General features: G+C 55.8%; 59 protein-coding genes (1 of these 59 running past the window's edge). 21 read left to right on the top strand and 38 right to left on the bottom strand.

Annotated features, from left to right (window positions below; genetic code table 11):
• Positions 1–73 precede the first annotated feature (73 nt).
• The 4 genes from rpsI to F4555_RS01020 form a co-directional block, all read right to left on the bottom strand.
• Positions 74–568: a 30S ribosomal protein S9 gene (gene rpsI, locus F4555_RS01035; protein ID WP_004013087.1), complete on the bottom strand. Its 495-nt coding sequence runs from the start codon at positions 566–568 to the stop codon at positions 74–76.
• A 25-nt stretch (positions 569–593) separates the two neighbouring features.
• Positions 594–1037, bottom strand: coding sequence for a 50S ribosomal protein L13 (gene rplM, locus F4555_RS01030; RefSeq protein WP_004013088.1), 444 nt, complete (start codon positions 1035–1037; stop codon positions 594–596).
• 213 nt (positions 1038–1250) lie between these two features.
• Positions 1251–2231: a class II aldolase/adducin family protein gene (locus F4555_RS01025; RefSeq protein WP_004013090.1), complete on the bottom strand. Its 981-nt coding sequence runs from the start codon at positions 2229–2231 to the stop codon at positions 1251–1253.
• Positions 2228–3685, bottom strand: coding sequence for an aspartate aminotransferase family protein (locus F4555_RS01020; RefSeq protein ID WP_004014691.1), 1458 nt, complete (start codon positions 3683–3685; stop codon positions 2228–2230). The genes F4555_RS01025 and F4555_RS01020 overlap by 4 nt, the downstream gene beginning before the upstream one ends.
• 70 nt (positions 3686–3755) lie before the next feature.
• Here F4555_RS01020 and F4555_RS01015 point away from each other — a divergent pair, with 70 nt between their 5' ends.
• From F4555_RS01015 to F4555_RS00975, 9 genes are all read left to right on the top strand, one after another.
• Positions 3756–5384 carry a xylulokinase gene (locus F4555_RS01015; protein ID WP_115325566.1) on the top strand — a complete coding sequence of 543 codons (1629 nt, stop codon included), beginning with the start codon at positions 3756–3758 and terminating at the stop codon, positions 5382–5384.
• Positions 5368–5817: a GtrA family protein gene (locus F4555_RS01010; protein WP_004013093.1), complete on the top strand. Its 450-nt coding sequence runs from the start codon at positions 5368–5370 to the stop codon at positions 5815–5817. The genes F4555_RS01015 and F4555_RS01010 overlap by 17 nt, the downstream gene beginning before the upstream one ends.
• Positions 5818–5925: 108 nt before the next feature.
• Positions 5926–6435, top strand: coding sequence for a class Ib ribonucleoside-diphosphate reductase assembly flavoprotein NrdI (gene nrdI / locus F4555_RS01005; protein WP_004013094.1), 510 nt, complete (start codon positions 5926–5928; stop codon positions 6433–6435).
• Positions 6436–6459: 24 nt separating this feature from the next.
• On the top strand, positions 6460–7461 hold the full coding sequence (gene nrdF, locus F4555_RS01000; RefSeq protein ID WP_004017205.1) for a class 1b ribonucleoside-diphosphate reductase subunit beta: 1002 nt from the start codon (positions 6460–6462) through the stop codon (positions 7459–7461).
• A 583-nt stretch (positions 7462–8044) separates the two neighbouring features.
• Complete coding sequence (locus F4555_RS00995) at positions 8045–9448, top strand: sodium-dependent transporter (protein ID WP_004013096.1); 1404 nt, start codon at positions 8045–8047, stop codon at positions 9446–9448.
• A 328-nt stretch (positions 9449–9776) separates the two neighbouring features.
• A complete protein-coding gene (locus F4555_RS00990; protein ID WP_115325568.1) occupies positions 9777–11828 on the top strand; it encodes a cell wall-binding repeat-containing protein in 2052 nt (683 codons plus the stop codon).
• Positions 11829–12017: 189 nt separating this feature from the next.
• The gene (locus F4555_RS00985) at positions 12018–12662 is read left to right on the top strand and encodes an MptD family putative ECF transporter S component (RefSeq protein WP_115325569.1); all 645 of its coding nucleotides are present in this window, start codon (positions 12018–12020) and stop codon (positions 12660–12662) included.
• 42 nt (positions 12663–12704) lie between these two features.
• The gene (locus F4555_RS00980) at positions 12705–13604 is read left to right on the top strand and encodes an energy-coupling factor transporter transmembrane component T (protein WP_244854434.1); all 900 of its coding nucleotides are present in this window, start codon (positions 12705–12707) and stop codon (positions 13602–13604) included.
• 4 nt (positions 13605–13608) lie between these two features.
• Complete coding sequence (locus tag F4555_RS00975) at positions 13609–15615, top strand: ABC transporter ATP-binding protein (RefSeq protein WP_115325570.1); 2007 nt, start codon at positions 13609–13611, stop codon at positions 15613–15615.
• A gap of 132 nt (positions 15616–15747) precedes the next feature.
• Here F4555_RS00975 and F4555_RS00970 read toward each other — a convergent pair whose 3' ends face one another.
• On the bottom strand, positions 15748–16497 hold the full coding sequence (locus F4555_RS00970) for an O-acetyl-ADP-ribose deacetylase (protein WP_115325571.1): 750 nt from the start codon (positions 16495–16497) through the stop codon (positions 15748–15750).
• A gap of 261 nt (positions 16498–16758) precedes the next feature.
• Here F4555_RS00970 and F4555_RS00965 point away from each other — a divergent pair, with 261 nt between their 5' ends.
• The gene (locus F4555_RS00965; RefSeq protein ID WP_115325572.1) at positions 16759–17442 is read left to right on the top strand and encodes an endonuclease III domain-containing protein; all 684 of its coding nucleotides are present in this window, start codon (positions 16759–16761) and stop codon (positions 17440–17442) included.
• Positions 17443–17582: 140 nt separating this feature from the next.
• On the opposite strand, the gene F4555_RS00960 is transcribed toward F4555_RS00965, so the two are convergent.
• Positions 17583–18122 (bottom strand): YetF domain-containing protein, encoded by a 540-nt coding sequence (locus F4555_RS00960; protein WP_115325573.1) that lies wholly within the window; start codon positions 18120–18122, stop codon positions 17583–17585.
• Positions 18123–18267: 145 nt separating this feature from the next.
• On the opposite strand from F4555_RS00960, the gene F4555_RS00955 reads away from it, so the two are divergent.
• A complete protein-coding gene (locus F4555_RS00955; protein ID WP_004017217.1) occupies positions 18268–19002 on the top strand; it encodes a sulfite exporter TauE/SafE family protein in 735 nt (244 codons plus the stop codon).
• A gap of 106 nt (positions 19003–19108) precedes the next feature.
• Here F4555_RS00955 and F4555_RS00950 read toward each other — a convergent pair whose 3' ends face one another.
• The 4 genes from F4555_RS00950 to F4555_RS00935 all read right to left on the bottom strand — a co-directional run bounded on the left by F4555_RS00950 (position 19109) and on the right by F4555_RS00935 (position 21583).
• Positions 19109–19543, bottom strand: a complete 435-nt coding sequence (locus F4555_RS00950; RefSeq protein WP_376698525.1) for an ATP-binding cassette domain-containing protein — start codon at positions 19541–19543, stop codon at positions 19109–19111.
• Positions 19544–19852: 309 nt separating this feature from the next.
• The gene (locus F4555_RS00945; RefSeq protein WP_004017223.1) at positions 19853–20203 is read right to left on the bottom strand and encodes a cupin domain-containing protein; all 351 of its coding nucleotides are present in this window, start codon (positions 20201–20203) and stop codon (positions 19853–19855) included.
• A 207-nt stretch (positions 20204–20410) separates the two neighbouring features.
• Positions 20411–21226, bottom strand: a complete 816-nt coding sequence (locus F4555_RS00940) for a class I SAM-dependent methyltransferase (protein ID WP_115325575.1) — start codon at positions 21224–21226, stop codon at positions 20411–20413.
• A 90-nt stretch (positions 21227–21316) separates the two neighbouring features.
• Positions 21317–21583 carry a hypothetical protein gene (locus F4555_RS00935; RefSeq protein WP_184076192.1) on the bottom strand — a complete coding sequence of 89 codons (267 nt, stop codon included), beginning with the start codon at positions 21581–21583 and terminating at the stop codon, positions 21317–21319.
• 156 nt (positions 21584–21739) lie between these two features.
• Between F4555_RS00935 and F4555_RS00930 the strand changes: the two genes are divergently transcribed.
• The gene (locus F4555_RS00930; RefSeq protein WP_004018396.1) at positions 21740–22438 is read left to right on the top strand and encodes a TetR/AcrR family transcriptional regulator; all 699 of its coding nucleotides are present in this window, start codon (positions 21740–21742) and stop codon (positions 22436–22438) included.
• Positions 22439–22512: 74 nt separating this feature from the next.
• Here F4555_RS00930 and F4555_RS00925 read toward each other — a convergent pair whose 3' ends face one another.
• Together F4555_RS00925 and F4555_RS00920 are read right to left on the bottom strand one after the other, a co-directional pair.
• Complete coding sequence (locus tag F4555_RS00925) at positions 22513–23589, bottom strand: S1 family peptidase (protein WP_115325577.1); 1077 nt, start codon at positions 23587–23589, stop codon at positions 22513–22515.
• Between the two features lie 206 nt (positions 23590–23795).
• Positions 23796–24815 (bottom strand): L-lactate dehydrogenase, encoded by a 1020-nt coding sequence (locus tag F4555_RS00920; protein ID WP_004013117.1) that lies wholly within the window; start codon positions 24813–24815, stop codon positions 23796–23798.
• Between the two features lie 116 nt (positions 24816–24931).
• Here F4555_RS00920 and fumC point away from each other — a divergent pair, with 116 nt between their 5' ends.
• The 3 genes from fumC (at position 24932) to F4555_RS11005 (ending at position 29325) form a co-directional block, all read left to right on the top strand.
• Entirely contained in the window at positions 24932–26332 is a 1401-nt protein-coding gene (fumC, locus tag F4555_RS00915; protein ID WP_039886068.1) for a class II fumarate hydratase, read from the top strand.
• 199 nt (positions 26333–26531) lie between these two features.
• Entirely contained in the window at positions 26532–27572 is a 1041-nt protein-coding gene (locus tag F4555_RS00910; RefSeq protein ID WP_115325578.1) for a hypothetical protein, read from the top strand.
• Positions 27573–27576: 4 nt separating this feature from the next.
• On the top strand, positions 27577–29325 hold the full coding sequence (locus F4555_RS11005) for a cell wall-binding repeat-containing protein (RefSeq protein ID WP_255312813.1): 1749 nt from the start codon (positions 27577–27579) through the stop codon (positions 29323–29325).
• Positions 29326–29412: 87 nt separating this feature from the next.
• On the opposite strand, the gene F4555_RS00895 is transcribed toward F4555_RS11005, so the two are convergent.
• The 25 genes from F4555_RS00895 to F4555_RS00775 all read right to left on the bottom strand — a co-directional run bounded on the left by F4555_RS00895 (position 29413) and on the right by F4555_RS00775 (position 47840).
• Entirely contained in the window at positions 29413–30435 is a 1023-nt protein-coding gene (locus F4555_RS00895; RefSeq protein ID WP_115325579.1) for a tRNA pseudouridine synthase A, read from the bottom strand.
• A gap of 102 nt (positions 30436–30537) precedes the next feature.
• The gene (rplQ, locus tag F4555_RS00890) at positions 30538–31026 is read right to left on the bottom strand and encodes a 50S ribosomal protein L17 (protein ID WP_004013120.1); all 489 of its coding nucleotides are present in this window, start codon (positions 31024–31026) and stop codon (positions 30538–30540) included.
• 39 nt (positions 31027–31065) lie between these two features.
• A complete protein-coding gene (locus F4555_RS00885) occupies positions 31066–32049 on the bottom strand; it encodes a DNA-directed RNA polymerase subunit alpha (RefSeq protein WP_004013121.1) in 984 nt (327 codons plus the stop codon).
• Positions 32050–32199: 150 nt separating this feature from the next.
• On the bottom strand, positions 32200–32592 hold the full coding sequence (gene rpsK, locus F4555_RS00880; protein ID WP_004013122.1) for a 30S ribosomal protein S11: 393 nt from the start codon (positions 32590–32592) through the stop codon (positions 32200–32202).
• Between the two features lie 17 nt (positions 32593–32609).
• A complete protein-coding gene (gene rpsM / locus F4555_RS00875) occupies positions 32610–32984 on the bottom strand; it encodes a 30S ribosomal protein S13 (RefSeq protein ID WP_004013123.1) in 375 nt (124 codons plus the stop codon).
• A gap of 172 nt (positions 32985–33156) precedes the next feature.
• Positions 33157–33270 (bottom strand): 50S ribosomal protein L36, encoded by a 114-nt coding sequence (gene rpmJ, locus F4555_RS00870; protein ID WP_004013124.1) that lies wholly within the window; start codon positions 33268–33270, stop codon positions 33157–33159.
• Between the two features lie 19 nt (positions 33271–33289).
• On the bottom strand, positions 33290–33511 hold the full coding sequence (gene infA, locus F4555_RS00865) for a translation initiation factor IF-1 (protein ID WP_004013125.1): 222 nt from the start codon (positions 33509–33511) through the stop codon (positions 33290–33292).
• A 109-nt stretch (positions 33512–33620) separates the two neighbouring features.
• Complete coding sequence (locus tag F4555_RS00860; protein ID WP_115325580.1) at positions 33621–34283, bottom strand: S26 family signal peptidase; 663 nt, start codon at positions 34281–34283, stop codon at positions 33621–33623.
• 73 nt (positions 34284–34356) lie between these two features.
• A complete protein-coding gene (locus tag F4555_RS00855) occupies positions 34357–36978 on the bottom strand; it encodes a midas domain-containing protein (RefSeq protein ID WP_311768798.1) in 2622 nt (873 codons plus the stop codon).
• A 56-nt stretch (positions 36979–37034) separates the two neighbouring features.
• A complete protein-coding gene (gene map / locus F4555_RS00850) occupies positions 37035–37904 on the bottom strand; it encodes a type I methionyl aminopeptidase (protein WP_004013128.1) in 870 nt (289 codons plus the stop codon).
• 1 nt (position 37905) lies between these two features.
• Positions 37906–38484, bottom strand: a complete 579-nt coding sequence (locus F4555_RS00845) for an adenylate kinase (RefSeq protein WP_115325581.1) — start codon at positions 38482–38484, stop codon at positions 37906–37908.
• Positions 38481–39776 carry a preprotein translocase subunit SecY gene (secY, locus tag F4555_RS00840; RefSeq protein WP_004013130.1) on the bottom strand — a complete coding sequence of 432 codons (1296 nt, stop codon included), beginning with the start codon at positions 39774–39776 and terminating at the stop codon, positions 38481–38483. The genes F4555_RS00845 and secY overlap by 4 nt, the downstream gene beginning before the upstream one ends.
• 113 nt (positions 39777–39889) lie before the next feature.
• Positions 39890–40420, bottom strand: coding sequence for a 50S ribosomal protein L15 (gene rplO, locus F4555_RS00835; protein ID WP_115325582.1), 531 nt, complete (start codon positions 40418–40420; stop codon positions 39890–39892).
• A gap of 2 nt (positions 40421–40422) precedes the next feature.
• Positions 40423–40608, bottom strand: a complete 186-nt coding sequence (gene rpmD, locus F4555_RS00830) for a 50S ribosomal protein L30 (protein WP_004013132.1) — start codon at positions 40606–40608, stop codon at positions 40423–40425.
• On the bottom strand, positions 40608–41309 hold the full coding sequence (gene rpsE, locus F4555_RS00825; RefSeq protein ID WP_114989993.1) for a 30S ribosomal protein S5: 702 nt from the start codon (positions 41307–41309) through the stop codon (positions 40608–40610). Before rpsE ends, rpmD begins: the two co-directional genes overlap by 1 nt.
• A gap of 14 nt (positions 41310–41323) precedes the next feature.
• A complete protein-coding gene (gene rplR / locus F4555_RS00820) occupies positions 41324–41695 on the bottom strand; it encodes a 50S ribosomal protein L18 (RefSeq protein ID WP_004013134.1) in 372 nt (123 codons plus the stop codon).
• 2 nt (positions 41696–41697) lie between these two features.
• Complete coding sequence (gene rplF, locus F4555_RS00815) at positions 41698–42231, bottom strand: 50S ribosomal protein L6 (RefSeq protein WP_004014659.1); 534 nt, start codon at positions 42229–42231, stop codon at positions 41698–41700.
• A 13-nt stretch (positions 42232–42244) separates the two neighbouring features.
• Positions 42245–42643, bottom strand: coding sequence for a 30S ribosomal protein S8 (rpsH, locus tag F4555_RS00810; RefSeq protein WP_004013136.1), 399 nt, complete (start codon positions 42641–42643; stop codon positions 42245–42247).
• Positions 42644–42696: 53 nt separating this feature from the next.
• Entirely contained in the window at positions 42697–42882 is a 186-nt protein-coding gene (locus F4555_RS00805) for a type Z 30S ribosomal protein S14 (RefSeq protein WP_004013137.1), read from the bottom strand.
• A gap of 3 nt (positions 42883–42885) precedes the next feature.
• Complete coding sequence (gene rplE, locus F4555_RS00800; protein WP_004013138.1) at positions 42886–43449, bottom strand: 50S ribosomal protein L5; 564 nt, start codon at positions 43447–43449, stop codon at positions 42886–42888.
• Complete coding sequence (gene rplX, locus F4555_RS00795; RefSeq protein ID WP_004013139.1) at positions 43449–43826, bottom strand: 50S ribosomal protein L24; 378 nt, start codon at positions 43824–43826, stop codon at positions 43449–43451. Before rplX ends, rplE begins: the two co-directional genes overlap by 1 nt.
• Entirely contained in the window at positions 43826–44194 is a 369-nt protein-coding gene (rplN, locus tag F4555_RS00790; RefSeq protein ID WP_004013140.1) for a 50S ribosomal protein L14, read from the bottom strand. Before rplN ends, rplX begins: the two co-directional genes overlap by 1 nt.
• A gap of 329 nt (positions 44195–44523) precedes the next feature.
• The gene (gene pflA / locus F4555_RS00785) at positions 44524–45432 is read right to left on the bottom strand and encodes a pyruvate formate-lyase-activating protein (protein WP_004013141.1); all 909 of its coding nucleotides are present in this window, start codon (positions 45430–45432) and stop codon (positions 44524–44526) included.
• A gap of 10 nt (positions 45433–45442) precedes the next feature.
• Positions 45443–45766, bottom strand: a complete 324-nt coding sequence (gene grcA2, locus F4555_RS00780) for an autonomous glycyl radical cofactor GrcA2 (protein WP_331270828.1) — start codon at positions 45764–45766, stop codon at positions 45443–45445.
• Complete coding sequence (locus F4555_RS00775) at positions 45741–47840, bottom strand: pyruvate formate lyase family protein (RefSeq protein WP_004013143.1); 2100 nt, start codon at positions 47838–47840, stop codon at positions 45741–45743. The genes grcA2 and F4555_RS00775 overlap by 26 nt, the downstream gene beginning before the upstream one ends.
• Before the next feature lie 245 nt (positions 47841–48085).
• On the opposite strand from F4555_RS00775, the gene F4555_RS00770 reads away from it, so the two are divergent.
• The 3 genes from F4555_RS00770 (at position 48086) to F4555_RS00760 (ending at position 54516) form a co-directional block, all read left to right on the top strand.
• Entirely contained in the window at positions 48086–49651 is a 1566-nt protein-coding gene (locus tag F4555_RS00770; protein ID WP_004013144.1) for an aspartate:alanine exchanger family transporter, read from the top strand.
• 173 nt (positions 49652–49824) lie between these two features.
• Complete coding sequence (locus F4555_RS00765) at positions 49825–51585, top strand: choice-of-anchor M domain-containing protein (protein ID WP_115325583.1); 1761 nt, start codon at positions 49825–49827, stop codon at positions 51583–51585.
• A gap of 27 nt (positions 51586–51612) precedes the next feature.
• The gene (locus F4555_RS00760) at positions 51613–54516 is read left to right on the top strand and encodes a choice-of-anchor M domain-containing protein (RefSeq protein WP_255312816.1); all 2904 of its coding nucleotides are present in this window, start codon (positions 51613–51615) and stop codon (positions 54514–54516) included.
• A gap of 27 nt (positions 54517–54543) precedes the next feature.
• Here the strand turns inward: F4555_RS00760 and F4555_RS00755 are convergent, their stop codons facing one another.
• Positions 54544–54696 (bottom strand): hypothetical protein, encoded by a 153-nt coding sequence (locus F4555_RS00755; protein WP_169756877.1) that lies wholly within the window; start codon positions 54694–54696, stop codon positions 54544–54546.
• 96 nt (positions 54697–54792) lie between these two features.
• Here F4555_RS00755 and F4555_RS00750 point away from each other — a divergent pair, with 96 nt between their 5' ends.
• The 3 genes in view from F4555_RS00750 to F4555_RS00740 are tightly spaced (at most 2 nt apart) and all read left to right on the top strand, a layout consistent with a single transcriptional unit that may run on beyond the window.
• A complete protein-coding gene (locus F4555_RS00750; protein ID WP_115325585.1) occupies positions 54793–55809 on the top strand; it encodes an ABC transporter ATP-binding protein in 1017 nt (338 codons plus the stop codon).
• A 2-nt stretch (positions 55810–55811) separates the two neighbouring features.
• On the top strand, positions 55812–56576 hold the full coding sequence (locus F4555_RS00745) for an ABC transporter permease (RefSeq protein WP_004013149.1): 765 nt from the start codon (positions 55812–55814) through the stop codon (positions 56574–56576).
• Positions 56573–57671, top strand: partial view of a sensor histidine kinase gene (locus F4555_RS00740; protein WP_115325586.1) — the 5' portion only. Its footprint extends 44 nt past the window's final position; 1099 of the gene's 1143 nt are visible here — the first part of the coding sequence; it begins with the start codon at positions 56573–56575; its stop codon lies beyond the right edge, outside the window. The genes F4555_RS00745 and F4555_RS00740 overlap by 4 nt, the downstream gene beginning before the upstream one ends.

Genomic DNA, 57671 nt, shown 5'->3' with positions numbered 1-57671 from the left:
GGGCTCGGTTCTAAACTTGGTGAACACCAGACAAAAATCTTTTTCGGTGCCCAACCAGCGTCGCCGGATGCGACTAACGCTTTGAATACTGCGGAGCCTTGCGAGCCTTTTTCAGACCGGCCTTCTTGCGTTCCACCTCGCGCGCATCGCGAGTCAAGAACCCGGCCTTTTTCAAAGCCGGACGGTTAGCATCGCGGTCAATCTCGTTTAGTGCCCGCGAAATCCCCAGACGCAGGGCACCGGCCTGACCGGAAATCCCGCCGCCATCGATTCTGGCCAAAACGTCGAAACGACCCCGCAAATCCAGCAACACGAAAGGAGCCATCACCAGTTGCTGATGCAGTTTATTCGGGAAATAATCCTCTAGGGTGTGGCCATTGATGGTCCAATTACCTTCACCCGGTACCAGGCGAACCCGAGCCACGGCGCTCTTACGCCGCCCCAGACCCATGCCTTTATCGATTCGAGAATTCCCGCGCCCCGGCTCATCCTTCGGGGTGGGAGTCTCGGTGGTGTATTCGCTGGGGGCATCCTCCAGCTCTTCAATTTCTTCGGTGGTCTTCGCCACAACTCTCCTCAGGTCGAAAACCGCGTTACTGCGCGATTTGAGTTAGTTCGAAAACTTCGGGATTCTGACCGGCATGCGGATGCTCCGCCCCAGCATAAACCTTCAGTTTCCTCAATTGATTCCGTCCGAGAGTCGTGTGGGGCATCATCCCACGCACTGCCCTCTCGATAACTTTCTCGGGCTGCTGCTCACGCAGCTTCCCATAAGAAGTAGCCTTCAACCCACCGGGAAAACCCGAGTGGTGATAAGCCATCTTTTCGTCCCATTTATTGCCGGTCAGCACAACTTTCTCTGCGTTGATGACCACGACATAGTCCCCGCCATCAAAGTTAGGAGCGAAAGTCGGCTTGTGTTTTCCACGCAAAAGAGTGGCAATCTGTGAGGCCAAACGCCCCAAAACAACGCCATCAGCGTCAATCAGATGCCACTTCGCGCTCACATCACCGGGCTTAGGTGAATACGTACGCACGTTTCTAGCCTTCAATTCTAATAGTCCTACCGGGACACTTTTGTGCCCGGAAAAGTTCGCGTGCCCGCAGGGGCGGCAGCGGTATGAGTGGGAAAAGCCACCAGCCCGCAGGCATACAACTGTTATATCCTATCGGTTTGCCTCCGCTGGGTCAAAAACTAGGGTTCGCTTGCATGAGGCGCCATCCTAAATTCCCCGCGCTGACACCCAAAACTATCCCCCGTCTTTCAACTTGGAGTACTTCCACCGGTAAACCGCGCGCATAATTGTGGAATCTAGCCGGGGTAAAGGGCTGGCACCTAATGAAGCCGCCACCTTTGCCGCCAACGCGTTCTTGCGGGAAACCTCGCGCGCCGCCTCGGCCTCCGCCAAGTCAGCCCCCAGGAAATACGCGGCTTTACGCCCGAAAATCAGATTCGTCCCGAAAGTTTTCCCGGCACGCAACCCAATCAGCTGGGCATAATCATCCAGATACGCCGGCAACCCGGTTTCCCTAAATTCCAAAAGCAGCGGGGAATCATCCCCGATTACGGCTCCCGCGTCCTCGCGCCTCATGAAAATGTGGACAACCTGGGGCGGCAAACCAAAACCGTCACGTACGAAACGTCGCACCGAGCCGCACGTCTCTGCCCCGGTCAAATCCGTGACCACCTCGGCACAAAATACTTCCAGGGACTGTGCTAAATCCACCAATTCTTCGGGATCTTCACCGAAAAGCACCGCTCCATGCGCGCGCATCAAAATCGCACGCGAACCCGTATGCCACATGGCATCCGCCACGGCCTGGTGCAGTTTCTTGGTGGAAGGCAAGCCGTATTCCGCCACCGGTAACACCGACGACCCCACGCGCGCCGCCAAATCCGACGGTAAGTCCAAGTCCCCACCTAGACTCAGCGCCGAGGCATAGGGCTGGTGGGTGTGAATAATGAACTTGGCGTCGCCGCGTTCGCGATAAATCGTGGTGTGCAGGCCACGCTCGCCCGAAGGCTTCAGGTCGCCTATCCAGTCGCCGTCAAAGGTTACTTCCACCAGGTCATGAGGTGCCATTTCATTGTAATCGCGCCCCGAAGGGGTAATCAGATAACTTTCGGGCGACAGTCGGCGCGACAGATTCCCCCAGGTGCGAGCCACCAGCCGCGCGGACAAGAGTTCCTGGGCAGTGGCAATCAGCGGGTCGGTTTCCGTTTCAGTCATTTCTTTACCACTTTCTGGAGGACTCGCTCGAAGCGAGTCAGGGCTTCGTCAATAAGTTCGGGAGTGTAAGCGGCCGAGGTGTACAACCGCGACCCAGCCAAGGTAATCAGGCCTTCGGCGGTGTAGGCCGCGCCCATATATTCCATTTCCTTCTTGCGAATCGAGGTCTCTTTGAGGATACCGGGAATCGTCCAGGGTTTAGACCAGTTAATTGAAAAGTGCATGGTTCCAACGGTTTCCAGGTGACACACCGAGCCTTCGTTCCACGCCACGAAAGGCAAGTCGTATTTTTGCACCAAAGCCTTTAGCCCGTCAGTCAAACGGTTGCCCATCTTGCCGGCGTATTCACACGCCCCCGTTTCAATGATGCGTTTGATGGTGTGATATCCGGCCACGCAGCTGATTGGGGTGGCGGCCATGGTGCCGCCAATCAAGGCTTTGTGCACTTTGTCCCCGTTTTGGATGCCGGCGGCGAGGTACTTCAGGTATTCTTTTTTGCCGCCCAATCCTCCGGCTCCGGGGTAGCCCCCGGCGATGACCTTGCCAAAAACCGTCAAATCCGTGTCAATACCGAACAGGCCGGAAGCCCCGCGATCGCTGATCCGGAAGGCGGTGACAACTTCATCGAAAATCAGCAATGCCCCGTAACGGCGACACAGCTTTTCCACCCCCTTAAGGAAGGCCTGGTCTATTGGCCAGGTGCCCGATTCCGGGCCAATCGGCTCAATCATGACCGCTGCCGTACCGCCGTGGAGTTTTTTAAGGCGCAGTTTGCGTTCCAAGTCAGCCAGGTCGCCGGGTCTAAATTCGTCGACGTAACGGAACATCGTCCAGGGCACGCCGTGTGCCTGGGTAAATTTCGATCCCGGCACGCGAATCCCGTAGGCCAACTGGTCTGACCAGCCGTGATACGCCCCACCCATCTTGAGGATGTGCTTTTTCTTGGTGGCCAGGCGTGCCACCCGAATCGCAGCCATGCAGGCTTCGGTGCCTGAACCCAACATGCGGAATTGGTCGACAGTGGGGATGCGCGAAGCAATCAGGTCAGCCAGCTTGTATTCGTATTCGTGGAATAGCCCGGTTGACGGCCCGCAGTCCTGAAGCAATTTGATGACTTCCTCGCGTACTTCGGGCGGATTTGAGCCCAGCACGGTAGGACCGCCAGCCTGGAGGAAATCGAAGTACACATTGCCGTCAATATCGGTCAGTTCATGGCCGGCCGCCTTGGTGATTACCAGCGGGAAAGGATGGTTGAAAGCTAAGTTATGCTGTACTCCCCCCGGGATGCGTTCCTTGGCCTGCTCAATCAGGGTTTTGGAACCCTGGCAGCGTTTTTCAAAGTAATTTTCCTCGTAGTCGCGCAATGCCTCGGGACTAATAGAGTAGATTGGTAGCTGGATGAGTTCATCCAGCTGCTTGTTGATAACGCGGGTGCTGGGGTAGTTGATACGCATTAGATTAGCCTCCTCACTGAGTTCAATCAGCTGAGTTATATTGTATAACTCTTGAACGAAAGAAGGAACCATGTTGGTGTTGTCTTATGATGTGGGAACCTCTGGGGTCAAGACCTGTCTGTATCAGTCAGGCGAAAGCTTGTCGCTGGTAGCCAGCGCGCTGGATACCTATGACTTGACAATCTTTCCTGACGGGGGCGCAGAGCAAGACCCCGAGGAATGGTGGCGCGCCATAGTTACCACCACCCAGGCACTGCGCGAGACGCACCCCCAAGAGCTTGCCCAGGTGGCGGGGATTAGTTTTTGCTCCCAGATGCAAGGATTAGTGTTGGTTGACGCGACCGGTCAACACTTGCGCCCGGCCATGAGCTACCTGGATCAGCGGGCTACAAAACAAAAACACGATGGCTTGGAAACCGGGTTCAAGATTTCGGGGATGAACGCAAAAAAGCTTTTATCCTCTCTTTACCGCACTTCGGCGGTTTCGGCCTCGGTGAAAGACCCCATGTGGAAATACCTGTGGGTCAAAGAAAATGAACCGGAAGTCATGGCACGCACCCGCTGGTGGCTCGATGTCAAGGAATACCTGATAGGCCGGATGACGCGACGTTTCATCATGTCTCTGGATTCAGCCTTCGCGACCCTGTTGCTAGACGTGCGTGCCCCGCAACCCGCCTGGGCGGCGCGACTCGCCCGCAGTTTCGGGGTAAATCCCGCGCATCTGCCCCCGATTGTGCCTTCTACCGAGGCGGTAGGAACCTTGCGCCCCGAGATTGCCGCCGAACTGGGGGTACCCGACACCGCCGTGGTTTACGCCGGAGGCGGGGATGCCTCGCTGATTGGAGTGGGGGCGGGAGCCTGCACGGTCGGGGCGACGCACGCCTACTGGGGCACGTCTGGCTGGGTTTCCACCGTGACCGATCGGCGCGTGGTGGACACGGGAGCGATGATAGCCACGGTTGACGGAGCTGACTGCGGCAAATACAACTATTTCGCAGAGCTGGAAACCGCCGGTAAATGTTTCGAGTGGGTACGCGAGCATCTGGCCGAGGATGAAATCAATGTCTATCTGTCCCACCATGACCAAACCGAGGACACCGAGCACCAATATCGTTCACTCTATGACTATCTCTCCAAGGTTATTTCCTGCGCCAAGCCAGGGGCTGACGGGGTAATTTTCACGCCCTGGCTGCACGGCAACCGTTGCCCCTTCGAGGATGCCAATGCGCGCGCCATGTTTTTTAACATATCCCTGGAAACCGGGAAAACCGAGTTGCTGCGCGCGGTCATCGAGGGGGTGTGCTTCCAGTTGCGCTGGTTTTTGGAAACCCAAGAACGTAAAGTGAATACTTCTAAAACGCTGCGTTTCGTGGGCGGCGGGGCGCTGTCCCCCGTGACCTGCCAGATTTTGGCTGATATCCTGGGACGACAGGTGGAAACCGTCGCGTCGCCCCAGAATGTGGGCTCGGTGGGGGCAGCCTTGGTCGCCTTGGTGGGGGCGGGTGAAATCCGGGATTTGACCGAGGCTACCTCGCGACTCGTGAAGCCGAACGCGGCGTACCGTCCCAACCCCGCCACCCGCGCGGTTTACGACCGACAGTATGCCGTGTTTAAGACGCTGTATCGGAATAATCGCCAGGCTTTTACTCGGTTAAACGCTGCCAAACCAGGAGGGGCAACTCGTGAAACGACTAAATGACACCCAAATCCAGGCTCTAAAGTTCACTTTGTTGTCGCTATCGGCGGGGCTGGTGGAAGCCGGGTCTTTCGCGCTGATGGAGCTCTTGTTCCCGTTTTGGCCGTACTGGGCGCAACACGGGGTGTCTTTGACGCTGTCGGTGATTTGGAATTTTACTTTGAATCGGCGCTATACCTTTAAGTCGGCCGGCAATATTCCGCGCGCGATGCTGCTGGTGGCGGCGTTTTACGCGGTGTTCATCCCGGTGACGATGTGGGGCGGCGAGTTGGCGGCGCGTGGTTTTGTGGTGGCCGGGCTGGGCAAGGGCGGGGCGGACACGATTGTCAAGATTGCGACGATGTTGCTGAACTTTGTCTTGGAGTTCGTGTGGTGGAAATTCGTGGTGTTTCGCGGCACCGAGAACACCAATGATTTGGCGCGGCGCCGGGATTGAGTGTCGCGGTGGCGGTGGCGGCGTGGAGTTTTGTCGGGTTCACGAGGTGCCAGCCGCGATGGCGGGCAAAACCACCGCGACCTGCATATTTGATACAGTTATATAAGTATGCTTAGATATAAAACAAACAGAAGAAACAGTGACCCCGTGGGGAAGGAATCTAAAGCTATGGCCAAAGGCGCACCAATTGAGTACTATGACCTGCCCGAAAGTGAGTGCCCTGACGTAGTGTATTTCTCGTCAGTTTCACAAAACACCCACAGGTTCGTACAAAAGTTGGAGCGCCCCGCCTTGCGTCTCCCGCTGCATCCTCGAGAGGAAGGCATGCCGCGGGTGTGTCGGCCATACATCCTGATTGTTCCCACCTATGGCGGTGGACACCAGGCGGCGGCCGTGCCGAAACAGGTGATTCATTTCCTCAATGACCCCCAGAATCGATCCTTGATTCGGGGCGTGATTGTCTCGGGGAACACTAACTTTGGCGAACACTACTGCATTGCCGGTCCGATTATCGCCCAGAAGTGTAACGTGCCGATTCTCTATCGTTTCGAGCTCTTGGGGACTCCCCGCGACGTCCAGACGGTTCGTGATTTGCTCGACGATTTCTGGCAAAAGTAGCTCGCCGTAGAGAAAGGAACATGTATGTCATACACTGATATCTCAGTTACTCCCCCGCAGTGGCGCCACAACCATTCCGCACGCTTGCGCCCCATCAACTGGAACAACATTACCGACGAAAAAGACCGCGAAATCTGGAACCGCTTGACCAGTAACTTCTGGCTGCCGGAAAAGGTGCCGCTGTCTAATGATTTGCCTTCGTGGAACCAGCTCAGTGACATGGAACGTAGCGTGACAATGCGGGTGTTTACCGGTTTGACCATGTTGGATACGGTACAGGCCACCGTCGGCGAAATTTCCCAGATTCAAGACGGCATTACCGAACATGAACAGGCTATTTACGCCAATATCGCGTTTATGCAAGCGGTGCATGCCCGTTCCTATTCCTCGATTTTTTCTACGCTATCGAACACCCCCGAGATTGACGCGGCCTATACTTGGGCGGTAAACAACGATTTGTTGCAAGAACGCGCAAAGATGGTTTTGCAACATTACTATGGCGAGGATTCCTTGAAACGCAAGGTGGCCTCTACCCTGTTGTCGTCGCTGTTGCTGTATGCGGGTTTCTATTTGCCACTGTATTTCTCGGCACGCGGAATTTTAATGAATACCGCCGATATGATTCGTTTGATTTTGCGGGACAAGGCGGTTCACGGGTATTACTCGGGATACAAATACCAGCGGGGCTTGGATTTGCATCCCGAGCGGGCGGCCGAAATGGAGGACTTTACTTTTCAGTTGCTCGATGACCTCTACGAGCTGGAGTTGAAGTATTCCGGCGAGATTTATGAACCCACGGGTTTGATGGATGATGTGGCGGTATTCGTGCGTTACAACGCGAATAAGGCCATGATGAATCTGGGTTACCCCACGCGTTTTGCCCCGGAGGAAACCGAGGTAAAGGCCGATATTCTGGCGGCTTTGGCTCCCGGCTCGGAGGAAACCCACGATTTCTTTTCGGGTTCAGGTTCGTCCTACGTTATCGGCAGCGCCGAGTCCACCAGCGACGAAGATTGGGATTTCTAAGATTCAGGGTTTTTACTGGCACCGTGCATTGAGATACCAGTCGACGCTGGTTGAATCTTGCCGCTATAACGCGTCTGTATATTCTGTATCTCCGCCCCGGCGGGGTTGCAAAGGCTCATTCCGAACACGATGGAGACAGCCAATCGGGTGAACCAGACTGCACGGATACGCTGGCTCCCACCCGAGGCACGGCCGAAACCCCTGGTGGCGAGGGTTTCTGAAACACCGGGTGGCGAGGGTTTCTGAAACACCGGGTGGCGAGGGTTTCTGAAACACCGGGTGGCGAGGGTTTCTGAAACACCGGGTGGCGAGGGTTTCTGAAACACCGGGTGGCGAGGGTTTCTGAAACACCGGGTGGCGAGGGTTTCTGAAACACCGGGTGGCGAGGGTTTCTGAAACACCGGGTGGCGAGGGTTTCTGAAACACCGGGTGGCGAGGGTTTCTGAAACATCGGGTGGGTTCATGAGTGGCCACTCATGAACCCACCCTTTCTGCCCCCGAAACCCCGAAAACTAACCCCCACAAAAGGCCGCTAGAATGAAACGGCAACATTTAAAACAACAGTGGGGCAAAACACCCTGAAATGGAGGAATATCCCGTGGTTGACGTCAGTGTAGTTCCCGAACAGCGCGCTTCTTGGTCTGGAAAGCTCGCTTTTGTTTTGGCGGCGGCCGGGTCCGCTGTCGGTTTGGGAACTATCTGGCGCTTCCCGTATTTGGCAGCGCACTACGGCGGGGGCACTTTCATTATCGTGTTCCTAGGGCTGATGCTGACCTTGGGGGTGACGTTGCTGGTCTTAGAGGCCGCTTTGGGGCGATACACCCAAAGTTCGGTTATCAAGGCTTTCGCGTCTTTCGGGCGGCGCTGGCGTCCCGCCGGGGTGTTCATCGCGATTATTCCTTTTGTCATTTCGGCTTACTACTGCGTGGTGGGGGGTTGGGTGACCCACTATATGTTTGCCTATGGGGCGGGGCAAAGCGCCCAGCTGGCGGATGGGGGCGCGAGTTTCAGCGCGTTCATCGCGGACTCCCCCCAGTCGGTGGCTTTCATGTTGGTGTTCGCCGCGATTACCTTTATCACTGTGGCGCTTGGGGTGAACGGCGGGGTGGAGCGGGCCAACCTGATTATGATGCCGGCTTTGATTGTGATTTCTTTCCTGATTGCGATTTACACTTTGGCTCAGCCCGGCGCGCTGGCGGGACTCCAGTATTTCTTTGTGCCTGACTGGTCGAAGTTTTCCGCCGAGCTGTTGATTGCCGCCCTGGGACAGACCTTTTTTGGGCTGTCGGTGGCCACTGCGGTGATGGTGACCTACGGGTCGTATATGAAAAAAGACGTGTCGGTTACCTCGTCTTCCTTGCAAACCACGCTGACTACCTTGGGGATTAGCCTGTTGGCGGGGTTGATGATTATTCCCGCGACTTTCGTGGCTTTAGGCTCGGCCGATGCGGTCGCTAAGAATTCCGGGCCGTCGCTGATGTTCCTGGTTCTGCCTCAGGTGTTCGTGAAACTCGGTGTGGCCGGCTCGGTGTTGGGTTTCGTGTTCTTCCTGCTGGTGGTGTTTGCGGCCTTAACATCAATGATTTCTCTGGTGGAATCCGATGTGACAATTCTGCAAGACACCCTGGGGTGGACGCGGCGTAAATCGTTGTTGATTGTGATTATTTTCATTACCTTGGCGGGTTCGGTGGTTACTTTAGGCTACAGTTCCTTGTCTTTTATCCAGCCGCTGGGCAAAGGCACGACTTTGCTGGATTTCTTGGATTTCTTGACTTCCTCGGTAATGATGCCACTGGCGGCCTTGGTGACGTGTCTGTTGGTGGGCTGGGTGTGGCGCCCTGACGTGTTGGTCGACGAGGTACGCGAGTCCTCTCGTTTTCGTCTGCGCCGCGCCTGGGTGGTTATGTTGCAGTACGTTACCCCGGTGTTGATTGTGTTGGTGCTGGTCACCAGTTTGTTGAAAGCTTTCGGTGTGATTTCCTTTTAGGTTTCGGGTTCACGAGGTGCCATCCCGGATTCCGACATATGGACAGTCGGCGGCTGGTTGGAATCCTCTAAATCGCACCAAACTCGGGGTTAGGATAAACGAACTAAATTTTTTTAGTAAGGCATTTTAAACCCACTCTGAACTGGAGTTTTACCTTGATTTCGCCGCGCTATACCCCGTTACTGGCCCCTGGGTTAATGCGCGAAAGGGGTCTCATCAGGTATCTTTCATAACATGTCTGACAACTCCCGTCGGGCATGTATCGCGTCGGGACAACGCAAACTCGGCCGCTTAGCACTTGCAACTACGACCTAAGGAAACACGAACAATGCTCAAACTCAAGACTAAACTGGGGCTTGGAATTGCGACTTTCAGCTTGCTGTCCAGTATCGGGATTACTCCCGCTATTGCTACCACCTCCACTACCGTCCCCGTCGATGCCACCCCGAGTGCGCGCCTGGCGGGCACTAATCGAGTCGACACCGCTTTAAAGGTTGCGACTCATGCCTTCAAAGGGCAAAAACCACGCGTTATGTACCTCGCTAGCTCTGATGACCGGCACCTCGTGGACGCGACCACTGCCGGAAAGCTGGCTGACGGACCGGTGCTTTACGCACCCAACAGCCCCGATGCCGCCGCGAGGCTCGCTGGCGCCATCGCCAGTAATCCCATCTTCAGTGGGGTGGAACAGGTCACCGCTATCGGTGGAACCGCCAGTGTTCATGAGGCGACACTCGACACGGTAGCGAAAGCGGTTAAGGCGAGCCAGACGGGTCGACTGGCGGGTGCCGATCGCTATGCGACCGCCGAGGCTATTGCCACGCATATCTTGGCACAAGCGAAGGCGGGTAATCCCGCTTATAAGAATCTTTTGGACAAGAACGGGCGGTTGCGCGCGGTGTACCTAGCCAATGGCAGTGACGCGCACCTGGTGGATTCCATGGTGGCTGGAACCCTGGGGGACGGCCCGACCTTATTGACCCGCCCGGATGGCACCCTGAGCGAGGTGGCTCGCCAGTTGCTGGCGCAGGCGAAACCCGTGCAGGTAACCGGGTTGGGTGGGGCTCGGGCTTTGCCGGAGGCCACGTTACAGGCGGCTGCTGCGGTTGGGAGCGCGAATGCCTCCCGTTTGGGTGGGGCGAATCGCTTCGCCACCGCCGCCTCGATTGCCAAGCATTACACCCAGATTCACGGCGCTGCCGGCGAAGTGTATGTGGCGGGTGGTGCGGCCACTGCCGATGCGATTATTGCCGGCCAGTTGAAACACGGCCCGATTCTGTTGGTTAAGCCCGGTGGGGAAACCCCGACCGAGACCGCGAGCGTGTTACGGGATTTCGCGAAGAATTCCGGCAAAAACCTCATGGTTTATGGCATCGGTGGCCAGGCGAGCCTTCCCGAAGCACAGCTGCGTCAAGCCGCCCAACCGGACGGCGCGAACGGGAAGGCGAAGGAAAAGCCGAAAGCTGGTGCTTCCGGGTCAAGCGGCGGTTCCGGCAGCTCTGGCAGCTCCGGTAGCTCCGGCGGTGGGTTTGGCGGTAGTTCCAGCAGCTCCGGTAGCTCCGGCGGTTCCAGCAGCTCCGGTAGTTCCAGCAGCTCCGGTAGCTCCGGCGGTTCCAGCAGCTCCGGTAGTTCCAGCAGCTCCGGTAGCTCCGGCGGTTCCAGCAGCTCCGGGGCAAATTCCGGCGCCCACTCCCAGCCCTCGCCACAGATTCAACCCAAGTTCGATAATGGCAAAAACACGCTAAATTCCACAAAAAACGAGACAACCACGGTGAGGTTTGAAGGGGCAGGCAGTGAGGCTGTCAAATGTGACGACCTGAGAAACCTCAGTCAAGGGAGCGCCGACTCTACTTCCCTTACTCTCCCGCAGATTGAGCCAGCAGCGTCCACAGTCACTATCAAAACCACTCCTGCAACCTCTGTGGGACGGTACACTATGTGGTGCTCTGTCGGTGGACAAAGCATTGAAGTCAAATTCATCGTACAGAAACAACATTCTGCACCGAGCACACTGACTGCGTCTGGTTCAACCCCGGTAACTATCAGCCTATCTAGTTCAGCAAGCAGTGGCGGCGATTACCTCGAGCATAAAGTGGCCACGTTTAGCAAGAACGACGGCGGGTGGAACAATCTCAAAAAAGAGCTGGGCAACAAGAATCCAGAAGTAGCAAACTACGAAGTTGAAATCTCGGGCTTAGACAGTTTTGACGCATCCGGTATTACCGGTTCCGTAGACATAGATTCAAGTTCCATTGTCGTAAAGGTGCCAAAAAACACCGGTACCAATAAATCATTTACGGTTCGCCTCCGCGCCAAGGAAAGCGACCGCTATCTGCCCAGTGAATGGACCAAAGCCATAACGGTTACCATCACCAACTAGTCGGAACGGATTACAACGGATTACGCTGGCCTCGGGGTTACCTCCCCGAGGCCAGCGTTCCCGCTCCTCCAAAAATCCCTGTATCTCCACCCCAAGGAGCTAATGCCGCATTTCAACCGAAATCCGGATAAAATCTAAGGGTAAGCTTAACCAAACTAGAAGCTCTCAAAAACACGCAAGGAAGTGACAGTGGTGCCTGTGAACAAGGATTCCCAAAATGTAGTGGACAAAAACATGCCAACTGGCCGAAGCCGGTTTGACTTACAGCCGCGCTACCTGGTTAACGCCGGAGTTTTCACCGTTATCTATATCCTGGCTTGCTGGGCGGTGATGGTGTTTTCCCTGCTCGGCCCGGCCTTCTCACTGCTTGGTATCGTGGTGTCCTTGCTCATAGGCGGGGTAGTAGTCATGCTCTATCTGGTACGCACCCCCACCATCGGAGCCATGACTATTATGGGGCTGATCACCGGGCTCCTGATTGGCCTGGCTCACGCCTGGCCCGCGATACCGATTTGTCTGGTGGCGGGGTTGGTGGCGGATATTATTGCCGCCTCGGGGGATTTCCGTTCCCGCGGGCGCAATATTATCGCCTATGCCGTGTTTTCCCTGTGGTACATCAGCCCTTATGTTAAGATATTCTACGATCCTGAAGCATACTTCGCTCATATGCGCGCCGGGAAGCGTTCCGCGCAGTTCGTGGATCAATTCCAAGCAATTTTCACGCCCACAAATCTGATTTTCATGGAAGTCGGAATTTTCGTGGTCGCCCTGCTAGGGGGCTGGCTCGGCACCCGCATGCTCTCCAAGCATTTCGCCAAGGCTGGCCTGGCATAACGGCTAGCACCTCATGAACCCGACTCCAGGAACCACCCCGCAGTGACCCCACGTTCCCACCCCGACACGCAGCCAGCCGCGCCAGCTGATGCTGCCACCACCCCTAACCCAGTCAACCCCCCAACAGCCTCGCGCTCCGCCCTCGGTTCCGCCAACGCCGGTCGCGAAAACCTGTGTGCTATCACACCTGCGATGCTTACTTTTGGGACAACCACCGACCGGCTACGCCTTGACCCGCGCACGAAGCTGTTGGCGGCGCTAACCATAAACATCCTGGTGCTAGGGCGCGTCGCCCCGGCGGATTTACTGGCGTGTTTCGGATTCACCGCGATTTTGCTGGCGACCACGGTTCGCTGGCGGTTAATACTCGGCTGGGCCAGCGGTTTCGTCTTCCTGCTGGGAGGTGCCTGGCTGGCCACCTATGCCGAAACCAGCGCGAGCGGCGTGTCCGCCGCCAACACCGCCGCCAACTCCGCCTTGGATATCCTCGTATTCGCGGGTCTGTGGATGTCCAGGTTTGTCGTGGCAGGCGGGATTTTTTGGTATCTGATTGCCTCGACATCCTCTGGGCAACTCACAGCCGCCCTGACCCGGATGCAGCTGCCCCGCGCGGTGATTGTGCCGGTGACGGTTATGCTGCGTTATGCGCCAAGCGCCTTGGCGGATTTGCGCGCGATTTTCGACACGATGCGTTTGCGCGGGGTGGCACCCACGTGGGGTCGGGTTTTGGCGCATCCGGGACACACGGTGGAGTTTATTTTGGTGCCGCTGTTGGCTTCTTCTACCCGGATTGCCGACGATTTGACGGCCTCCGGGCTGGTGCGGGGCTTGGGGAAACGCGGGCGGCGCACTTGCGTGTGGCCGATTGGTTTCGGCGGGGCGGACTTGGTGGTCGTGTTGGTTTTGGTGGCCTTAGTGGCCAGTCGTTTCGTGGGGCGGTGAATTCATGAGTTGCCAGCCGGAAAACACCCATTCCCCAAAAACCACACGCGACGCAGAAATTTCGGGGAAAAAACCCGCTGCCAAAATCCCCGTTGACTCGCCAACCCTAAACTCTGCCAACGCGGCCTCCGGTGGCGAGGCAAGGCAGCAACCAGGTGGCGGGACACTAACACCGGAAATCTTGGTACGGGGACTGAACTTTGCTTACGCCACGGCCAGCAACGGCGACGTGTTTGAAACCACAGCTCAACGCCGCGCCCGCCGCGCAGGTAAAGTCCCGGAAACCTCCACGATTCCGGCTTTGGTTGATATTAGCCTGGAATGCCCTCCGGGATCGTTGACCCTGCTGTGCGGGGCTTCGGGTTGCGGGAAATCCACACTTTTACGGGCTTTAAACGGCCTGGTGCCGTTTTTTCACCGCGGGACTTTGCGCGGGGAAGTCACGGTGGGAGGCCTAAGTGTGCCAGACGCTCCCCTGGCGCTGCTGGGTGATACTTCGGCCACGGTGTTTCAAAATCCGCGCACGCAATTTTTTACCGCCGATGTGACCTCGGAACTGGCTTTTCGCGGGGAAAACGCGGGGGAACCACCCGCCCAGATTTGGCAAGACATCCTGGGAGCCTGCAAGCAGCTGGACACCGCGAAATTCCTGGGGCGAGCGCTCGGAGCGCTATCCGGTGGAGAACTGCAAAAAATCGCTTGCACGGCGGCTCTGGCCAGTGGGAAACGGATACTATTCTTCGATGAACCTACTTCTAACTTGTCCCCGGGTTCTATCAGCGAGTTCGCAAAAATCCTAGCAAATCTCAAATCTCAAGGTTACACCATGGTAGTAGCCGAACACCGCTTGTACTTCTTGAACGGACTTGCCGACCGGGTAGTGGTTTTGGATCATGGCAAAATAGCAGCCGACTATGACGGTCAGGAATTTTTCGCTCTGAGCGAACGCGCTCGCCAAAATTTGGGTCTGCGAACTTTAACGGAACCCGGAGCCGACTCATCCTCGGTTCAACTTGTCCCAGATTTCCTACTGCCAGCCCCGGCAATGAAAACCGTCCCCCGCGTCCACGAACCCAAACCATCCGACAACGACACTAGCCCCAAAACCGACACCAACCCCGACACGAACCACGACAACGCCACTAATCCCAACACCAACCCAGCCACCGCGCCAGCCAAACTCACCACCATCCTCCCCGGGTCACGCCTCAAGAATTCGGCTCCGACTGCGTACAAAACACCCCCCGATAATCCAGACATCCAGGAGCCGCTTCCTTCCCCCGATGTTAATGGCCCTTCTTCTCGCGGGCTACGCCTGGAAAACCTGCGATTCTCCTATGGCAACCACCAGATTTTAGACATCCCCGATTTCACCTTTCCCGCCGGGAAAGTAAACGTCCTGGTAGGACAAAACGGGGTAGGTAAAACCACACTCTCACGGGTGATTTGCGGTTTAGCGAAAGCCTCCGGCCAGATCAGCCTGAACGGAAAACCTCTGTCACGCCGGGAACGACAGCGCGTAGCCTACATTGTGATGCAAGATGTCCACCGCCAGCTCTTCGCCGATTCCGTCCTGGCCGAAGTCACTTTAGGCCAAAAACCCTACCGCCCCGGTCACGGGGAGCCTGCCTCTGCGCAAGCCACTCGGATGACACCACCCCCCGAGCGGGTGCAAGAAATCCTCGCCGACCTGGACTTATGGGATTTGCGGGAGCGACACCCCCTGTCACTGTCCGGGGGACAAAAGCAACGCCTGGTGATTGCCAGCGCCCTGGCGTGGCGCAAACAGGTGTATATTTTCGACGAGCCGACCTCCGGGGTCGATTACCGCCACCTGCTTCAGATTGCCGACCAACTGCGCACGTTAGCGGACACGGGGGCAGTAGTAATAGTCGTTACTCACGATTTTGAGCTGCTCGAACACGCGGCCGATACGGTAATCAGGCTGGCGCCTCATGAACCCGACACCAAGAGCGCCGCTGCCCCGCCCGATTTGAAAATAATCACGTGAAGTCGGGTAAAACCTGTGGTGGAATCCCCTTTCAGAATCTCGCCCTAAGCCTCGACTCAATCCGCAAGATTATTCACCAGAGGAACTTTATCAGTGTCGCTGGGTTTCAGTTCCAGATTTTCTGGTAGCCAGCTAGCGGCCGGTTCTGCGGGCGATCTCGTCTTGGAATATTTCCAGGGCTTCGGGGGAAAACAACACGAAAGTCACGCTTTCGACGGGGCTTTCCCCCAGGTTTTCGCTTTCCGCATTTCCACAGATTGCCGCACCCTTGGCTTTTCCTTCACTCGGCGTGGTGTTTGCTGCGATTCTGTGAGATTCCTTTGCCAGCCAAGACGTTTCGTCGAGTTTTTCCGTCCGGCGCTTTTTTGCATAAAGCGTCGCCGTAATTCCAGCCGCGTCCCCGGATTGCCTGGACAGGCTCGCCGCCGCAGTCTTAGCCCGCCACGCGGCTGGCCACTCGTGCACCGCGCTCACCCCGATACGCGCCACCTCCGCCATATCCCAACCGTAGACTCCCCCAGAGATGGCGGGGAAAGCCACCGAATGCGCCCCCACCCGCGCCGCCTCGCGCAACGAGTTCACGAAGGCCGCGCGCAGTAATCCCGGGTCGGTTTGCCCCGCGTGCCGGTTGGGACCCACCGTGTGAATCACCCATTTGGCGGGCAGCTTGAAGCCTTTGGTGGCCACGGCCTGTCCCACCGGCAGCCCGTCGGGATAGCGCGTGGCACGAATCACCCGGCAAGCGGCCAGCAGCTCTGGCCCGGCCGCACGGTGAATCGCTCCGTCCACTCCCCCGCCGCCCAGCAGCGTCGAGTTCGCAGCATTCACAATCGCATCCACGTGAACCCGGGTAATGTCCCCGCCAATCGCGTGCAGTTGCATCGCGTCCCTCCTTAGCTTGTTTTAAGGATATAACCCGCAGCATCTAAATGGCCGGGAGTTTTAGTCGCCCAGACGCGCCTCGAGATTAGCAACAGACCAGAGTGCATTTTTGGTAACACGGTATGCTGTGCGCTAAATAATTCTGAACCAGAGCTCGGTGTCGCGCTAATTTTGCGGGGAAATCGCGGATTCACGAGGCGCTATTTAGATAGAATCGCTTTGCTATGGGTTTTATTTGCTGGCTTGATACCGGGGTGACGAATGACCACAAGTAAAAGCGCCAAATCCCAGACGCCCCTGTCGTTTCGCGAATTATTCGACCTGTTGGCAGCTCAGGTTAAGGCCGGTATCTGGTGGCCGGGCGAAACCCGCTTCGAGATAGCCTTGGGCGCGGTGTTGACCCAAAATACGGCTTGGACGAATGTGGAGCGCGCGCTTGGCAACCTGCGAGATGCCGGGCTGCTCCACCCACAGGGGATTCTGGCGGTTGACGAGGCGCACCTCGGGGAGCTAATCCACCCCTGCGGGTACTGGCGCACCAAAACCACCTATGTGAAAACCTTGACTGCCTGGTTCGCGGTTCATGACTCCCGCGCCCAGGGGCTGCCCACTGATGACCTGCGTGCGGAACTGCTCACCCTGCGCGGCATTGGCGCGGAAACCGCCGACGACCTGCTGTTATACGTGTATAACCGGCCGGTATTTATCTACGACCTCTATGCCCGGCGGCTGTTGGCTGTGGCCGGTTTCGGTGATTTCCAGACTTACGAGCGGGCTCGGGTCGCCTTGGATTCACGAGTTGCTAGCTGCAATTTCAGCGTCACCGAGCTGGCGACTTTTCACGGCCTGATTGTGGATGCCGGCAAGATTGCCCGCAGCCTGGGAGGCTGGAACCAGGCCTGGCCGCTGTTGCGGGCTGGTCAGTTCCCGGCTAGCACCTCATGAACCCGCAAACCGGAGAGCGTGGCAGAAATCCGGGAAAATTTGGGGGTGAGGCTACAGTATATTCACTGTCGACTACATTTATTCGTGAATTTCTGCCAGCCGAACCGCTTTACCCGCTGACGATGATAAAGCCGCAGGAGCTACAGCACCCCTTTGGGGTCGCGGATGTCTTGCGCCAGTTCACCCACCAGCACCGCTCCTTCCTTGATAACCGACAGATGCCCGGAGGGTTCCAACAGAATCACCCCCACCCCAGCTAGCGAAGCCAGGCCTTTTTCCCGCAAACTAGAGCGAATCTGGCCACGCGACAGGTGATAGCGTCGCAGCAATGCCTCGTCAAAGCAATCCCGCGCATAGATAATCACGGCCTGGCGCGGGCGGCGCTTCCAACCCAAAGCGAAACGCATCCCTAGGATTGATTCCAGCACCAAAACCACGGTGATAGCAATCGCCCACCCAAACAGGGTCGGGGAGTTCCCCAACATAGCACGGGCCGAAATCGAGCCCACCACCAAGGTAACCGCCAGCCCGGTCGCCGAATGATTGGCGTAAATCCGGCGACCCCACAACTGGATAATCGCGCTGATTACCAGGTAAATCACGATCGACGCAATCACCACGCCCAAAGCCTGGGCGGGACTCAGCCCGATTTGATACCACAGTTGTTCCCAAAAACTCACGCCTTAATCCTAGCCCCGCCCGGTGATGATTCCAACGCAATCGCAATAAAAACCACTAGCATCAGGTTAAACCGGGGTTTTCCCCTCCCCATCTCCGTTTAAGGCGTGAATCTGTGACTTCAACGAAGAGGATAATATTAGCTAAATGGAAATCGTTTTCGTGATTGCTATGACGCTCTTGGGTGGCTGCGTCCAGGGCGTGGCCGGAATGGGCTTTGGCTTGACCACAGTACCGGTGTTTATCTGGTTTTTCGGCCCGATAGACGGGGTAGTCATGGGTAATATCTTGGGTTTGGTGAACTCCATAACCCTGGGGGTGATGCTGCGCCGGGATATTAACTGGCCGATTGTGGGTTTGTTCGTAGCGGCGCAAACCCCCGCCATTATTATCACGATTTTGCTGCTCAGCGTGCTGCCCTTGAAGTCCTTGGAGATTACGATTGGCCTGCTGATGTTGGTGATGGTGGCGGCGGCGGTGTTTTCTTTCAAGCTGCCGCGTGTTTACGGCAAGAAACCCGTGTTTTTCTTTGCCGCCTTGGCGGGGGCGCTATCTGCGGCCGTGGCTCAGTCGGGTCCGGCGGTCACGGCCTATGCGCAGACCTCGCGTTGGGGTCAAAAACAGTTCTCGGCTTCGATGCAACCGATTTTCGCCGCAATGAACCTGGTGGTGGTGCCCACCAAGTATTTGACTGGTATGGCGGGCGCGTCGGGGGAGCTGTCGTGGAGCATTGTCGGAATCTTGGTTTTGGCGGTATTGGTGGGAAATTTCGTCTCCATCCCCCTGCGCCAAATCGTAAAGTCCACTTGGGCGCGTAATCTGGCGATTTTCTTGGGCGGGGTGGGTGCGGTGCGGGTTTTGTGGCACGCTTTCTCGCTCTAGTTCGCGCCAGCGTTGGCCGCTGGTTTTTCCCGTTCATGAGGTGCCAGTCCGGAATTCAGGCGTACGCTTAACACCCGGATTGGCACCTCATGAACCCGAAAGAACTTTACCGCTGTAGACTAACGGGGATTACGGTGGGAACTTCAGCTCCGGCGAAGCAGGTTCGGACTATCCTCACGTCAACGTCGAAAAGATCTGATAGGTGGGATTCGGTTAATATTTCCGCAGTGGAGCCGCTTAACGTACGATGCTGGGAATCCAGCAGCAGCACCTGATCCGCAATGCGTATCGCGTGTGCCGGGTAATGCGTGTTCATCACCACTATCAGCCCGCTATCGGCCAAGTGGCGCAGCAGCTGTAAGACTACCAGTTGATTGCGAAAATCCAAGCCGGTTTCCGGTTCGTCCAAAACCAAGATTTTCGGTTCCACCACCAGGGCTCTGGCTATCAGAATCATCTGAAATTGCCCGCCAGACATGGTAGAACACAGCATGTCTGCCAAGTGTCCGGCTCCAATTTTTTTTAACGTCTCCCCGGCCATTTCCCGTTCTGCCGATCCTGGTTGGGAAAAGGATCCGAGACGTGCGGCGCGCAAGCAGCCGAAGGGCCAACCACAATCGTATCAAGGCGGCTACATCACGCAGAGGTTTACCCTTCATCTCCGGCAAAGTCATAGTTCGTGGTAGTGATTCCACTTCAAAGGGCATTCCCCGCCCAATGCTGTTCTCCGAGGACGTAATTTCAGAATAGTGACTGCCTTCAATCGCATTAATCACTTTCACACTGGGGTCAATGTCCTCGATGAGGCGGTCATATATTTCCCAAGGCGCTCGCATTTTGGACTGGCACCTCATGAATCCGCCGCGACATCGACCATTACCAGCGACATCTGGCAGGGCTCGTCGGCAACCAGCGCGTGTACCTGGCCGGGTGCGAGGTAAATCATGTCCCCGGCCACCATATGGTGTGGCGTGTCATCCAGGGTGAAGGTCATCTTGCCAGCCAACAGTTGCACGACTACCGCCCGCGGACTGGAATGCGCGGTCAGCATCTCTCCCTTATCGAAAGAGAACACCACCACGCGCAGCGCCGAGTTATTAATCAGCACCCGCGAGGTGGTGGATTCTTTGCCCACCGGGATTTCATTTAGCAAATCCAGGTGCACCGAAGACTCGTTTAATTGTGTTTCTTTAGAGCTCATTTTCTTCCTTTCCTCTTTTCCATAACAGTTTTTCGCATCGGTTTCCGCCGGTTCTCCGGTCGCTGTTTTAGGGTTTTTCATGAGGTGCCAGTCCGGTTCCGTGGCCGATTTCCACTAAAGGAGTTCCGTCTAAAAAGCCACCGCAGACTTTCTTCACGGCTCTACCAGTAGCATCGATATGCGGGCGGCACCCACGTGGCGTATCCCCTAGGCCTCAGGTTTGACCGCAATCGCACCGATGGCAGCCAGGTTCTCGCGATGTTTACTAAACGTCGCGCGCATGTTCAAAATCCTTTTGCGAGCGGCCGGGTTGCGTGCCACATTGAACACAAAACGCAGGAACCCGAAAAATCCCTCATCATTGATTAGCCGCCGGGGCTCCAACAAAGCCATCGGACGAGTGGTGGTCATCTCGACGCGGAAGCCGGCTTCTTCCAGCAAGGTCTTCCAGTCGGATACCGTCATGGGGCGCGCGCCTACCTTGATGGCCAGGGACAGGGCTTTGCCGACTTCGTCTTGCACGCTTTCGGGACAATCGTCGGGAATAAAGGCCAACTCGTGAATGGCGTAGCGTCCCCCGGAGCGCAACAGGCGAAAGGCTTCGCGGGCGATAGCGAGTTTTTCTTTCCGTGACTGCATGGTCAACATGGCCTCGCCAATCACCACCGAGGCACAGCCATCATCGAGCCCGGTTTGCATAGCGTTAGCCGCGACTTTCCGCGCCTGCGGGTAGCGCTCGAGGACTTGGAGCAGGCTCGCTTCAACCTGGTCATTGGGGTCGACCCCGATGTAACTGGTGGGGTGGGCGCGCAGCATGAGTTCGGCGGTTTTCCCGACACCTGGCCCGAATTCCACTAGGTCGTCTTTCGCGCCGATAGACAGCTGCTTTACCAGGGTTTCGGTTAGCTCCCATCCCCCGGGGCGCAGCACTTTTTTGCCCATCTTGGCCAACAGCCAGTGTCCTTGCATCCGTTGTTCTTCGGGTCCTTTACGTTGCCCGTGTGCCGGTACAGATTCTCCCATACGACTCCTTACTATCTACAGGGTAAATCGAAAAGGCTAACCTAAGTAAGATAAACCTTAGCCATCCCGTTAGACTAGCATATAAAATCCTTAAAAACAAGGGTCATTAGCCATACTGAAGCGGTCTGGGTTTTCTTCACTCAGCACAATCCCCACCGCCAACACCGCGACGCAAAGCACCACCGGCCGCATTACATCAAAAACCGCCAGGCTCCCACCCCGCAAAGCCCCCAAGATAGACGCAAAGCCTTGGCTAAATCCCAGCCGCCCACAACCTTTGACCCGGGCGGCTTCGCGGTAAGTGTGGGTAGTAATGCAGGTTCTGTGCGGCCGGAAAAATAGCCGCAATCGCGCCACCGTAACAAGGCTCCCGGGAGGCCAGTTTTTCCCGGTTTGGTTTTGCCTCCCGCAGCATTTTCCCCCACATTCCACCCTTTGCTATAAAACATAGGTCACCCTAAGCTCAGGCTAGAACACCATTCTAGTACTGTCAATGGGCGCTAAAATATAGCTATGGATGTTACCCACCCCAACACCGGCCGCCGCGCCGGTTTGAGCCAAGCCAAAATCACCCAAGCCGCAAAGACCCTGACCCGCGAACACGGCTTGGAAAACTGGTCGATTCGCGACTTGGCGCAGCACCTAGAGGTCGCGCCTTCGGTGATTTATCACTATTTCGCCAGCCGGGATGCCATTGTCAACGCCATCATCGGGCAACTGGTCGGCGCGGTGCCCCTGCCCGATGAAAACTTGGAGTGGAAAGCCTGGTTTATGGCGCTGGCGCAAAACCTCCGCCCGGTGTTGCTGGAACATCCAGGAGTGACCGAAAGAATGATGTACGGCAATCTGAGTGCCGAAATGCTGCCGATACTCGAAGAATCTTTCCGAAAATTACACGAAGCAGGTTTCCGCCACTACGCCCCCCAGGCCTACACCATGATTCTCAACACGATTCTGTGGATTATCACGGCGCGTAATCTGCGCAGCCCCACGCGGGGTAAACAGCGCCATGACCTGAACCAGATGGTAGCACAAATGCAAGTTTTGGCCGCCAAATCGCCGACACTGGCGGAAATGGTGCAAAACTATTTCGTCCCCCTGGCCGACCCGCAAAACGAAGATCAAATGAGCCAAGAATACTTCGACCTCATGATGGAGAGCATGTTGGCGGGCTTGGAAATCACGGTCTTGCCCCGGGAAACCGATGCCTAATATTTTAGCGTCCTCAGCGTTACTAAATCGTGTACGAACATGAGCGATTTAGGATATCTGAGATATGCAAATAACTATACAGTTTTCACCTTAACATTAAGATAATTTTCGGCTGCTCTTACGGGAGTAAAAGCATCGCGTGCTGAATTATCATAAAGTAAGGCTCTTGAATGTATGCCATAGGCATAAGTGCTTGAAAACCAGGGGCCTCCACTGTCTCCCCGACGAGCCAGTCTCGAATTCATAACTGTCAATCCACAAACTCGAGGTTTCTCTGTGTAATCGCAATACCCGTTAGCAACTACTCTCTGCCCACATTCCTGCCCTGTTGTCATTCCGTTACGACACAGGGCTTGTCCTACAGCAGGATTCCTTGTTGCGGTTACATTCACTAAATGACCTGGCTTACTATAATATTGTGGTGCCGTGTAGGCGGTAGTGGAGTACACGGCGAAATCCCCGCGTTCTCCCACATAATTACCTTCATAAGTAAGCGGAATTGATTGGTAAGATTGAGACGTGTTGCAGTGTCCCGCCGTAAGAAGGGCATTGCCAAAATTGAAATATTCTGATTCAACTGAAAACGCAGAAGTGCATTTGTTCATAAAACCTCCCCCATAGAGAGCGTCGAGAGTAGATTTTGATTTGATAGCGTATTTAATATTTAGTTTCAGCTTGCCGTAATGTTTGTTAGCGATTTCTGCAATACTATTACTCATTCGTTCCTGTGCCTGGCTAGAGTCTAATTCAATCTCGACAGTGCGTTTCTTAAAATCAACAAATGACCCGAATTTTAAATCAGGGTTCTCTTGATGAATCTTATCGGCGATTTCGTGGTGAATATCTTGCGCCTCAAGGTTCGATATTCCAGTATCACCCACTAGCTCTAGATAGGGAAGTCGCGCAGCTTTTTTGGCAATTTCACGGGGAATCTCGGCTTTAAAATAGACCGCACCTTTAACCTTGTCCGTGTCGATGGTGCTAGTGGTGAAGTCCTGGGGATATTGCTCCTCGGCAAGGGTAGCTATACCGGCAATCTCATCTTGCCAATTTTCAGGAACCTCACTACCTGTCGTCTCGGCACGTGCCATAAAACTCGCTCCCAGCGAAAAAATTGCCACCGCTACCATGGGGAACAGTTTCTTCGTCATCTCGCATTCCCCCTGTAGAATAGAGTATTTTAATCCAAATTTACACTATATCTTGCGGTGTGTAAATAGCTCGCTCCACTTTTTTCAAGATAGACCGGAATAGGGTCATGAGGTGCCACCCGAGATGGCACCTCATGAACAATAACGAACTATTAGAAACAGGAAAACGCGACCGGGACGAAAAGCCCAAAGCCGCAAACCCGCGACTAAAACCCGAGGTCACGGGCGACCTGGCGCAGGCGCTCGGCCGAAGCAGTCATCCCGTCGCGTTCCTTCAAAGTCAGCGGGGGGCACAGCACCTTACCCGCCCCCGTACGCGAGGTAACCGTCGGCACCGCCAGACACACATCGCTAATCCCGTGCCAATCCTCCAGCAGGGTCGAAATCGACTGGACGCGATGCTGGTCGCGCATAATCGCGCGCAGAATCGAGGTCACCGCCAAGCCGATAGCGTAGTTCGTGGAACCTTTACCCTCAATAATCGTGTAAGCCGAACGCACCACCTTGTGGGCGATTTCATCCATAAGCTCGCTGTCGAAATGCCCCCCGTCAACAGTCTTGTCCCACTGCGTCAAGGGCACGTTACCAATGGTGGCCGACGACCACAAGGGAATCTCGGAATCCCCGTGCTCCCCGGCGATATAAGCATGAATGGACTGCGGGGCAACCCCGGTAGCCTGGCTGACCAGCAAGCGCAACCGGGAGGTGTCCAGAACCGTGCCGGAACCGAACATTTGGGAACGCCCCAACCCAGAAATCTTCAAAGAACAATACGTCACCACGTCCACCGGGTTCGTCACCATAATATAAATCGCGTCCGGGGCGACCTTGAGCAGGCTCGGCACCAGGTTTTTCATTAAATTCACAGTGGATTCCGCCAATTCCAGGCGAGTTTGCCCGGGCTTCTGAGCCGCACCGGCGGTAACCACCACTACATCGGCGTTACGACAGATTTCAATATCATCCGAACCACTAACGGCCTTAGTGGGGGTGAACTGGATGCCCTGGGCGATATCCAAGGCCTCGGCCTCTACCCGCTCCTTGTTGATGTCGTAAAGCACGATATCGGCGGCAATTCCTTCGACGGTAGCGGCATAAGCCAAGGTGGAACCCACCGCTCCGGCACCAATCACGGCAAGTTTCGTGGTCGGGGCGGCCCAGGCGGGATACGAACTGTTAACATTTACGGCACTCAACTTTATCTCCCTTTTAATCGTCTCGAGCATGTTGACGGCTTAATTTTAGGCAGGTCAACCGGCACTTGGCAATGATTTTCCGAAAAAATCCCGGCTGCGGCACCGTTGCGCCGCATCCCGGGTTCAAAAAAGCTAAATTGGAAGCTATGAGTAAACGCATTGAAAAGGACTCGATGGGTACCATCGAGGTTCCATCCGAACACTACTGGGGGGCGCAAACGGAGCGCTCCGTGCATAATTTCCCGATTGGACGCGATACCTTCGTGTGGAATCGCCCCATGATTCACGCCCTGGGCGTGCTAAAGAAATCCGCAGCTTTGGCTAACAAGGAACTGGGTGAACTGCCCGGCGACGTGGCCGACCTGATTACCGCCGCCGCTGACGAAGTAATCGCCGGAAAACGCGATGCCGAATTCCCGCTGGTGGTTTTCCAAACCGGTTCCGGCACCCAGTCAAATATGAATGCCAACGAGGTCATCGCCAATCTAGCCATCGAAAAGGCCGGCGGCGAGCTCGGGTCTAAAACCCCGGTTCATCCCAATGACCATGTCAACCGTGGCCAGTCCTCTAACGACACCTTCCCCACCGCCATGCACATCGCGGTGGTCAGCGAACTGAACCAGATTCTGTTCCCGGCGGTCGAGGAACTGCGCGACGTCCTGAAGGAAAAGTCGGCGGCCTTTATGGACGTGGTGAAAGTCGGGCGCACCCACCTGCAAGACGCCACCCCGATTACCGTGGGTCAGGAAATGTCCGGTTGGGCCGCGCAACTCGACTTCGCCCTGGAGGGTATCCATTTCGCCGACCAGCAGGCTCGTGGCCTGGCTATCGGTGGTACTGCGGTGGGCACCGGTTTGAACGCCCACCCCGAATTCGGCAAACTGTGTGCTAAGAAGATTTCGGAAGAAACCGGCTTGGAGTTCAAGCAGGCCGACAACTTGTTTGCCTCGCTGTCCGCCCACGATGCCCTGGTGCAAGTTTCCGGGTCGTTGCGGGTGTTGGCCGACGCCTTGATGAAGATTGCCAACGACGTGCGCTGGGAGGCTTCCGGGCCGCGCAACGGCATCGGCGAACTCTTGATTCCCGAAAACGAGCCAGGGTCGTCCATCATGCCAGGCAAGGTCAACCCCACCCAGTGCGAGGCCATGACCATGGTGTGTGTCAAGGTCTTTGGCAACGACGCAACTGTCGGCTTCGCCGGTTCCCAGGGCAACTTCCAGTTGAACGTGTTCAAACCAGTGATGGCCTGGTGCGTTTTGGAATCCATCCGGCTGCTTTCTGACACCTGCCGAGCCTTCACCGAGCATTGCGCTCGCGGCTTGGAGCCGAATTACCAAAAGATTGAGGCCAATTTGAACTCGAATCTGATGCAGGTCACTGCCTTGAACCGCCACATCGGCTATGACAAGGCCGCCAAGATTGCCAAGAACGCGCATCACCAGGGCATTTCCCTGCGCGAATCTGCCTTGGAATCCGGTTTCCTGACTGCCGAAGAATTCGACAAGTGGGTCGTGCCCCTCGACATGACGCACCCGTCGGCCGGCTAGTCGCAACGGGATGAGGTAACCCGAAGCACTGCTTGATTTGACAGGTAAACGCCGCGGGTAGTGGCTCATTTCCACTCGGTGCCGCAGTTCTATAGAGCTGCGGCACCGAAATTTTTTTAAAACCCACCTTGCCATATTTGATTTCACAATGTATGCTTTTATCAACTTTGATAGCTTTTAGTGTTTTTAGGAGTTTTTGATGGCAAAAAAATCGATTTTACTCATCTTAGTTACGGTGGGGGCTGTTTTCCTGGCTGTTCCTGGCTTTACAGCGACGCCTCCCCACAAGACCGCTACCGCCACGCCGCCCAACGCGCGCAGTTTCACCGCCAGAGCGCTATCCTCCCCTGTGGAGCAGTCTTTCCCCCCAGATACGCCGCCGCCCACCCCTTCGCCTTCTCCCGGGACAACCGAAGCAAAACAACCAGCTAATCCCGACAAAAAAGACAGCCTCCCCACTAGAGAGCAAACAAAACCCAGCGTCAATAAAGACGCGCAGCGGGTTTACCGCGAGGCCAAAATGCGCTACTACGGGTGGCACACTCTTTCTGAGACAGTGAGCATCAATCAATTCAAATCCTCGCCAGCAGCTTGGGGGCATCCCAATCCGGAGGCACTGGCGCTAACCTTCCCCCGTGTTCTTGACGAGGAAACTGAAGTCAGCGACGATACTACAGCTCTGTTCGTTTCCGACTGGCGTAAAGAACCTGTGGTAAGAGCCGGTTTACGATTCTGCTTTACCCCTACATGCCACGGGAAGACTGCTACCAGCTTTGTGGGCACGTACTGGTTGGCTCAAAACGCTCGGAGCAGTGCAGAAAATGTAGCCAATCAACCTGCCTTTGATGCCGCTATTGATGAGGTAGTCACCCCGGGAGCCACGGCTACCACGCCACTGGGGTATGACCTTCGTTTCGCTTTAGAAAACGGCATTGGCACTCTCTTAGCTAATCCAGTTACGGGGCAAAATCTCTACGCGGATTCAAGCCTTGCAGAACTAGCGAATCGTCTGGAAATTCAGGTCAATTTCCCTATCCCTGCCGACGTGCAGCAACTGAAAGCAGAACGGGATAAGTTCAAAGCTGCCTACGCGGTTTTCGCGCTCACCCAGGATGTGAAACGCGCTGCCCTGCTGCAGGCTAGCGAGAAGGATCGAGTGGCTTTGGAAGCCGCCGCCTCCGTTTTGAAAAAAACCGACCCTAACTTCGCCACCTTAAAGACGCGTAGCCGACTATCCTAGGGGTATGCTGAAAAAATTCCTGGTCTCTTTCGCTGCTGTTGCCCTGTTGTTCACAGGTTTCACATCCGCCACCCCTTCCGGCGCGGCTGCGGAGAAACGCATTGCCGGTGCTAATCGCTATGACACTTCTTTAGCAATCGCGCAAACGTTTTTCCCAAACGCACAATCAGTTTTCGTGGCTACGGGGAAGAACTTCCCCGATGCCCTGGCTGCTGGCCCCGTAGCCGCCACTAAACATGCCCCCATATTGCTGGTGGGAGATTCGCTGAACACCGCCCAGATTGGCTATCTGAAAACGCTCGCTTCCCCGCAGATTACGGTATTGGGCGGTTTCGGGGCAGTGAGTGAAAGCCTGGAAACGCAATTAGCTCAATACGGGAAGGTGACACGAATTAGTGGCGCTTCCCGCTATGAAACTGCCGCACAGTTAGCCAGCCAGTTTGGCCAACATCAGCAACAACGCCTCTACTTGGCTACCGGTACTAACTTCGCTGATGCCCTAGCCGGGGGTGCGCTGGCAGCGCGCGAAAATGCGCCTTTGATGCTGATTGGTTCCGGAACCGAAAACTTAGCCCGAAATGTGGCATCCCTTCTGGGCGTGACGCAAACCATAGTCTTGGGTGGCAACGGAGCGGTGCCCGATGCCCTGCTGACAGGTTTCCCGAATGTAAAACGTATCTACGGAGAAAACCGTTTTGAAACCGCATCCCAGGTATTTACAGCAAACCCTGCTCAGCAGGCCTTCCTCGCCTCGGGAATGAACTTCCCCGATGCGCTCTCCATTGTGCCCGCTGCTGGGGTGCTCCAGATGCCGCTGCTATTGGCAAAGCCCAGTTGTTCCCCGGTTACCCCCACCGTTCCGGTCACTTTCGTGGGTGGAACCGGTGTTTTGTCCAACGAATCCACTGCCGCTTGTCCACAGCCGCAGGCCAACCCATTGATTGCAGTGTTGCTCAACTTACCGGTGAAAGGACGCGCCCCTAAGACCGGCTACGATCGACAAGTGGTTTTTGGCCCGTCGTGGAAAGATATTGACCGTAACGGCTGTGATACTCGCAATGATATTTTGGCTCGCGATTTAACCAATATAACCTTCCGTGAGGGCACCAATAACTGTGTGGTCACTGCGGGACTGTTGGCCGATGTGTATTCCGGCACCAGCATTCAGTTTGCCAAAGCACAGGCTTCCCAAGTGCAGATTGACCACGTGGTGGCGCTGATGGATGCTTGGCAGAAAGGTGCCCAACAGCTAACACAAGAACAACGCGAACAGCTCGCCAATGACCCGATTAATCTGCTAGCGGTCAGCGGCAAACTGAATCAACAAAAAGGCGCGGGTGATGCGGCCACCTGGCTGCCGCCCAACCAGGCGTACCGCTGCACCTATGTTTCGCGCCAAGTAATAGTGAAGCAAAAATATCACCTGTGGGTTACCCCTGCTGAACGTGAAGCCATCTTGAATATTTTGCAAAATTGTGATGCTTCCACCGCGCCAAATGATCGCCCGATTGCCAATAATCGTCCCCGTCAGGCTCCCAGCAAATCTCCGCAGCCGTCCCCCACAACAGCTCCGAGTGCCCCGAACGCCCCGACAGGTGGAGTTTGCCCGGCGCACGCCCCCATTAAAGGAAATGCCAACTCGATGATTTACCATATGCCGGGGCAAAGATTCTACAACAGAACCATCCCAGAGGCTTGTTTTGCCACTGAATCCGATGCCCGAGCCGCTGGCTACCGCAAGGCCAAGCGTTAGTTCAATACAGACGTGTCATTGCGCCGAGAATCACGGTAGCGTCTGTTACCAGGTGCCGAGGCGTAGGCATCTGACTGGGTGGAATTCTCAGCCTAATTTCCCCAGCTGATTTTCCAAACAGCCCGTCCCTAATCCCGCTAATACCCGTAGCTGGCGGGTTTGTTTTTGCCGGGCCGCCAGTTCATGAGGCGCTTGCGGATAATCCACCCGCACCAAGGTCAGCCCCTGGGCTGGAGCCAAGGGGATTTCCGGAATCCGCACCGCACTGTGTAATGCTTGTTCCAGCCAATCCGCATCCCGTTTTCCGCGCCCCACTTCGGTTAGCGCCCCCACCAGGGATCGCACCATCGAGTGGCAAAACGCGTCAGCTGCCACATCAAACCGAATCTCTCCCGGTGCCAACCGGCTTACACCGAGCTGCTTGAGCGTGCGAATCGTGGTGGCGCCTTCCCGGGGTTTACAAAAAGCCGCGAAATCGTGTGTGCCCAGTAATCCGGCACTCGCCTCATGCATCCGTGCCACATTGAGGGGCGCACCGTACCACCAACAGGTGTTTCGCGTCAGTGGATTACGCGCCGTGGGCTCGTCGATGACCAGGTACTCGTAGTGCCTGGCGAGGGCTGAAAACCGGGCGTCGAAAGCGTCGGGAACCGGGCACGCCGCTGTCACTACAATGGCACCGTTGGCCTCGGGCGGGTATATCGGTTGGTCGTCCAGGTTTAGTCCGGGGATGGTTGGGGTGTTCCCAGAGGTCACGAGGCGCAAAACGGAATCTAAGCGTCGGTGTAATCCCGTTGACAGTTGGAAGTTCGCGATCCCCGGCGGATTGCTCGCCGCCACGATGGCACCTAATGAAGCCGCGAAATCCGTGTCGTGAGCATCGCGCAACCAGTCGCCAGAAAACTGATCAGGTAAATCAAAATGCGCGACCTGTCCCGTGGCGTGAACCCCCGCGTCAGTGCGTCCCGCCACCGTCAGGGTCACGGGCTGGCGAAACAACACCGTCAGCGCGGTTTCCAGGGCACCTTGCACCGTGGGTAAACCGGGTTGTCGCGCCCAACCGTGAAAGGGACGGCCGTCGTAGCGGATGTCGAAGCGAATTCGGGTCATTTAATAATTATAGATTTGCGGGTTGCGGTCGATGTTCATACTCTAAAGCATTGGGCTGGTTGGATAAAATATCCAACCAGCCCAACTCGAAACTAGCTGAGACTACTCAGCCTTCTCTTCTGTAGTCTCTTCTTTGGAGCCTTCAGCCGGAGCTTCTTCGGACTTGGGCTCTTCCTTCTTGGGAGCTTCAGCCTTCGGAGCCGGGGCACTGGCCTTCTTTTTCTTCTCTACGGCCTCGAGCACCAAGGAGATCTCGACCAGCGGGGCATTGTCGCCGCGACGGTTCCCGACTTTAACGAGGCGGGTGTAGCCGCCTTCACGCTGCGAATCAATAGCGGGGGCAATCTCTTCAAACAGCTGTGCGACCACACTCTTGTTGCGCAGCCGAGCCAGCACCTGACGGCGGGCGTGCAAATCACCGCGACGCGCTTTGGTAACCAGGCGCTCTGCTAGGGGCTGGAGGCGCTTAGCGCGAGCCTCGGTGGTAGTAATAGCCTTGTTTTCGAACAGCGCACAGGCTAGGTTCGACAGCATCAGGCGTTCATGAGCCGGGCTGCCACCAAGACGCGGTCCTTTCGTGGGCTTTGGCATTATTCTTTCTCCTTCAATATTTTCTAGTAAAGAATGGATTTAAAATTCATCGCTGAACTGCGGTACGCCGCTGTCAGTTTCGGGGTTTTGGGAATCCTTCAAGCTCATCCCCATAGTGGCCAGTTTTTCCTTGATTTCATCAATGGACTTGTGTCCAAAGTTACGAATATCAAGCAAATCGGCCTGAGAGCGAGCCACCAGGTCACCAACCGTCTTGATACCTTCACGGTTCAAACAGTTCAAGGCGCGGGAAGTCAGCTCAAGATCCTCGACGGACATAGCCAAATCCTCGGCTAAAGCCGAGTCAGTGTTAGACGACCCCAGCTCGATGCCTTCGGCATCTGCATTGAGCGCCCGAGCCAAACCGAACAGCTCCACCAGGGTTTTACCGGCCGAGGCCATCGCGTCGCGTGGGGAAATCGCTTTCTTGGTTTCCACATCCACAATCAGCCGATCGAAGTCGGTGCGCTGTTCGACACGGGTGGCTTCCACATGATACGAAACCTTGAGCACTGGCGAGTAGATAGAGTCTACCGGAATCCGAGATATTTCAGCTTCCGGATCCTTGTTTTGCGCGGCCGAAACATAGCCTCGACCACGTTCCACAGTCAGTTCAATCTCGAGTTTGCCATCTTTGTTGAGGGTGGCTATGTGATGCTCGGGATTATGAATGACAACCCCGGCAGGAGGCATGATGTCACCTACTGTGACCTCGCCTTCACCGGTTTTACGCAGGTACATCACCACAGGTTCGTCATTATCCGAAGATAAGACAATCTCCTTGATATTTAGAACTACCTGGGTGACATCCTCTTTCACTCCAGGCAGAGTGGTGAACTCGTGGAGAGCACCTTCAATCTTTATCGACGTCACCGCCGAACCTGGAATCGAGGACAGCAGCGTACGCCGCAAAGAGTTCCCCAAAGTGTACCCAAACCCGGGTTCTAGGGGTTCAATCGTAAAGCGTGAACGCTGGTTATTGATAACTTCTTCAGTCAGCTGCGGTTGCGCTTGAATAAGCACTGTTTATTTCCTTTCCGGCATCCGCCACCACACCGGTTTAGGCTTCAAATCCGTGGCGAAGGGATTTGAGTTTCCTATTTAGTAAATCTTCAATACAATCCCGAGTATTTCCCTGTATACAAGCGGAATAACCCGGGATGGGAGCCTTAATCAGACGCGACGACGCTTCGGGGGACGGCAGCCGTTGTGTGCCTGGGGGGTAACATCCTGGATGGAACCCACTTCCAGCCCAGCGGCTTGCAGGGAGCGAATCGCGGTTTCCCGACCGGAACCCGGTCCCTTTACATAAACGTCAACCTTCTTCATCCCGTGTTCCTGGGCGCGGCGTGCCGCTGCTTCGGCGGCCAACTGCGCCGCGAAGGGAGTAGACTTACGCGACCCTTTGAAACCAACCTGACCCGAAGATGCCGAAGCGATAACTGCCCCAGTCGGATCCGTGATGGAAACAATGGTGTTGTTGAACGTGGACTTAATATAGGCATTGCCTTCGGCAACGTTCTTGCGTTCCTTACGACGTGGCTTACTAGCTGTTTTTGCTGCCATAACTGTTGATGCCCCCTCTACTTAGCTTTCTTCTTACCGGCAACGGTACGCTTGGGTCCCTTGCGGGTACGGGCGTTGGTCTTGGTGCGCTGGCCATGAACCGGAAGCCCGGCGCGGTGGCGGCGACCTTGGTAGCAGTTAATCTCAATCTTACGGCGAATATCCGCTGCTACCTCACGACGCAAATCACCCTCGACCTTGTAGTTAGCCTGGATGAAGTCACGCAGTTTAATCAGTTCGTCTTCCGTCAAATCCTTGACGCGAGTATCGGGGCTGACCCCGGTTGATTCTAGGGTTTCCTTGGCGCGAGTACGTCCAATCCCATAAATGTATGTTAACGCGATTTCCATGCGCTTCTCGCGCGGTAAATCCACACCGACAAGGCGTGCCATTTATTTTTCTCCTACTGTTTTCGAAGGCCGTCATTCAACCCCCCGCTTTCACGGCCCCGGCCTTCGATACCGAGGGTTGCTACCGGTTTTACCCGGCGGCTGGTCGAATGCTTGACCCGGTTTGGGTCACATCCCGAGGCCACAGGCTCGGGCTTTGCGTCTCGCTGCGGGACTAGCCCTGGCGTTGTTTGTGACGCGGGTTCTCGCAAATCACCATCACGCGACCGTGGCGGCGAATCACCTTACACTTGTCGCAGATGGGTTTGACGCTAGGATAAACCTTCATCATTCCTCCGAGTTGTCTCTTACTTGTAACGATAAACAATACGGCCGCGATCCAGGTCGTACGGGCTCAACTCCACAACCACACGATCCTCAGGCAGGATGCGAATGTAATGTTGACGCATTTTCCCAGAGATATGTGCCAAAACGAGGTGTTCATTGGCAAGCTGGACGCGAAACATCGCATTAGGCAAGGCTTCCACTACGGTTCCTTCAACCTCAATGACTCCGTCCTTTTTCCCCATTAGTCCTCGTCTCCAATAAATCTCTACGGCTTAAAACCATCCACTGGCTGTCAGACAGTCCAAGAGTCAATCTTAATGAATTTTCGTTATGATTTCCAATTGAGCCTAATTAGCGCAGCCCCTGGCGGCGCAAACGTTGACGAGTGGTCTCGAGGTTACCGGCCAAAGCTGCCGTCCGCAACCGCGCTGCCCGGGCTTGACGTTGTGGGTCACGAGCATTAATCATCGAAGTACCAATCTGCCAACCGGCATAAATCAACAGCAACTGTGAAACCATAATCAGCATAAAAGACTTGGCGGCAGACGGCCACAGTCTAAAGGTGGCACCGAAAATCGGAACCTTGTACATTAGCTGGCCACGCATCTCGTCCAAGGTCACCCCTTGGGCAGCCGGCGCATTATCAAAGGCTACCTCAAACTGCATACTTTCGGCGCTACCGGTAATGCTTTCCACACGCCCCACCCGATATACTTCCTTACCACTGTCGGGTTGGAAAGCCACGACATCGCCGGGATTAAGGTTCTGTGCCCCAGTTTGTCGTATCTTTTGGAACACCAGTAAATCACTACCGGCAAAAGTCTTATTCATCGAGTCATCACTACAGGTATAGGTGACATATCCCTGAATCCGAGGTACCACAATTATCACCATCAAGATTGCACCAACGAAAATCAAGAAGAACCAACCAAAGGCAAACAGGATAGAGTTACGCACCGGATGTTCGGACTGCTTGGATAGCAGTGAAATAATCCTATCTGGCTGCGTTGTCATCTGCAGGTTCACCTCCTCGGGCTACTCTATTGGTATTCTAGCGGTTCTCAATGCAATTTCACTATTCAGTGGTTTAGCGCCCGAAAAGCCGGCGGAAAAATCCCTTCTTGGCGGGAGGCTCTACGGCTTCGACTTCTGCCAGGGATTCGTCGTCTTCAGCGTTTTCCTCGAATAACTCCGTGTCGGCTCCACCGGTATCGTCTAGGTCTCCCCCGGTTTCGTCGCTTGCGTAGTCTTCCGACGGGTCTGTGGCGGCGTCGCCGCTGTCTGGCGTGCTCTCGAAAGGTATCTCGTCGCTGGTGGTTTCCGGTGCGTCGTCGGTTTGTTCTCCCATCGCGTCGCTAGTTATGTTTTCTTCGAGGCTTTCGTTGTCTTCGACTTCATGAGGTGCCAGCTCGAACTCTGTCGCCTCTTCGCTGGTGTCCTCGTCTTCGCCCGTAACGGTGTCAAACTCAAATTCCCCTAGGTCAACCTCAGTCGGTTCAAAGCCTGAATCCGTGTCCACCGGTTCCGAGGCTTCCAGCCCGATTGCCGCGCTACCCGGCAGTTCATTGACAACTGAAGTGTCCAGCGTTGACTCGATATTATCCTCGGGTTCTATGGTCAAAACCTCTGCGTCAGCATCTGATTCTACAGTCCCAGTTTCTGTGGCTTGTCCGTCGGGGGGCAGTGCTTCGTCCAAAGCGGTGATTTCCTCGTTGAGGCTGTCCTCCAATGGGGTTTCGTCTAGCTCGTCCAAGTCCAAACCGTCAAGGTCGAAATCTGCCAGTTCTGTTTCTGCTTCAGGGGTGAGCATCTCTTCTGGTCTGATTTCTTCGCTCGGCGCGGCCAAATCTTCTTCCGGCTCGACTATCGCAACGTCGTCTCCGGCTTCGGTTTCTTCCGCCTGTCCAGGGACCGCAGTCGGAAGGTCGTCCCACAACGTGGGGGTCGGAGTCTCGCCGGATTCCTCAGCCAAAGCGTCGACATCGGGTTCTTCGGTTGGCAGTGTCGGTGGCAAATCCTCAGCCATAATGTCAGCCGGAATCTCTCCCGGCAGTTCTTCCAGCGAATCGCCATCATCTAGCTGTGCCTCGTCCACAGAATCCGCAGTTTCTGTGGACGTCTCTTCGGTAGCGTCTGGCAAAGGCGCTTCCGCTAGTTCCGAAATTTCCTCGGGCAAAGCATCTTCTGCCTCCGGAGCCTCCTCGGGCAAGCCTTCTTCCACCGCCGAAATTTCCTCGGGCAAAGCATCTTCTGCCTCCGGACCTTCCTCAGGCAGGCCTTCTTCCACCGCCAAGGCCTCCTCGGGCTCGGCCGATTGGGGCAAAATTTCTTCAGGTAATTCGTCTACCTGGTTTGGCTCTATCTCTGGCTGGGGCTCAATGTCACCCACAAAAAGCTCGTCATCATTACCAGCCGGCTCCAAAACCTCGCCATCATAAACCCGGGCAGCCGTCAAATCTTCCGACATCGACTCGCTCGCCACTGTCGCCTCGGTTTCCATTTCATGAGGCGCCTCGTGAACCCCAGCCGTATCCCCGAAAGCCGCGCCGTTCACCTCGGCCGGAGTTTCCGCCAAAGGCATTTCCTCGACTAAAGCACTCTCAACCGGGGTCTCTTCATCTAAGTCGGCGGTGAGGCTCTCCGCAGCTAGAGTCTGTGCAGCCGGGATTGGCTCTATCTCTGGCTGGGGCTCAATGTCACCCACAAAAAGCTCATCATCATTACCAGCCGGCTCCAAAACCTCGCCATCATAAACTCGAGCTGCCGTCAAATCTTCCGACATCGACTCGCTCGCCACTGTCGCCTCGGTTTCCATTTCATGAGGCGCCTCGTGAACCCCAGCCGTATCCTCGAAAGCCGCGCCGTTCCCTTCCCCAGGAACCTGAACCGCCGCAGTTTCCATCAAGTCTGGAGCCGCGAGCGTGTCTACTACCGGTTCCTCGGGCAATACTACAGATTCCTCCGGCGTGTCGGATTCTCCCGGTTCCACGGGTTGCGCGAATGCTTCCACCTCGGGGGTGGCTGTTGGTTCAGGCTCCACAATCGCCCCGGTGTCTATCGACGCGTCCACCGGTTCTTCGGGCAAGACTTCCGTAGCCGGTGGAGCTACCTCGGGTTGCGCGGTTACCGCTACCGGTTCTTCTGACTCCACGGAAACGTTGCCTGCAGCCGGAGTTGGTTCAGTCGACTCCGAGGGACTGGGTTCCGGTGTTGTCCCCCTAGCCGCAGCAATCACGCTTAAACCTGGAATAGCGGCAGCCTCTGGGTCATTAGCCAACGGCAAAGGTCGGTGCGACCCTTGTTCCAACGCGACTATTGCCCGATCCGCGATGGCTCGCCAATCAAAACCCGCTTTAGCGAGCTCCGAAGGTTCCACCTCCGGCAGCGGACGGGCAGGCAACTCGCTGCGCCCTTTCGCTCCGGCCACATTCCGAGCCAGTTCGTCGAGCAGTTCCGGCACGCTGGGCAGTTGGGAAGGCAAGGAAACCCCGTTGGCATAGATATACCCGGGGTTATGGGCACGCACTTTCGCGCGAAGCCTCTCCACATCCTCGCGTCCCTGTGCCGTCAGCACCGGGGGACGAACTGGCGAAGCGTCGGCGAAACCCTCCACATAGCGGCCAGACGCACGATAACGGGACGGAAAAGAAGGGTTGCTGCTTTGAGCCACTTTTACTTTCTCCTTGCCTAAACCTGTGCCGGTTGGCACACCTCTAAACATTCTATATTAGTGAAGCACACTCCCGTCACGAAAACCACAAAATTTCATCCTCTTGGTGCGATTGCTCGGGGTGAAAGCCCGAAAGGAGCCAGTCCACTGCGGCCACCATCGGGTTCGGTCAAAACCCACACTCCCCCTGGTAGTACCGCCACGGTGTGTTCAAAATGTGCCGCGCGAGAACCATCCACGGTTACCACCGTCCAACCATCCGCCAGTTCCTTGGTAACAGCTCCGCCCCGAGTCAGCATCGGTTCTATAGCCAATACCATTCCAGTTTTGATTTTCGGTCCCCTGGAACGGGTGGAAAAATTGAGCACATCGGGAGCTTGATGCAGACTGGTACCGATACCGTGGCCTACGTATTCCTCGACGATTCCAGCCTCCCAACCGAAACGTAAGGAATCCTCATAGACGACTTCCTCGACAGCATCCCCGATTTCCCCCAGATGCTGCGCTTTGGCCAGTGCCGCGATACCAGACCACAGGGCACGTTGGGTCGTGGTCATGAGTTGCAGGTCTTCGGGGCGAGCGTGTTCTTCTCCGCCGCAAACCATAGTGAAGGCCGCATCTGCGTGCCACTGGCGGTTATTACAATCCAGAACATAAGCCCCGCAATCAAAACTGACCAAATCGCCGAACTGTAACACCCGATTCCCGGGAATCCCGTGTATGACTTCCTCATTAACCGAAATGCAAACTGTGGCGGGGAAACCATCGTAGCCCAAGAAATTGGATTTAGCTCCCATTCGGGCTATTACCGCTGCGCTAACCTGGTCTAGCTCCCCGGTAGTAGTCCCGGGTTCACAAGCCGTTTTAAGCGCTTGGTGAATCTGGGCGACCACCATTCCGGCACGGCGCATCCGCAGAATCTGATCTGTGTTTTTAATTTCGATGCGCCGATCCTCGCTAGCCACGCTACCGCTTACTTTCAATCTCGTCGAGAACAGCGCTTATGCGCGCCGCTATTTCGGGAATCTCTCCAACGCCGTCTATTTGACGTAAAGAACCTTCCTGGGCGTAGAAATCAAGTAAAGGCTTGGTGGAGTTAAAGAACACCTCGAGCCGATGGGTAATAACTTCCTCGGTGTCATCGGCACGCCCCTGTACTACGGCGCGATGCAAAAGCCGCTGTTTGACTTCTTCGGGTGGCACCTCGAGATAGAGCGCTGCGTCCAAGCAAGTGCTTTTATCCGTCAGGAACTTACGCAGCACCTCGGCTTGAGATAAATTTCGGGGATAACCGTCGAGCAGGAATCCTTGCTTCGCATCAGCTTGTTCCAAGCGGTCGCACACGATGCGGTCGGTTACCTCGTCGGGAACAAACTCGCCTTTGTCGATATAGGAGGCGATTAGTTTACCGAAGTCGGTCTGGGCGGCTTTGTGGTGGCGAAAAATATCGCCGGTAGATATCCACGGCACCCCCAAACGCTGAGAGATATTGGTGGCGTGGGTACCTTTTCCTGCCCCGGGGGGGCCCATGATAATCAGCTTCATGCCATAAACCCTTCATAGTGATGCTGATGCAGTTGCGCATTAATGTCCTTAACAGTTTGCAACCCCACACCGACGATAATTAGGATTGTAGTACCACCGAAGGGCAGCTGCGGCACATTCATCGCCGCCATCGCAATCTGTGGTACCAAAGCCACGATGGTCAAGTAAATCGCCCCAGCAGTGGTGATGCGGTTCATCACGTAACGCAGGTAGTCAGCGGTGGGTCTGCCGGCACGCAACCCCGGCACAAAACCGCCGTATTTCTTCATATTATCCGCTACTTCTTCGGGATTGAAAGTAACCGAGGTATAGAAGAAGGTAAAGCCGAGGGTCAACAGGGCATAGAGCGTTAGGTGGAAGGGATGCGTGGAATGAAAGTACGTAGACATCCACCGTACCCACGGCGCTGTCTGGTCGCCAAACTGGATAATCATCATGGGCAAAGCCAAGAGAGAGGAAGCGAAAATGACCGGAATAACATTGGCCATGTTAATCTTCAAAGGAATATAGGTGGTGGTACCACCGTACATGCGCCGCCCCACCATGCGTTTGGCGTACTGTACCGGGATGCGGCGCATAGCCTGTTCCACATAAACAACTACCAGGGTAACCAACAGAATCAAGCCAACAATGGCAAAGAACTTTTGAACCCCACCGTTACCACCGGCAATAGAGACTAGCTTATTAGGCAGATTCGCAATGATAGACGTGAAAATCAGGATAGACATCCCGTTGCCTACGCCCTTTTCGGTTACTAACTCGCCCATCCACATAATCAGACCAGTTGCGGCAGTCATCACCAGGATTTGTAACACAAAAAGCCACACCGAGTTGGAGGGGATAATCTTTTTGTCAGAGACGTTTCCAAACAATGCCCCGGTGCGAGCCGCCGTAATAATCGAAGTGGATTGCAAAACCCCCAAGGCAATCGTCAGATAACGCGTGTACTGGGTCAGTTTGGCTTGCCCCGTCTGACCTTCCTTGTGTAAGTCCTCGAAACGAGGAATCACCACCCGCAACAGCTGGACAATGATGGAAGCCGTGATGTAGGGCATGATACCCAAGGCAAAAATCGAAAGCTGTAACAGTGCCCCGCCGGAAAACATATTTACCAAATCCAACAGGGAACCATTGTTTTGGACGTCAGCCATAATGGCTTTAAGGGATCCATAGTCAACCCCAGGCAACGGTATAAAAGAACCCCAACGGAACAAAGCCATGATGAACAGGGTAAACAACAGCTTCTTGCGAAGATCCGGCGTCTTGAAGGCCTGGATGAAAGCGGTAAACAAGTGTCCTCCAATGTGTTTCTTGCATTATTCTGTCGGTAAACACGTTACACCATGTTTATCCCAGAATTAAAGCGAGGGGCGGGGTACAAGCGTGCTGTACCCCGCCAAATCCTCTAACGTGCTGTCAGGCTCCCGCCTTTAGCCTCTACCTTGGTCTTAGCGGACTGTGACCAGGCATCTACTGTCAAATCGAACTTGGCACCGGCTTCGCCACTGCCAAGCACCTTAACGCGTTCTCCCTTACGAACCAGACCTTTCGCAACCAGGTCCGCTACGGTCAAGGTGCCGCCTTCCGGGAAAGTCTCGCTGAGGCGATCCAGGTTCACCACCTGATACTCCACATGGAAGGGGTTCTTGAAACCGCGTAGCTTCGGAAGGCGCATATGCAAAGGCATCTGGCCACCTTCGAAGCGAGCCGGCACCTGGTAACGAGCCTTGGTGCCCTTGGTGCCACGCCCCGAGGTTTTACCTTTGGAGCCTTCGCCACGACCCACGCGCATTTTAGGCTTGTTGGAACCCGGGGCAGGACGCAAATCGTGCAGGTAGGTAACCCGCGCCGCTGAATCCTGTGCAGCCACGGATTTCTTCGCGGCGGGTTTCTTTGCCGCCGGGGTCTTCTTTTCTGAAGTTTCTGCTGCAGCCATGATTAGTCAATCTCCTCTACGGTGACCAGGTGGCGCACCTTGTGAACCTGGCCGCGCACAGCCGGGTTGTCCGGGTGCACCACGGACTGACGGATTTTCTTCAGGCCCAAAGAACTCATGGTGTCCCGCTGAGTTTGCGGGCTGCCAATCACGCTCTTGACCTGGGTGATTTTCAAATTCTTTGCCATTACGCACTCACTCCAGACGCCGCAGCCTCGGCTTCGGCCTTCTCTACATCCTTACGTACCTCGGCTTCACCCTCAGCGCGCGCCCGCAGCATCCCGGCCGGAGCCACCTTTTCCAGAGGCAAACCGCGACGTGCCGCCACCGCTTCGGGTTGTTCAAGCTGCCTGAGAGCAGCCACGGCTCCGCGCACAATGTTGATAGCGTTCGAGGATCCCAGGGACTTCGACAAGACATCGTGAACCCCAGCGCACTCCATCAAAGCACGAACCGGGCCACCGGCGATTACCCCAGTACCAGGGGAAGCCGGGCGAAGCAACACGACCCCGGCCGCATCTTCGCCTAGCACCTCGTGAACGATGGTACGACGAATCATCGGCACCTTGAAGAAGCTCTTCTTGGCTTCCTCAACGCCCTTAGCAATAGCAGCGGGAACTTCCTTAGCCTTACCGTAGCCGACACCGACCGTGCCTTCACCATCGCCAACAACCACCAGAGCGCAGAAGGAGAAGTTACGACCACCCTTCACTACCTTGGCGACACGGTTGATAGCCACTACGCGCTCTATGTACTTGTCATCACTATTGCCGCGACGGTTGTCACGACGATCTTCACGCTCACGGCGATTCCCGCGACGCTCCCGACGCTCTTCGCCGGAGTCGTCTGCAGCGGTTTCGCCTGTAACTTGCTGTTCTTGTTCAGCCATTCTCTCTACTTTCTCTACAGACTCAGTCCGCCCTCGCGGGCGCCTTCAGCAACGGCCGCGACACGACCATGATACTTGTTACCACCACGGTCAAAAACAACCGCTGCAATACCCGCCGCTTTAGCGCGTTGAGCAATTAGCTTGCCAACCTCGCGAGCCTTGTCAACCTTTTTATCCGAAGATGCCCGCAAAGTGTCTTCCATAGTGGAGGCACTGACCAGGGTCTTACCGACATAGTCGTCGACCAGCTGAGCAATCATGTGGCGGTTGGAACGGGTGACTACCAAACGGGGTTTCTCGGCGGAACCGAAGATATGCTTGCGCACCCGCTGGTGACGGCGCATCCGAGAGATACGCTTACCTTTGCCTTTAACGGAATAAGCCATAACTACTTACCTGCCTTTCCGACCTTACGGCGAACATTCTCGCCGAGGTAACGCACGCCTTTGCCCTTATACGGCTCGGGAGGACGAATCTTGCGGATATTCGCCGCTACCTCTCCAACTTGTTCCTTAGAGATACCTTCGACGGTGACACGGTTACCTTCTACCTTGAATGTGATACCCTCCGGGGGTTCTACATTCACCGGATGCGAAAATCCGAGGGCGAATTCCAGGGCGGCACCCTTTTGAGTAACGCGGTAACCAGTACCTTGGATTTCCAGTACCTTGGCATACCCCTTAGTGACACCCTCAATCATGTTGGCCACCAGGGTACGGGTCAAGCCGTGCAAGGAACGGGATTCCCGTTCGTCATTAGCACGGGTTACCACGACCTCGTTGCCTTCCACCTTCGCGGTGATGGGAGTGGCGATAGCCAGGCTCAGTGTCCCCTTGGGGCCTTTCACCGAGATATCTTGGCCATTGACGTTTACTTCCACACCCGAGGGAATCTCCACTGGTATCTTACCGATACGTGACATAGTCATTCCCTCCTTACCAGATGTAGGCGATTACTTCTCCGCCTACACCCTTGTCAGCTGCCTCGCGATCGGTGAGTAACCCGGAAGACGAAGAAATAATCGCCACCCCGAGTCCGCCCATAACCTTAGGCAGTTTGTTGGACTTTGCATATACCCGCAAACCGGGCTTAGAAACGCGCTTCACACCGGAAATCGCGCGTTCACGTTTGGTACCGTACTTCAAATTCAGTACCAAGGTCTTGCCGACCCGCGCCTCCTCGACCTGATAGTCCTTGATGTAACCTTCGGTCTGGAGGATATTCGCAATGGCGGCCTTCATTTTCGAGTACGGCATACTTACCGACTCGTGATACGCCGATGAGGCGTTGCGCAGACGTGTCAGCATGTCTGCGATGGGATCAGTCATTGTCATTGGGCTTTGGCCCTTTCTGAGGCGGTTTCGCTATCGACCTGCCCCGATTGTGTTTACCAGGAAGACTTCTTTACGCCAGGGAGTTCACCCGCATGGGCCATCTCGCGCAGGCAGATACGGCACAGGCCGAACTTGCGATACACCGAGTGAGGGCGTCCGCAACGCTGGCACCGAGTGTAAGCGCGCACCTTAAACTTAGGTTTACGTGCGGCCTTGTTCTTCAAAGCGGTTTTTGCCATTCTTTAATCCTCCTTGAACGGGAAACCGAGGTACTTGAGCAGCGCACGGCCTTCGTCATCAGTAGCCGCCGTAGTCACAACCGTGATGTCCATACCACGCACGTGGTCGATGGTATCTTGGTCGATTTCGTGGAACACGGACTGTTCGGTCAAACCGAAGGTGTAATTGCCGTGCCCGTCGAACTGCTTGGCAGAGAGACCACGGAAGTCACGGATTCGCGGCAAAGCGGTAGCGAGCAAGCGGTCAAGGAATTCCCACATCCGGTCACCACGCAGAGTCACGTGAGCCCCAATCGGGTTCCCTTCACGCAGCTTGAACTGGGCGATAGACTTGCGCGCCTTGTCGATAACTGGTTTCTGGCCGGTGATGGTCGCCAGGTCTCGCACCGCACCTTCAATGAGCTTATGGTCGTGTGCTGCGGCACCGACGCCCATGTTGACGACGATTTTTTCCAATCCGCCAACCTGGTGAACATTTTGGTGTTTGAACTCGGCCAGTAGCTTGGGTTTAATCTCGTCGCGGTACTTGGTCTTCAAGCGGGGAACATATGTTGTTGTCTCAGCCATTACAAATCCTTCCCGGTTGCCTTGGACACGCGCACGCGCACGGTTTTTTCCTTACCGTCGCGGTCAACGACCTCTTCACGAATCCCCACGCGAGTGCCGGGTATCTTTTTGGTCGTGTTACCCAATTTGGCCTTAGCCGCTGCGGGTTCATAGTACATGACATTGGAAATGTGAATGGCGGCTTCCTTGCTTTCGATACCGCCGGTGGGACCGCCCTGCTGGGAGCGCCCCGCCTTGTTGTGGTGCTTCATCATCATGACGCCTTCAACCACCACACGCTCACGCTTCCGGTCGATGCTCAAGATGCGGCCATGCTGACCCTTGTCACGGCCAGAAATGACGACGACCTCATCGCCGACTTTCAGTTTGGCTGCCATTAAATCACCTCCGGTGCGAGCGAAATAATCCGCATGAACTTCTTTTCCCGAAGTTCACGTCCGACGGGTCCAAAAATACGGGTGCCGCGTGGCTCCTCATCATTCTTGAGGATGACAGCGGCATTTTCGTCGAAACGAATATAGGATCCGTCTTTGCGGCGGGTTTCCTTCTTAGCGCGAACTACCACGGCCTTGACGACCTCACCTTTTTTGACGTTACCGCCGGGGATTGCATCCTTGACAGTAGCGACAATGGTGTCGCCGATGCCGGCATAGCGTCGCTTCGAACCGCCCATCACGCGGATGCACAAGATTTCCTTGGCTCCGGTGTTGTCGGCGACTTTGAGTCGCGACTCCTGCTGAATCATCTTTTCTCCTTCGTCTGGCTGGTTCTCTCGCGAGCCTAGCCGAACGCTCTTTACTTTACGGTTGCAGGGTGCACAAATTTCACCTAGGTTCTAGACAAATACTGAGACCCCTGGCAGACACAGACACATTTGTGAAAGGTCTCTGCCAAAAGCAACCCTCCAAGTCTAGTTGAATCAAGCGGCTCATGCAAAATATTGGGTTTCATGAGTCGCTGCGTGTTATTACCCTGCACGCCACTCATGGTCAGCGCGTAGGTGACTTTACCCTCCCCAAATAAATTTTTCCACGCCTAGGGCGTGGAAAAATCCTTGAAATTATTGATGAATCGCTAGAAAACCGTTATTCCCCGAGAGCGGAAAATGGCACGCACGGCTTCAACAGCTTCTTTAGAGGGTGGTTCGACATCTTCCAAAAGGTACTCCATCCCCAAATCCTCCCATTTGTCCCGTGCCATCTGGTGGAAAGGCAGCACTTCGAGGCGTTGCACATTTTTCCACGGCGCCACGATATCGGCTACTCGCGACACATTGTCCGGGTCGTCGGTCCAACCGGGCACCGCCACGAAACGAATCCACACTGGGATACCCGCCTCAAACAGGCGTTGCCCAAAATCGATGGTGGGTTGCAGGGGGCGGGAGGTGATTTTCCGGTAAGTGTCGGGATTGCCGGATTTCACATCCAACATCACCATATCCAACAGCTCTAAATCCTGGTCAGAAAAATTCGCGCCCAAGAAACCAGAGGTGTCAATATTGGTGTGAACCCCGTTGGCTTTAGCCCCGCGCAGCAACCGCTTCAAAAACATCGGTTGCATCATCGGCTCGCCTCCGGAAAAGGTTACCCCCCCTCCGGTGGCCTGATAGACCGCCTTGTAACGCAAAATTTTGTCCAGCAAATCATCGGCCAAAACCGGGGTGCCTTCACGCATCTGGAGGGTGTCGGGGTTGTGGCAATAGACACAACGCAGCGGGCATCCCGCCAAGAACACCGTCAATCGGGTACCCGGTCCATCTACGGCAGTGACCAGTTCCCAGGAATGGACTGAGCCTAGCTTCCCTTCTCGTACCAGTTGGAAGTGGGTTTTGCGATCCATCTCGGGGGCATCGGCGATGCCGTCCAAACCCGCGCCTTGAACGCGAGGTACTTCAATTTCTAAGGGTTCGGGTCGATACTCTCCCGTTGAACCTTCGGTTCCGAAGATGGTATCGACCCGAGCCCTTTCTAAAGTTGGAGTCACTCGAACCGAGCTACTTCTGGTTGTGGAAGGTACGAGAAATCACGTCCAGTTGCTGCTCACGAGTCAAACGCACGAAGTTCACGGCGTAGCCGGAAACACGCACGGTCAACTGGGGGTACTTCTCGGGGTGTTCCATTGCGTCTTCCAGGGTGTCGCGGTTCAACACGTTGATATTCGCGTGGTACAGCCCCTTAATCCCACCAGCAGAGTTGCGATTCGCTTTCATAGATTTCAAGCGCTCGTCATAGGTTAGTACTGTCATTTTCGTTTCCTTTCGTAGTGATTTGTTGTTATATAAAAGTTTGTGATTAGCCTTTGGCGATGAACCCAGCATCCATGATGCCAACTAGGCTCTTGATTTGTTCGTCTAGGTTACGTCCCAAAGACGAAGGCACAATCGTGTTGGTCAGCGAGATTCCATCCAAAGCATCATCGTAGTCCAGTTTCCCAACCGAAAGCATGGAAGCGAGCATCCCGTGAGTGTCAATCCCGTTTTCGGGGTTAGCGCCTGGAGCAAAAGGAGTTCCAGCCACGTGACCCGAAGGGAACGCCCCCGTATTCTTGCCATAAACCACATTGGAAGTAATGGTCAGAACCGACTGGGTGGGAATAGCGTCACGGTACATCGGAATGGCTTTAATCTTGGACATGATGGTGTGAACCACCGTGGCGGCAATATCGTCAGCACGGTCATCGTCATTACCATAAGTCGGGAATTCACCTTCGGTACGGTAGTCGATTACCAAGCCAGTTTCGTCGCGTACCGGGTAAACCTTGGCGTAACGAATTGCTGACAAAGAGTCCGCCACGATGGACAAGCCCGCGATACCACAGCCCATGGTGCGTATAATATCGGAGTCGTGCAAGGCCATCTCAATGGCTTCGTAAGCATAACGATCGTGGCAGTAGTGAATAATATTCAAAGCCTCGACGTAGGTTTCGATAACCCAGTCGAGCATGGATTCGTACTTGGCCCACACTTCGTCAAAGTCCAACGGTCCGTCATCGGCAATGCCTTCGTGGTCAGGCACAATCTGTTTGCCAGACATTTCATCGCGGCCGCCGTTAATCGCGTAGAGCAAGGCCTTGGCCGCGTTGACGCGAGCCCCAAAGAACTGCATCTGCTTGCCGATACGCATCGGGGAAACACAGCAGGCAATCGCCGCGTCGTCGCCCCAGTGGTCGCGAATCTGGGAGTCAGCTTCGTATTGGATAGAGGAGGTTTCGATGGATACCTTCGCGCAGAATTCCTTGTATCCGGTCGGCAACTTTTCGTTCCAGAAAATGGTGATATTCGGTTCCGGAGCCGGTCCTAGGTTCACTAGAGTCTGGAGCAGACGGAAGGAAGTCTTGGTCACCAAGGTACGCCCGTCATTACCGAAACCAGCGTCTGACCAGGTTGCCCAGTAGGGATCGCCAGAGAAAATCTGGTCATAGGCTTCGGTGCGCAAGAAACGCACGATACGCAGCTTAATCACCAGAGCATCGATAATCTCTTGAGCATCAGATTCGTTGAGAATCCCGCGCTTGAAATCACGTTCAAAGTAGATATCGAAGAAACCTGAGAGACGCCCGATGGACATGGCAGCTCCGTCTTGAGACTTGATAGAAGCCAAGTACCCGAAGTAAGTCCACTGCACAGCTTCCTTGGCGGTTTTGGCTGGACCAGAAATGTCGAAACCATAAGCCGCCGCCATGGCCTTGAGCTTCTTCAAGGCCTTAATCTGTTCGGAGTGCTCCTCGCGGTAGCGCGCCCAGTGTTCCGAGAAATTCTCGTCGGCTACCTTGTCTTTGGCGGCAGTTTTTTCCTCGATGAGCTTATCCACTCCGTAGAGCGCCACCCGGCGGTAGTCGCCAATAATCCGGCCACGTCCGTAAGCATCAGGTAAACCAGTGATGATGTGGCTGGAACGTGCCGCGCGAATCCGGGGGGTGTAAATATCGAATACCGCGTCATTGTGAGTCTTACGGTAGTGGGTGAAAATGTGTTTAATCTCGGGGTTTACTTCCTTGCCAGCTTCCTTGATGGCGGTTTCCACCATACGCCACCCACCGTTGGGCATCATGGCGCGCTTCAAGGGCACATCAGTTTGCAGCCCCACAATAACATTGTCATCATCGCTGATGTATCCCGGGCCGAAAGCATCCACATCCGCCGGGGTGTCAGTATCCACGTCGTAGACACGCTTTTGGCGTTCCACGGACAGATACTTTTTATCCAAATGGTCATACAAACGCTTGGTCTTCTCCGTGGGACCAGCCAGGAAAGAAGCATCGCCCTCGTAGGGTTGGTAGTTCTTTTGGATGAAATCACGAACATCAATGGTTTCGCACCAGTTTCCTGGGGTGAAACCTTCCCAGGCCGAAGTGTCGGTTTGATTGTCAGTGCATGAACAGGTTTGCGACATTGAAAACAGGACTCCTTTTTATTCACTCGTTCCTTCAGGCCTTCAGTCTACAACTTGTCAGACAAATTTTCCAGGTCTGTTGCCAATTATTGTAGCTCGAATTCCTCCAAGGTTCAACGCATTGGCAGCTGTTGCAATAAGGTTAGACTTGCAACATTGACTGGCTACAATTAAGGGTCTTTACCCCGGGCGCATCCCGGAACTACGCCCCCGCCAGAACTAGCACCTCATGAAAGGAAAATCCGGTGGAACTCCTGACCAATTCCCCCCTGCTAACCCTGTTTTTAGTGGTAGCACTCGGGGCCGTCCTCGGCGCCATCCCCTTCGGCCCGCTGCGCCTAGGAGCGGCCGGCGCCCTGTTTGTGGGCATAATCGTCGGCTTTTACGTCCCCAAACACGGTTCGCAGATGGCCTTAGTCCAACAGCTCGGCCTAGCACTCTTCGTCTACGGCGTGGGGCTGAGCGCGGGGCAAACTTTCTTCCGTGACCTGCGCAAACAGTACAAGCTAATCCTTGCAGCCGCCCTGTCTTTGGTGGCGGCAGTGGCGGTTACGGTGCTTGGCGGACTCGGCTTAGGTATGAAAACCGAGTTGAGTGTCGGTGTCTTCGCCGGAGCCCTCACCACCACCCCCGCCCTAGCGGCTGCCACCGACCTGACTGGTTCACAAAACCCAGCGGTGGGCTATTCCTTGGCCTATCCGGCCGGGGTAATTATCGGGATTATCATGGTCGGTTTTTTCGTCACACGCCGCTGGCCAGGCCAGCGCGACACCCCCGCCTTGGCAGGCCAGAAACTGCAAGCCGTTACTGCCGTGGTATCCAAGGAGATTAGTATGCGCGATGTTCCCGGTTGGCTCGACCAAAGCATTCGCATGTCCTATCTCCGCAGCGGGGATTCCATCCGGGTGATTGCCCCCGGCCAGATTTTGAACAAATCCGACCAGGTAGTCGTGGTGGGGCTGCCCGCCGATGTGGACAAGGCGGTGGCAGCCATTGGCTACGCTCTGCCCGAGCACCTGGCCAATGACCGTTCCGTGGTGGAATTCCAGTCTTTTATTGTCTCGCGCTCGCGGATTGCGGGTTCCACCGTGGCGGATTTGAACCTGGCGGCACGCTTCGGGGCGGTAGTGACGCGCATCAAGCGCGGCGATATCGAAACTTTGGCGGCCGACGATAAAACCGTGGAGCTTGGCGACCGGTTATTTGTGGCTTATCCACGCGAGGAAGAGCGCAATCTAGCGGCTTTCTTTGGGGATTCACGCAACAGCGTAGCTCAGGTGGACGCGATTGCTCTGGGACTTGGGATTGCTTGCGGGGTTTTGCTGGGCATGGTCAAGATTTCCTTGCCGGGTGGGAGTTCTTTCCAGTTGGGTTCCGCCGCAGGACCCTTGGTGGTGGGTTTGATTCTGGGGTATTTGCAACGTACCGGCCCGATTGTCTGGCAGCTGCCGCAGGGCGCGAATCTGACGGTGCGTCAACTCGGTTTAATGCTGTTCTTGGCGGCGGTGGGGATTAGTTCCGGGCCGGCCTTCGTCAAGATGGCGTTCACCGAGTTGGGGGTGCGCGCGGGATTCCTCGGGGTGCTGGTGGCAACGGTAACTTTGGTGGTAATGGGCTTGGCGGGGCGCGTTTTGGGGCTCTCGGCGGCGCGCACGGCCGGCTCGATGGCGGGGAGTCTGGGTCAGCCGGCGTTGTTGGCCTATGCCCAGTCGCGTACGAATGATGAGCGCATCGAGGCTGGTTACGCCACGATTTTTGCTTTTGGGATTGTGCTGAAAATTATTTTGGTTTCGGTGGTTTTACTGTTTTAGTTACGGGTTCATGAGGCGCTAGCGGGGTTCGGGCGTAGATTTTCTATCTGATAGCTCAAGCTAACTTGCTGTTGAGAATCGTTCTTATTATCATAGAAGGTGGGTAGCCTCGTGGGGCTTCTGGTTCATGAGGTGCCACCCCGATTCCCCGTCAAGCTAGAAAAGAGACGCCAATGTCAATCCCCAATCCGCGCCGAAGCATTTCCCTGCGACGGTTGAAAACCGGTGTTATAGCCATTGCCACCGCCCTGCCCCTCACGATTTTAGGGATTCCCGCCGCTTCAGCCGCTAGCAATTCCCACGAAATGGCACCTAATGAACACACCCACGTAAACTGGCTGTTCACCAAGGCCGGTAACTACCAAGCCACTTTCGCCATCACCGTGCCCTACCAGAACCCCACTGGGAAAACCAGCAGCAGTGTCACCACCGAGGCCACCCTAAACTTCCAAGTGGGAGCCGAGGGCACCGTCAGTTCCGGACACTATGATTTCGGACCGCACCTCGAGGGCGACAACCAGGTCAGCGCGAAAGTAAAAAACCCCAGTGGACAATGGCAAGACCCCGGCGAAATTTGGTTCGGACTGACCGAGGCCGCCCATCGCGATTTACCCGCAGAGATTTGTACCGGCCTGAATCTGAGTGCAGGCTGCGCGGGCTGGGTAATTCCACAAAGCCAGGAAAGCGCCATCCCCTGGTTGGGATTCAATACCCAAGACGACGGGGTGGCAAAACTGCTGCAAGGTAAGGCGACTTTCACCCTGACCAGCCTCTCTGGGCCAGGAGACCTCCACGTGTGGCAAAGCGGTTTCGACACGGCCATCTCGCAAGTCTGGTTCGCGGCTGGGGGCGACTCCACCGGAGCCTTCGAACCATCTGCCACAGACTCCGACACCCCAGACCGGGACACAAAAGACGCGAAGCTCCCGGCTGGCGCGAAAGCCCCTCGTGAAAAGGAAAACACCCCCACCGCAAGCCCCACACCCACCCCTAACACCCCCGGCAAAACCCCCGAAGGAGGCCAAAAACCCTCCCCGCAGCCCGACCCGACCAAAACCACCGCCCCACCCGAAACCGCCGGGATTCCCGCCGCTATCGGCTCACAGCTCCCCGCCGGCAATCACCCTGGGAGCGAGCCGTGCTATCCGATTCCCAGCTCCCAAAAATTCACCCTGCCCCTGCAAACCCACGTCCACCCCAACTGGATTTTCACCCAACCCGGCAACTACCAGGTAGGAATCCGCCAAAACGCGCGGATTAACGGCACCTGGCAAAGCGCGGACACGATTTTGAACTTCACCGTAGGCGGCGCCGGTAACGCTAACGAAGGCCACTTCGACCTGGGAGCCAAAGTGGAAAACGGTCGGCTCGTGGCCGCCCTGAAGGACGACCGCACTCCGGGCGGCACCTGGGTCGACCCCCGCAGTCTTGCCTTCGGGCTGGGCACTGGTTCACAGGCCAAACTGCCGGCCGGGCTGGAGTTTCTGGCTCCCGCCGGAACCCCTGTGTGGATGATTGGCTCCACCCAAACTGGCGGAGTGCCGTGGCTGGGGGCGAATACGCAACACCCTAGCTTGTTGCAAGCCACTAATGAACCCGTCAGCTGGGAGATGATAAGTTTTCGCGGACCCAACCCACAGGCGCGCCTGGCCGTGTTTACCTCCGGTAACTTCGGGAAAATCATGGGACAAAAGTGGTTTACCGCGCCCACGTCTGCAGCCAATGTGGGGCGTACCGCCAGCGGCAAGTACTGTCGTTTGGGAGTGGGGAGTCAAGCACAAAACGCCAATATTTCGCGAGTAACCGGCGGTTTGGCTGCCACGGGAATCGGGAATCTGACCCTGGCGCTGGCCGTGTTAGCCGGAGGAATTATCCTGCTGGGATTGGGGATGTTTTTCCAGGCCGCCGACCGGAAGAACGCGGTTGCCGACTAGCAACTCATGAAACTAGAAAGACTAACTATGCCAAAATTCTTGCTAAAAACTGCGATTATTGCGGGAATCACGCTGGGGTTGCTCAGCTACGGGGTACCGCTGGGGGCTACGGCACCTGCGGCGGCACTGCCCGTTGGGGCGGGTGCCTCACCCGATTCATTAGATGCCAACCGGGATTTAACCGATGTTTCCGAGGACACGACGTTGCACCTAGAAGTAGGTAACCAAACCGACGACCCGGTATTGACTAGCGACCCGGTATTGACTAGCAACTCGCAAACGACACCGATTTCCGCAGCCGCTTTAAGCTTCCGAGCTATTAATCAGGACACCGGTGTGGTTCCCCAAGCGAAGCTAAAAGCCGAATTTGCAGCTAAGCATCCGGAATTAGAGTACGAAAAATTGCCCCAGTGGGGTTTTGCTAATCTGCGGATAAGTGTTAGAGCTAGCGGGAATCAAGCCTATAACCTTCCAGCTCGGTTCTCGATTCATCAAACCGGGGGCAACGCATATCTAGCCGCCTACCGTTTACGCGATAACACTGCCGAACCAATTTTGGATAACGGCAGTGGTATTGCCTCGAAATACTTCGTCACCAGTCAAAACGCTAACTATAACTTCAGTGGGAAAGACGGGGACATCATTCAGCTGCTGGCCATAGGCAAAGGGTTAGTCACCTGTGAAGTTGACCCCATATATAACCCCACCGACGAGAATAACGCCAGTTTCGGCAAAACATTCACTCTTACTGTCAACGCTACCGGCAAGTCTTTTGCTGATTTACAGCCCGAAGATTTGGTGCCACCCGGGGAACAACCGCAAACCGTACCCAATAAACCCGGGGTGACGCAACTGCGCCACGGACATATGGATGTTTTCCACGTCGAACCCGACGAAAACAACAATCTGCGCCTGCTGATTAAAGAAGACATTACCGGCTCCGGGGTGCGACGCGCGGCGGAATCCGCCGAAATGATAATGGGCACGAACTGGTATGAAACCGGACTGAATTGGAACCTGCCGGGATGTGAAAACGCCGGTTTTACTACTGCTAGCCTGCATTCGGGGGATATGCTTTTCCCTGGGTTGTCTTCTTCCGATTTGGGTAGCGCGGGTTTTAGTGATGTAAAGGTCGAGTTTACTTCCGTGAATGCCCCGCCAGGGGGACGGATTGCCCTGGTGTTGACCTCTAGCCTGCAGGGAGGCCCCCAGCCAATATTGGAAGACAACCGCTACTATATTGAGCCGGGTGCTCGGTTGAAAATTACTACTCACCAGCATTTCCACTGGTTATTCACCAAACCGGGCACCTACCAGTTCCGAGCTAAGGCTATTGGCCAACTCCACGGTCAAACGGTGGAATCCCCCGAAGTAACCTATACCTGGAAAACCGAAGGTCAGCCCGACAATTACGACCCGGTGGGAATCGATGAAAACTGCACGCCGCACATTCCAAACAGCGGTGCCACTCCCGGAGCGCCTCATGAAAGCCCCCAGAAACCTCACGCGGACGAAACGCCAGGCTCCCGCCCGGTTTTCGACCACGGACATATGGATGTGTTCAATGTCAGCGCGCGCAACGGCAAACTGGTACTAGAAACTAAAGAGGATATCAGCGGTTCAGGGGTAATCCGCACCCCCGAAAGCTACTTACTGCGACTGCGCGATAACACCAAATACGATATTCCTGCGGATATGCAAGGTGATTTGGTGCCCAGTGGCTACCTGTTGCAAGAAAATGGCTCCAACCAAGCCGAGGCGCTGTTTCCCGGTTGGGACACTTTCGGGGTAGCGCCCGATTTCACTTCGATTGACTTGACTTTCCAGGAAGTCAGCGGACCGGGTAAGGCCTTCCTGTTTGTTCCAGGACAGTTCAATGTGGGTATCAACTCGACGCTGGTTTCTGGTGGCTATGAACTGCGTGCCGGTGAAGTAATCAAACAGTCTTATCCTGCCCACAAGCACGTATACTGGCTGTTTGCCAAGCCCGGGGTATATACCATGAAGGTGCAAGCCTCGGGTGAAAACCAGTCCGGGGAACTGGTGAAATCGAATATCGGTACCTACACCTGGGTGGTGGGCAGCGAAACTTCCGTACCTGCCGTACCGCCAAAACCAGGTAATCCTAAAACGGACAAGCCCGAGAAGACTGCGGAGCCAGACAAACCAGGTCGCGACCAAAAACCCCAGAAACCCGAAAAACCCGAAAACCAGACTCCGCCAGTGACGCTGGAAGGGAAATCGGGGCGAAGCGCGGTTCCCGCCCCGACGGTTCCCAATTCGAAGCGAAAAACCCCCGCTAATAACCAGCGGCACGGCGCGTGGAAGAGCGCAAAGAAATCTTCTGCGGTTCCCGCCCCGAGTTCGCTTCGAAATCCCCAGCCGCCCCGGGGCGGCAGTAACGCCCCCCAGGTCACCGCCAAAGGGAATAATTCCGGGGGAAACCCCGCCGCGTCCGCTGGATCCGCTGGGTTTAATTTAGGTACTGGATTCCTCAGCCCTGAGGATTCCCTCGGCACCGGGGTAACGGGGTTCACGGGTTTCAGCCCCAGTTCCCCCGACACGAACCAGACTGCGGGAATCCTGGGTTGGCCTGGGGGTACTGTCCCAGATGCGGCTTCGAGCCTCCCGGCGTTTCCTGGGGCTAATCCCTCCGGCTTTCCCGCTGGCCTCGGGCTCCCCACCGCCCCCGTGCCACTCCCAGACCAGCCCCCCACCCAAAGTCCTCGCTTGGAATCCCCGGTGGCACCTCATGAACAGTTAAGCGCCACCGGCGAAAGCCCCTACGGTTCAGCGGTGGTGCGCAACCAGGCTGGCCTCGACCCCACCGCCACTTTCCTGATTGGCACGGGCATCGCCTCCGGCTTGCTCGGCTTCGCGCTGCTTGCCTCGCGAATTCCGCGACGCTTCCCCGTTCTACGCCGCAATTAGTCCCGCTTGCTATATACCCCTAGACATTTAGCAAGCGACTCGCACCGCCGAGGCTTTGGGTTCTTGGAAGTCAAAGCCTCGGCGATACTTGGCACTACCCATAACGGCCTGGGCGTTATCAAAGTCAATTTCACCCAGTTTCTTGACAATTTGTCCGCAGGTATTGGTGCCTCGCGCCAACCCTTCGGGACCCCCCTTCCACCCGTGACAATCGTCATGTAAAAGTCGTGACGGGGCGGACTGTTGCCAAAACCGGCCGCACGTGATACTAGAAACATGACACAAACATTTGCGCTGCAGGTAAGCGACCTGCACAAACATTTTGGTTCTGTTCATGCGGTTGACGGGGTGAACCTCACGGTGCCAACCGGCTGCGTCATGGCATTGCTTGGCCCCAACGGGGCGGGAAAAACCACCACCTTGGATATGGCGTTAAATCTGTCGCGCCCCACCTCTGGCACGGTACAGGTTTTGGGCACCACGCCCGGAGAAGCGATTAATGCGGGGCGAATTTCGGCGGTGCTGCAAACCGGCGGATTGCTGGGCGACATGCGGGTTCACGAGGCGCTAGCCTGGATTGCGGCCACCTACGGAGGTGACGTGGACAGCCGGGAAAACCTGGAGCGCGTCATGGAGCAAGCGGGGATTACCGAGATTGCTAAACGCAAAATCCGCAAATGCTCCGGCGGGGAACAACAGCGCGTGAAATTCGCGCTCGCCCTGCTGCCGAACCCGGACTTGTTGATTCTAGACGAACCGACCGCCGGAATGGATGCCCAAGCCCGCCACGAGTTTTGGCAGACCATGCACGCCCAGGCCGCCTCCGGTAAAACCATTATTTTCGCCACCCACTACCTGCAGGAAGCCCAGGATTACGCCGAACGCATAGTGTTGATGAACCACGGAAAAATTGTGGCCGACGGCAGCCCCGCCGAGATTACTTCCCGCCAGCAGCGCGTGGTGTCTTTTGCGGCCAGCGACGCGGCGGTGGCGCGTATTCGCGACCACTACCCCGAGGTTGGCCTGGTGTCGACCGCTGGACGCTTCCAGGTGTCGCTGGTGCAAACCGATGATTTTGTCCGCTTCGCCCTCGCGGTTCCGGGAGTGGAGAACCTCGAAGTCACCCAGCCTTCCCTGGAGCAAGTCTTCTTTGATTTGACCGAGCCTGATAGCAGCCCCAACGCGGATGCCCGGCTGGCACCTCATGAAATCGAAACCACAACCACGCAAACGGCTCAACCGTCCCAACCGGCTCACACCACCAACCAAGCACCCACCAGCAAGGAGAACTAGCCATGAAAACAACCATTATTGCCCTGGAACTCAAACGCACCCTGCGCACCCCGGAAGTCCCACTGTTCATTGTGGGGCTGCCGACCCTGATGTTCGTGATTTTCGGAGTGGCCTCGCCCTGGGGGAAATTCGACCTGGGAAATAACGGTGCGAACTGGGCATTTGCGATTATGGTGAACCTTGCGGCCTACGGAGCCATCATCGCCAATACCTCGATGTCCGCCTCGGCCGCCTTGGAACGCCTGCAGGGCTGGGGGCGCCAAATCGCAATCACCCCACTGCGTGACACCAGCTATGTCGCGATGAAAGCCCTGGTGGGAATGGCGGTGACGGTGCTGCCGGTGGCGGTTATTTTCGCTATCGGGGCTGCCACCAAGGCAGTGGCGAAACCGGAAGCCTGGGTGGCGGCGGTCGTGGTGCTGCTGTTAGGTTCGCTGACCTTTACCTTTTACGGCATGGGGTTGGCGCTGCTGTTGCGCTCAGACATGGCGGTTTCGATTGCCTCGAGTTCCACCGTGCTGTTTGGTTTTGGTGCCACCATGTTTATGCAGCTAAGCGGCTGGATGCTAAAGGTGGCGCCCTTTGTGCCCGGTTATGGTTACGTCGTGTTGGCCAGGTATGCGGCCACCGGGGGCGCCTACATGGATGCCAACGGCCGGGATTACACTGATAGTCTGGGGGTAGCAGTGGCGAACCTGGTGGGATGGGCGGTACTGTTTGCCGTGTTCGCGCTGCTGGTACTGCGAACCTCTAGGGGAAGACGATGAAAACACAACTGGCCATGGCGACCCACTCCCAACGACGCGGGGTTGTCGTCGGGATGCTGTTTAGCTCGGTGTGGCTGTTGTTCTTGGCTTTCCCGGTGCTGGCAGCATTAGCGTTGCCGTGGCGGGCACGAGCGGTTTCTCTGCTTTTGACCTTGGCGTTTGCGGTCAGCTACACGGCGGGGATTTGGCGGTCTTTTTTCCCGGCTCCCACCCAAACCCGCCAGTGGCGCTACTTCGATGGCAGGTATGGTTTCCGGTGGGATACTTTCCTGATTTTTGTCCTGAATTTTTGCCTGGCCTTGTCACAAATTCCCTGGCTGGGGGTGGATTCACCCCTCATGTTCGCGCCTTTCTTGGTGGCGATAAGCAGTTTCACCATGCCGCTACTGTGGGGTCAGGTTTTCGGGGCGGCTGTTTGTATGACTGGTATTGTCGGGTCTTTCACCCTGGCACGTCCCCAAGACTATATTGGAATTACCATTGCGACTTGTGCGGTATTCTTTGGGATGCTGGGCATGACGTTTTTCATCAATAATTCGATTGCCCAGGGCAAGGAAGCCACTATCCAAGCCATTGCGCAGGAACGCGAGCGCGTGGCTCGTGATGTCCACGATGTTTTGGGGCACAGCCTGACGGTAATCGCTTTGAAATCCGAGTTGGCTGGGAAACTGGTGGATCGCGACCCCACTCGCGCCCAAGCGGAGATTGCCGCCATCACCAAGTTGGCGCGTGATTCCATCGGGGAACTGCGTTCCACCGTGGGTGGCTTGCGGGTACAGGATTTGACCACCGAGTTGGCCAATGCCCGTCAGGCTTGCCTGGCCGCCGAGATTGACCTGCGGGTCACGGGTGAGGTGGCTGACATCCCGCCCCAAGCGCAGGCGGTTTTTGCTTGGGGTTCACGAGAGGCCATCACCAATGTGATTCGCCACTCGGGGGCGAGCCGGGTAGAAATCACCATGACCCCGCACAGTTTGGTTGTTACGGACAACGGCCGGGGTATCCCGGATGGTGCCTGCGGTAACGGGCTGCGGGGGTTGCGCGAGCGCGTCGCCAATCTTGGCGGTAGCCTAAAGCTTACTAATTTGGCCGAAT

The organism is Mobiluncus mulieris, from assembly GCF_014204735.1.
GTDB classification, from domain to species: Bacteria; Actinomycetota; Actinomycetes; order Actinomycetales; family Actinomycetaceae; genus Mobiluncus; species Mobiluncus mulieris.
The sequence above is the reverse complement of the archived record's forward strand: the minus strand, read 5'-3'. Positions and strand labels throughout refer to the sequence as shown.

Coding starts and splice junctions, on each gene's coding strand:
- F4555_RS01025 (WP_004013090.1), bottom strand. CDS start 2,231: ATGACTGAAACGGAAACCGACCCGCTGATTGCCACTGCCCAGGAACTC.
- F4555_RS01020 (WP_004014691.1), bottom strand. CDS start 3,685: ATGCGTATCAACTACCCCAGCACCCGCGTTATCAACAAGCAGCTGGAT.
- F4555_RS01015 (WP_115325566.1), top strand. CDS start 3,756: ATGTTGGTGTTGTCTTATGATGTGGGAACCTCTGGGGTCAAGACCTGT.
- nrdI (WP_004013094.1), top strand. CDS start 5,926: ATGCTTAGATATAAAACAAACAGAAGAAACAGTGACCCCGTGGGGAAG.
- nrdF (WP_004017205.1), top strand. CDS start 6,460: ATGTCATACACTGATATCTCAGTTACTCCCCCGCAGTGGCGCCACAAC.
- F4555_RS00995 (WP_004013096.1), top strand. CDS start 8,045: ATGGAGGAATATCCCGTGGTTGACGTCAGTGTAGTTCCCGAACAGCGC.
- F4555_RS00990 (WP_115325568.1), top strand. CDS start 9,777: ATGCTCAAACTCAAGACTAAACTGGGGCTTGGAATTGCGACTTTCAGC.
- F4555_RS00975 (WP_115325570.1), top strand. CDS start 13,609: ATGAGTTGCCAGCCGGAAAACACCCATTCCCCAAAAACCACACGCGAC.
- F4555_RS00970 (WP_115325571.1), bottom strand. CDS start 16,497: ATGCAACTGCACGCGATTGGCGGGGACATTACCCGGGTTCACGTGGAT.
- F4555_RS00965 (WP_115325572.1), top strand. CDS start 16,759: ATGACCACAAGTAAAAGCGCCAAATCCCAGACGCCCCTGTCGTTTCGC.
- F4555_RS00955 (WP_004017217.1), top strand. CDS start 18,268: ATGGAAATCGTTTTCGTGATTGCTATGACGCTCTTGGGTGGCTGCGTC.
- F4555_RS00950 (WP_376698525.1), bottom strand. CDS start 19,543: ATGGCCGGGGAGACGTTAAAAAAAATTGGAGCCGGACACTTGGCAGAC.
- F4555_RS00945 (WP_004017223.1), bottom strand. CDS start 20,203: ATGAGCTCTAAAGAAACACAATTAAACGAGTCTTCGGTGCACCTGGAT.
- F4555_RS00940 (WP_115325575.1), bottom strand. CDS start 21,226: ATGGGAGAATCTGTACCGGCACACGGGCAACGTAAAGGACCCGAAGAA.
- F4555_RS00930 (WP_004018396.1), top strand. CDS start 21,740: ATGGATGTTACCCACCCCAACACCGGCCGCCGCGCCGGTTTGAGCCAA.
- F4555_RS00925 (WP_115325577.1), bottom strand. CDS start 23,589: ATGACGAAGAAACTGTTCCCCATGGTAGCGGTGGCAATTTTTTCGCTG.
- F4555_RS00920 (WP_004013117.1), bottom strand. CDS start 24,815: ATGCTCGAGACGATTAAAAGGGAGATAAAGTTGAGTGCCGTAAATGTT.
- fumC (WP_039886068.1), top strand. CDS start 24,932: ATGAGTAAACGCATTGAAAAGGACTCGATGGGTACCATCGAGGTTCCA.
- F4555_RS00910 (WP_115325578.1), top strand. CDS start 26,532: ATGGCAAAAAAATCGATTTTACTCATCTTAGTTACGGTGGGGGCTGTT.
- F4555_RS11005 (WP_255312813.1), top strand. CDS start 27,577: ATGCTGAAAAAATTCCTGGTCTCTTTCGCTGCTGTTGCCCTGTTGTTC.
- F4555_RS00895 (WP_115325579.1), bottom strand. CDS start 30,435: ATGACCCGAATTCGCTTCGACATCCGCTACGACGGCCGTCCCTTTCAC.
- rplQ (WP_004013120.1), bottom strand. CDS start 31,026: ATGCCAAAGCCCACGAAAGGACCGCGTCTTGGTGGCAGCCCGGCTCAT.
- rpsK (WP_004013122.1), bottom strand. CDS start 32,592: ATGGCAGCAAAAACAGCTAGTAAGCCACGTCGTAAGGAACGCAAGAAC.
- rpsM (WP_004013123.1), bottom strand. CDS start 32,984: ATGGCACGCCTTGTCGGTGTGGATTTACCGCGCGAGAAGCGCATGGAA.
- rpmJ (WP_004013124.1), bottom strand. CDS start 33,270: ATGAAGGTTTATCCTAGCGTCAAACCCATCTGCGACAAGTGTAAGGTG.
- infA (WP_004013125.1), bottom strand. CDS start 33,511: ATGGGGAAAAAGGACGGAGTCATTGAGGTTGAAGGAACCGTAGTGGAA.
- F4555_RS00860 (WP_115325580.1), bottom strand. CDS start 34,283: ATGACAACGCAGCCAGATAGGATTATTTCACTGCTATCCAAGCAGTCC.
- F4555_RS00845 (WP_115325581.1), bottom strand. CDS start 38,484: ATGAAGCTGATTATCATGGGCCCCCCCGGGGCAGGAAAAGGTACCCAC.
- rplO (WP_115325582.1), bottom strand. CDS start 40,420: ATGGCTGCAGCAGAAACTTCAGAAAAGAAGACCCCGGCGGCAAAGAAA.
- rpmD (WP_004013132.1), bottom strand. CDS start 40,608: ATGGCAAAGAATTTGAAAATCACCCAGGTCAAGAGCGTGATTGGCAGC.
- rpsE (WP_114989993.1), bottom strand. CDS start 41,309: ATGGCTGAACAAGAACAGCAAGTTACAGGCGAAACCGCTGCAGACGAC.
- rplR (WP_004013134.1), bottom strand. CDS start 41,695: ATGGCTTATTCCGTTAAAGGCAAAGGTAAGCGTATCTCTCGGATGCGC.
- rplF (WP_004014659.1), bottom strand. CDS start 42,231: ATGTCACGTATCGGTAAGATACCAGTGGAGATTCCCTCGGGTGTGGAA.
- rpsH (WP_004013136.1), bottom strand. CDS start 42,643: ATGACAATGACTGATCCCATCGCAGACATGCTGACACGTCTGCGCAAC.
- F4555_RS00805 (WP_004013137.1), bottom strand. CDS start 42,882: ATGGCAAAAACCGCTTTGAAGAACAAGGCCGCACGTAAACCTAAGTTT.
- rplE (WP_004013138.1), bottom strand. CDS start 43,449: ATGGCTGAGACAACAACATATGTTCCCCGCTTGAAGACCAAGTACCGC.
- rplX (WP_004013139.1), bottom strand. CDS start 43,826: ATGGCAGCCAAACTGAAAGTCGGCGATGAGGTCGTCGTCATTTCTGGC.
- rplN (WP_004013140.1), bottom strand. CDS start 44,194: ATGATTCAGCAGGAGTCGCGACTCAAAGTCGCCGACAACACCGGAGCC.
- grcA2 (WP_331270828.1), bottom strand. CDS start 45,766: ATGCTGGGTTCATCGCCAAAGGCTAATCACAAACTTTTATATAACAAC.
- F4555_RS00775 (WP_004013143.1), bottom strand. CDS start 47,840: ATGTCGCAAACCTGTTCATGCACTGACAATCAAACCGACACTTCGGCC.
- F4555_RS00765 (WP_115325583.1), top strand. CDS start 49,825: ATGTCAATCCCCAATCCGCGCCGAAGCATTTCCCTGCGACGGTTGAAA.
- F4555_RS00760 (WP_255312816.1), top strand. CDS start 51,613: ATGCCAAAATTCTTGCTAAAAACTGCGATTATTGCGGGAATCACGCTG.
- F4555_RS00750 (WP_115325585.1), top strand. CDS start 54,793: ATGACACAAACATTTGCGCTGCAGGTAAGCGACCTGCACAAACATTTT.
- F4555_RS00745 (WP_004013149.1), top strand. CDS start 55,812: ATGAAAACAACCATTATTGCCCTGGAACTCAAACGCACCCTGCGCACC.